The organism is Pseudomonas sp. HP_12, assembly GCF_055283955.1.
This window is the reverse complement of sequence record NZ_JBTOQG010000006.1, coordinates 1-56857: the sequence shown is the minus strand read 5'-3', so window position 1 is coordinate 56857 and position 56857 is coordinate 1. Positions and strand designations below refer to the sequence as shown.

Annotated in this window: 51 protein-coding genes (1 of these 51 cut by a window edge); 25 read left to right on the top strand and 26 right to left on the bottom strand. The window is 63.1% G+C overall.

The window, feature by feature from the left end:
• The 3 genes from ACYASU_RS06420 to ACYASU_RS06410 form a co-directional block, all read left to right on the top strand.
• Window positions 1–92, top strand: the end of a protein-coding gene (locus tag ACYASU_RS06420) for a type 1 glutamine amidotransferase domain-containing protein (protein WP_192172138.1). 472 nt of this gene lie to the left of the window's left edge; the window shows 92 of its 564 coding nt (coding positions 473–564); its start codon lies off the left edge, out of view; its stop codon occupies window positions 90–92.
• Between the two features lie 209 nt (window positions 93–301).
• On the top strand, window positions 302–967 hold the full coding sequence (locus ACYASU_RS06415; RefSeq protein WP_463582315.1) for a glycosyltransferase family 2 protein: 666 nt from the start codon (window positions 302–304) through the stop codon (window positions 965–967).
• Between the two features lie 142 nt (window positions 968–1109).
• The gene (locus ACYASU_RS06410) at window positions 1110–2384 is read left to right on the top strand and encodes an Nramp family divalent metal transporter (protein WP_346629938.1); all 1275 of its coding nucleotides are present in this window, start codon (window positions 1110–1112) and stop codon (window positions 2382–2384) included.
• Between the two features lie 142 nt (window positions 2385–2526).
• On the opposite strand, the gene ACYASU_RS06405 is transcribed toward ACYASU_RS06410, so the two are convergent.
• A complete protein-coding gene (locus ACYASU_RS06405; RefSeq protein WP_463582314.1) occupies window positions 2527–3003 on the bottom strand; it encodes a copper chaperone PCu(A)C in 477 nt (158 codons plus the stop codon).
• Window positions 3003–3611: an SCO family protein gene (locus ACYASU_RS06400; RefSeq protein ID WP_192172142.1), complete on the bottom strand. Its 609-nt coding sequence runs from the start codon at window positions 3609–3611 to the stop codon at window positions 3003–3005. The genes ACYASU_RS06405 and ACYASU_RS06400 overlap by 1 nt, the downstream gene beginning before the upstream one ends.
• Before the next feature lie 439 nt (window positions 3612–4050).
• Here ACYASU_RS06400 and ACYASU_RS06395 point away from each other — a divergent pair, with 439 nt between their 5' ends.
• From ACYASU_RS06395 to ACYASU_RS06385, 3 genes are read left to right on the top strand one after another with little or no spacing between them, the layout of a single operon-like run.
• The gene (locus tag ACYASU_RS06395) at window positions 4051–5082 is read left to right on the top strand and encodes an acyl-CoA dehydrogenase family protein (RefSeq protein WP_463582313.1); all 1032 of its coding nucleotides are present in this window, start codon (window positions 4051–4053) and stop codon (window positions 5080–5082) included.
• Entirely contained in the window at window positions 5079–5840 is a 762-nt protein-coding gene (locus tag ACYASU_RS06390; protein WP_463582312.1) for a PIG-L deacetylase family protein, read from the top strand. The genes ACYASU_RS06395 and ACYASU_RS06390 overlap by 4 nt, the downstream gene beginning before the upstream one ends.
• Window positions 5837–6436 (top strand): SAM-dependent methyltransferase, encoded by a 600-nt coding sequence (locus tag ACYASU_RS06385; RefSeq protein WP_463582311.1) that lies wholly within the window; start codon window positions 5837–5839, stop codon window positions 6434–6436. Before ACYASU_RS06390 ends, ACYASU_RS06385 begins: the two co-directional genes overlap by 4 nt.
• Before the next feature lie 8 nt (window positions 6437–6444).
• Here the strand turns inward: ACYASU_RS06385 and ACYASU_RS06380 are convergent, their stop codons facing one another.
• On the bottom strand, window positions 6445–7176 hold the full coding sequence (locus ACYASU_RS06380) for a GNAT family N-acetyltransferase (RefSeq protein WP_463582310.1): 732 nt from the start codon (window positions 7174–7176) through the stop codon (window positions 6445–6447).
• A gap of 82 nt (window positions 7177–7258) precedes the next feature.
• The gene (locus ACYASU_RS06375) at window positions 7259–7606 is read right to left on the bottom strand and encodes a hypothetical protein (protein ID WP_463582309.1); all 348 of its coding nucleotides are present in this window, start codon (window positions 7604–7606) and stop codon (window positions 7259–7261) included.
• Window positions 7607–8156: 550 nt separating this feature from the next.
• Between ACYASU_RS06375 and ACYASU_RS06370 the strand changes: the two genes are divergently transcribed.
• A complete protein-coding gene (locus ACYASU_RS06370; protein WP_463582308.1) occupies window positions 8157–10559 on the top strand; it encodes a glucose/quinate/shikimate family membrane-bound PQQ-dependent dehydrogenase in 2403 nt (800 codons plus the stop codon).
• Between the two features lie 97 nt (window positions 10560–10656).
• Here the strand turns inward: ACYASU_RS06370 and ACYASU_RS06365 are convergent, their stop codons facing one another.
• Window positions 10657–10905 (bottom strand): hypothetical protein, encoded by a 249-nt coding sequence (locus ACYASU_RS06365; protein WP_346626323.1) that lies wholly within the window; start codon window positions 10903–10905, stop codon window positions 10657–10659.
• Window positions 10906–11380: 475 nt separating this feature from the next.
• Here ACYASU_RS06365 and ACYASU_RS06360 point away from each other — a divergent pair, with 475 nt between their 5' ends.
• Window positions 11381–11926 carry a sterol desaturase family protein gene (locus tag ACYASU_RS06360; protein ID WP_463582367.1) on the top strand — a complete coding sequence of 182 codons (546 nt, stop codon included), beginning with the start codon at window positions 11381–11383 and terminating at the stop codon, window positions 11924–11926.
• Here the strand turns inward: ACYASU_RS06360 and crtB are convergent.
• Genes crtB through fni form a run of 5 tightly spaced genes read right to left on the bottom strand, consistent with a single transcriptional unit; the run spans window position 11808 to window position 17784 of the window.
• The gene (gene crtB / locus ACYASU_RS06355) at window positions 11808–12797 is read right to left on the bottom strand and encodes a 15-cis-phytoene synthase CrtB (RefSeq protein ID WP_463582307.1); all 990 of its coding nucleotides are present in this window, start codon (window positions 12795–12797) and stop codon (window positions 11808–11810) included. The two genes, ACYASU_RS06360 and crtB, sit on opposite strands and share 119 nt — an antisense overlap.
• On the bottom strand, window positions 12794–14284 hold the full coding sequence (locus ACYASU_RS06350; protein WP_463582306.1) for a phytoene desaturase: 1491 nt from the start codon (window positions 14282–14284) through the stop codon (window positions 12794–12796). The genes crtB and ACYASU_RS06350 overlap by 4 nt, the downstream gene beginning before the upstream one ends.
• Window position 14285: 1 nt before the next feature.
• Entirely contained in the window at window positions 14286–15461 is a 1176-nt protein-coding gene (gene crtY / locus ACYASU_RS06345) for a lycopene beta-cyclase CrtY (RefSeq protein ID WP_463582305.1), read from the bottom strand.
• Entirely contained in the window at window positions 15458–16732 is a 1275-nt protein-coding gene (locus ACYASU_RS06340) for a glycosyltransferase (protein ID WP_463582304.1), read from the bottom strand. Before ACYASU_RS06340 ends, crtY begins: the two co-directional genes overlap by 4 nt.
• Window positions 16729–17784: a type 2 isopentenyl-diphosphate Delta-isomerase gene (gene fni / locus ACYASU_RS06335; RefSeq protein ID WP_463582303.1), complete on the bottom strand. Its 1056-nt coding sequence runs from the start codon at window positions 17782–17784 to the stop codon at window positions 16729–16731. The genes ACYASU_RS06340 and fni overlap by 4 nt, the downstream gene beginning before the upstream one ends.
• A 198-nt stretch (window positions 17785–17982) precedes the next feature.
• On the opposite strand from fni, the gene ACYASU_RS06330 reads away from it, so the two are divergent.
• A complete protein-coding gene (locus tag ACYASU_RS06330; protein WP_282373035.1) occupies window positions 17983–18912 on the top strand; it encodes a polyprenyl synthetase family protein in 930 nt (309 codons plus the stop codon).
• Here the strand turns inward: ACYASU_RS06330 and ACYASU_RS06325 are convergent.
• Window positions 18902–19378, bottom strand: coding sequence for a hypothetical protein (locus tag ACYASU_RS06325; protein ID WP_463582302.1), 477 nt, complete (start codon window positions 19376–19378; stop codon window positions 18902–18904). The two genes, ACYASU_RS06330 and ACYASU_RS06325, sit on opposite strands and share 11 nt — an antisense overlap.
• Window positions 19379–19616: 238 nt before the next feature.
• Here ACYASU_RS06325 and ACYASU_RS06320 point away from each other — a divergent pair, with 238 nt between their 5' ends.
• Together ACYASU_RS06320 and ACYASU_RS06315 are read left to right on the top strand one after the other, a co-directional pair.
• Window positions 19617–20432 (top strand): alpha/beta fold hydrolase, encoded by an 816-nt coding sequence (locus ACYASU_RS06320; protein WP_346626331.1) that lies wholly within the window; start codon window positions 19617–19619, stop codon window positions 20430–20432.
• Window positions 20422–21618, top strand: a complete 1197-nt coding sequence (locus ACYASU_RS06315; protein ID WP_463582301.1) for a PAS domain-containing sensor histidine kinase — start codon at window positions 20422–20424, stop codon at window positions 21616–21618. The genes ACYASU_RS06320 and ACYASU_RS06315 overlap by 11 nt, the downstream gene beginning before the upstream one ends.
• 696 nt (window positions 21619–22314) lie before the next feature.
• Here ACYASU_RS06315 and ACYASU_RS06310 read toward each other — a convergent pair.
• The 3 genes from ACYASU_RS06310 to ACYASU_RS06300 form a co-directional block, all read right to left on the bottom strand.
• Entirely contained in the window at window positions 22315–22746 is a 432-nt protein-coding gene (locus ACYASU_RS06310; protein ID WP_463582300.1) for a RidA family protein, read from the bottom strand.
• 96 nt (window positions 22747–22842) lie between these two features.
• Entirely contained in the window at window positions 22843–24027 is a 1185-nt protein-coding gene (locus tag ACYASU_RS06305; protein ID WP_463582299.1) for a DUF2252 domain-containing protein, read from the bottom strand.
• Between the two features lie 137 nt (window positions 24028–24164).
• Entirely contained in the window at window positions 24165–25082 is a 918-nt protein-coding gene (locus tag ACYASU_RS06300) for a LysR substrate-binding domain-containing protein (RefSeq protein ID WP_463582298.1), read from the bottom strand.
• A 224-nt stretch (window positions 25083–25306) separates the two neighbouring features.
• Here ACYASU_RS06300 and ACYASU_RS06295 point away from each other — a divergent pair, with 224 nt between their 5' ends.
• From ACYASU_RS06295 to ACYASU_RS06275, 5 genes are all read left to right on the top strand, one after another.
• Window positions 25307–26056 (top strand): SDR family NAD(P)-dependent oxidoreductase, encoded by a 750-nt coding sequence (locus ACYASU_RS06295; RefSeq protein ID WP_463582297.1) that lies wholly within the window; start codon window positions 25307–25309, stop codon window positions 26054–26056.
• Window positions 26057–26144: 88 nt separating this feature from the next.
• Window positions 26145–27443, top strand: coding sequence for an MFS transporter (locus ACYASU_RS06290; RefSeq protein ID WP_463582296.1), 1299 nt, complete (start codon window positions 26145–26147; stop codon window positions 27441–27443).
• Between the two features lie 18 nt (window positions 27444–27461).
• Complete coding sequence (locus ACYASU_RS06285) at window positions 27462–28310, top strand: transketolase (protein WP_463582295.1); 849 nt, start codon at window positions 27462–27464, stop codon at window positions 28308–28310.
• Complete coding sequence (locus ACYASU_RS06280) at window positions 28307–29314, top strand: transketolase family protein (protein ID WP_463582294.1); 1008 nt, start codon at window positions 28307–28309, stop codon at window positions 29312–29314. The genes ACYASU_RS06285 and ACYASU_RS06280 overlap by 4 nt, the downstream gene beginning before the upstream one ends.
• A gap of 52 nt (window positions 29315–29366) precedes the next feature.
• Window positions 29367–30311, top strand: coding sequence for an alpha/beta hydrolase (locus ACYASU_RS06275; RefSeq protein WP_463582293.1), 945 nt, complete (start codon window positions 29367–29369; stop codon window positions 30309–30311).
• A 10-nt stretch (window positions 30312–30321) separates the two neighbouring features.
• On the opposite strand, the gene ACYASU_RS06270 is transcribed toward ACYASU_RS06275, so the two are convergent.
• A complete protein-coding gene (locus tag ACYASU_RS06270; RefSeq protein WP_463582292.1) occupies window positions 30322–33207 on the bottom strand; it encodes a sensor domain-containing phosphodiesterase in 2886 nt (961 codons plus the stop codon).
• Between the two features lie 309 nt (window positions 33208–33516).
• Here ACYASU_RS06270 and ACYASU_RS06265 point away from each other — a divergent pair, with 309 nt between their 5' ends.
• The 4 genes from ACYASU_RS06265 to ACYASU_RS06250 all read left to right on the top strand — a co-directional run bounded on the left by ACYASU_RS06265 (window position 33517) and on the right by ACYASU_RS06250 (window position 38871).
• Entirely contained in the window at window positions 33517–34581 is a 1065-nt protein-coding gene (locus ACYASU_RS06265; RefSeq protein WP_463582291.1) for an NAD(P)-dependent alcohol dehydrogenase, read from the top strand.
• A gap of 389 nt (window positions 34582–34970) precedes the next feature.
• Window positions 34971–35642: a (2Fe-2S)-binding protein gene (locus ACYASU_RS06260; protein ID WP_463582290.1), complete on the top strand. Its 672-nt coding sequence runs from the start codon at window positions 34971–34973 to the stop codon at window positions 35640–35642.
• A complete protein-coding gene (locus ACYASU_RS06255) occupies window positions 35642–36625 on the top strand; it encodes an FAD binding domain-containing protein (protein WP_463582289.1) in 984 nt (327 codons plus the stop codon). The genes ACYASU_RS06260 and ACYASU_RS06255 overlap by 1 nt, the downstream gene beginning before the upstream one ends.
• Before the next feature lie 14 nt (window positions 36626–36639).
• Window positions 36640–38871, top strand: a complete 2232-nt coding sequence (locus tag ACYASU_RS06250) for a xanthine dehydrogenase family protein molybdopterin-binding subunit (protein ID WP_463582288.1) — start codon at window positions 36640–36642, stop codon at window positions 38869–38871.
• Between the two features lie 145 nt (window positions 38872–39016).
• On the opposite strand, the gene xylB is transcribed toward ACYASU_RS06250, so the two are convergent.
• The 7 genes from xylB to ACYASU_RS06215 all read right to left on the bottom strand — a co-directional run bounded on the left by xylB (window position 39017) and on the right by ACYASU_RS06215 (window position 46214).
• On the bottom strand, window positions 39017–40501 hold the full coding sequence (xylB, locus tag ACYASU_RS06245; protein ID WP_463582287.1) for a xylulokinase: 1485 nt from the start codon (window positions 40499–40501) through the stop codon (window positions 39017–39019).
• Between the two features lie 27 nt (window positions 40502–40528).
• Entirely contained in the window at window positions 40529–41527 is a 999-nt protein-coding gene (locus tag ACYASU_RS06240) for a LacI family DNA-binding transcriptional regulator (protein ID WP_463582286.1), read from the bottom strand.
• A gap of 26 nt (window positions 41528–41553) precedes the next feature.
• Entirely contained in the window at window positions 41554–42495 is a 942-nt protein-coding gene (locus ACYASU_RS06235) for an ABC transporter substrate-binding protein (RefSeq protein ID WP_463582285.1), read from the bottom strand.
• 64 nt (window positions 42496–42559) lie between these two features.
• Window positions 42560–43552: an ABC transporter permease subunit gene (locus ACYASU_RS06230; protein ID WP_346626346.1), complete on the bottom strand. Its 993-nt coding sequence runs from the start codon at window positions 43550–43552 to the stop codon at window positions 42560–42562.
• A 15-nt stretch (window positions 43553–43567) separates the two neighbouring features.
• Window positions 43568–45136, bottom strand: coding sequence for a sugar ABC transporter ATP-binding protein (locus ACYASU_RS06225; RefSeq protein WP_463582284.1), 1569 nt, complete (start codon window positions 45134–45136; stop codon window positions 43568–43570).
• Window positions 45137–45601: 465 nt separating this feature from the next.
• A complete protein-coding gene (locus ACYASU_RS06220; protein WP_463582283.1) occupies window positions 45602–45922 on the bottom strand; it encodes a helix-turn-helix domain-containing protein in 321 nt (106 codons plus the stop codon).
• Window positions 45906–46214 carry a type II toxin-antitoxin system RelE/ParE family toxin gene (locus tag ACYASU_RS06215; protein WP_463582366.1) on the bottom strand — a complete coding sequence of 103 codons (309 nt, stop codon included), beginning with the start codon at window positions 46212–46214 and terminating at the stop codon, window positions 45906–45908. The genes ACYASU_RS06220 and ACYASU_RS06215 overlap by 17 nt, the downstream gene beginning before the upstream one ends.
• On the opposite strand from ACYASU_RS06215, the gene ACYASU_RS06210 reads away from it, so the two are divergent.
• Together ACYASU_RS06210 and ACYASU_RS06205 are read left to right on the top strand one after the other, a co-directional pair.
• On the top strand, window positions 46110–46619 hold the full coding sequence (locus tag ACYASU_RS06210) for a hypothetical protein (RefSeq protein ID WP_463582372.1): 510 nt from the start codon (window positions 46110–46112) through the stop codon (window positions 46617–46619). The two genes, ACYASU_RS06215 and ACYASU_RS06210, sit on opposite strands and share 105 nt — an antisense overlap.
• Before the next feature lie 168 nt (window positions 46620–46787).
• On the top strand, window positions 46788–47657 hold the full coding sequence (locus ACYASU_RS06205; protein WP_065986037.1) for an isocitrate lyase/PEP mutase family protein: 870 nt from the start codon (window positions 46788–46790) through the stop codon (window positions 47655–47657).
• A 43-nt stretch (window positions 47658–47700) separates the two neighbouring features.
• Here the strand turns inward: ACYASU_RS06205 and ACYASU_RS06200 are convergent, their stop codons facing one another.
• Window positions 47701–48891 (bottom strand): MFS transporter, encoded by a 1191-nt coding sequence (locus ACYASU_RS06200; RefSeq protein ID WP_463582282.1) that lies wholly within the window; start codon window positions 48889–48891, stop codon window positions 47701–47703.
• Window positions 48892–49036: 145 nt separating this feature from the next.
• On the bottom strand, window positions 49037–50065 hold the full coding sequence (locus ACYASU_RS06195) for an alpha/beta hydrolase (RefSeq protein ID WP_463582281.1): 1029 nt from the start codon (window positions 50063–50065) through the stop codon (window positions 49037–49039).
• Between the two features lie 200 nt (window positions 50066–50265).
• Here ACYASU_RS06195 and ACYASU_RS06190 point away from each other — a divergent pair, with 200 nt between their 5' ends.
• Entirely contained in the window at window positions 50266–51207 is a 942-nt protein-coding gene (locus ACYASU_RS06190) for an AraC family transcriptional regulator (RefSeq protein ID WP_463582280.1), read from the top strand.
• Window positions 51208–51226: 19 nt separating this feature from the next.
• Here the strand turns inward: ACYASU_RS06190 and ACYASU_RS06185 are convergent, their stop codons facing one another.
• Window positions 51227–51670, bottom strand: coding sequence for a (R)-mandelonitrile lyase (locus tag ACYASU_RS06185; RefSeq protein ID WP_192172180.1), 444 nt, complete (start codon window positions 51668–51670; stop codon window positions 51227–51229).
• A gap of 95 nt (window positions 51671–51765) precedes the next feature.
• Here ACYASU_RS06185 and ACYASU_RS06180 point away from each other — a divergent pair, with 95 nt between their 5' ends.
• Window positions 51766–52665, top strand: a complete 900-nt coding sequence (locus tag ACYASU_RS06180) for a LysR family transcriptional regulator (RefSeq protein ID WP_463582279.1) — start codon at window positions 51766–51768, stop codon at window positions 52663–52665.
• A gap of 9 nt (window positions 52666–52674) precedes the next feature.
• Here ACYASU_RS06180 and ACYASU_RS06175 read toward each other — a convergent pair whose 3' ends face one another.
• Entirely contained in the window at window positions 52675–55044 is a 2370-nt protein-coding gene (locus ACYASU_RS06175) for a DNA polymerase II (protein ID WP_463582278.1), read from the bottom strand.
• A 226-nt stretch (window positions 55045–55270) separates the two neighbouring features.
• On the opposite strand from ACYASU_RS06175, the gene ACYASU_RS06170 reads away from it, so the two are divergent.
• Complete coding sequence (locus ACYASU_RS06170; protein WP_463582277.1) at window positions 55271–56524, top strand: M20/M25/M40 family metallo-hydrolase; 1254 nt, start codon at window positions 55271–55273, stop codon at window positions 56522–56524.
• Window positions 56525–56857 lie beyond the last annotated feature (333 nt).

The window sequence follows — 56857 nt, the reverse complement described above, 5'->3', positions numbered from 1 at the left end:
CGGCCAACGGCTGGACCCTGATCACCTCCCGCACCCCGGACGATCTGCCAGCGTTCAACGAGGCCATCGCCAAGGCACTGCTGGCGGGCTGAACCCTGATTCCCACGCCGTGGGGTCTCGCCATAACGCAAAACCATCGACGCCGCTATTCAGCGGCGTCGTTGCGTTTGGGATATGCCTCAACGCTGCCAGGCGAGTTGGTGGTCTTCGTAAACGAAAATACTTGAAACCAAATTTCCCTCGCTTCGGTCGACATCGAAGGACGCCGCGATCAGCGCAGGTGCCGAGACGAGACACTTCGATGATTGGAATTATTGTCCCCGCGCACAATGAAGAAGATTTCCTGGACGACTGCATCAAGTCGCTGACCGCATCCTCCGTTCACGAAGACCTCCACGGCGAGCCTGTGGAAATCCTCATCATGCTCGACGACTGCTCCGATGCCTCGGCCGGGCTTGCAGCCGCTCATGGCGTGAGGACCCACGCATGCGCCTACCGCAACGTTGGCATGACCCGGGCAGAAGGCGCAAAGCTGATGCTCGAGCGTGGCGCGCGCTGGCTGGCGTTCACCGACGCCGACAGCGTCGTGCCCTATGCGTGGCTGGCGCATCAGGTCAGCCTGAATGTGGATGCGGTGTGCGGCATCGTCGAGGTCGACGACTGGTCCGGCCATCCCGAGCATGTGCGCCAACGCTATGACGCGCTGTACCGCCCGGTGGATGACCATCGGCACATTCATGGCGCGAACCTGGGCGTCAGCGCCGATGCGTATCAGCGGGCCGGCGGTTTCAAGGCGCTGGCGGCCCATGAAGACGTGCATCTGGTTGCCGATCTGCAACGCATCGGTGCGTCCATCGCGTGGATTTCCGCGAACAGCGTCACCACCAGCGCACGAAAGGACTACCGGTGCAAGGAAGGCTTTGGGGATTATCTAAACTCACTGGCAGCGGCGTCGCTGTCGAGCTGATGGTTGCCGGGCGTACTCGCCAAAACCGCACAGCAGACCCTGCCTGTCGCCACCTTTGATCACTCAGCGTCCAACGACGGAATCCTTAATGCCGCCTATCGACCACCCTGCCCGCCCCGGCGACGACACACTCGGCGGGGGCATGCCCAGCGCCAGTGTCGCCATGCCCAAGAGCGGCAACTGGTTCAAGCGGCTGCTCGCGTTCACCGGCCCCGGCTATATGGTCGCCGTGGGCTACATGGATCCGGGCAATTGGGCGACTGACATCGCCGGCGGTTCGAAATTTGGTTACCTGCTGCTGTCGGTTATCTTGCTGTCGAATCTGATGGCGATCGTGTTGCAAGCGCTGTCCGCGCGTCTTGGGATCGTCACCGGTTGGGATCTGGCGCGGGCCTGCCGCGAACGTTGCAGCAAGCCGGTGTGCATCGCCCTGTGGATTGCCTGCGAGATTGCGATCATCGCCTGCGACCTGGCCGAGGTGATCGGCACCGCCATTGCGCTGAACCTGTTGTTCGGCATTCCGCTGATCTGGGGCGCGGTGATTTCGGCGGTCGATGTGTTCCTTATTTTTCTGCTCATGGGCCGCGGGTTTCGGGCGCTCGAGGCGTTTGTCATCGCACTGCTGCTGGTCATCTTCGGCTGCTTCGCGATCCAGATGGTGCTGGCCCAGCCTGATCTGGCGGAGCTGTTCGCCGGTTTCATTCCCAAGGCCGAGGTGGTCACCAATCCCGAGGCGCTGTATCTGGCAATCGGCATCATTGGCGCGACGGTGATGCCGCACAACTTGTACCTGCACTCCTCCATCGTGCAGACCCGCGCCTATCCGCGCACGGATGAAGGCCGGCGCATCGGCCTGCGCTGGGCAGTGACCGACAGCACCATCGCGCTGACCCTGGCGCTGTTCGTCAACGCGGCGATTCTCATTACAGCAGCGACGGTGTTTCACAAGGCCGGCAAAACCGACGTAGTGGAAATCGAACAGGCCTACCACTTGCTCTCGCCGATGCTGGGCGTGGGCATGGCGTCGATGCTGTTCGGCGTGGCGTTGCTGGCGTCGGGGATCAACTCCACGGTCACGGCGACCCTGGCCGGGCAGATCGTCATGGAAGGCTTTCTGCGTATGCGCCTGCCGGGCTGGATCCGCCGCCTGCTGACCCGTGGGCTGGCGATCATTCCGGTGATTGTGGTGACCAGCATCTATGGGGCTCAGGGCACGGCTAAATTGCTGGTACTGAGTCAGGTCATCCTGTCGATGCAACTGCCCTTCGCCATCGTGCCGCTGGTGCGCTTCGTGTCGGACCGCAAGCTGATGGGCGATTTCGTGACCGGGCCCATTCTGACGACCCTGGCCTGGGGCATCGCGCTATTGATCATCGTGCTGAACGTGGTGTTGCTGCTGGGGGCGTTTGGGGATTGAAGCGTGTCCAACAGGAGAACGCATTCTATTTGTGGGACCGGCTTTAGCCGGGAAGACGCCGGTTCGAACACCATCAATTCTGCGGTGTGGCGCCTGACGCTTTCCCGGCTGAAGCCGGTCCTGCCGGAATACGCGCTCCTGCTTAATGGGCCATCCCGTGATCATGGCTCATGTCCATAACGGCGCGGGCCGGGGCGCTGACATTGACGACTTCGGTCTCGCCCTTTGCATTCTTCACGGTCAGGGTCAGTGGCACCTGGTCGCCCTCTTTGATCTGGCCCGTCAGCCCCATGAGCATGACGTGGTAGCCATCGAGGTCCAGCGCCACGGTCTCGCCCGCGGGCAGCGGCACGGCGTCGACCGGGCCCATGCGCATGACGTCGTTGGTCATGCTCATCTCGTGGATCTGCACATCTTTGGCCACCGGCGAGCTGACGCTGAGCAGCGTGCTGTCGGTGTCGGCGGTGATGCGCATGAAGGCACCGGAGGAAGGCTGCCCGGCCACCGTTGCACGCACCCACGGATCCTCGACCCGCGTCTGCGCAACCGCACTCAGGCTGACGCCGGCCAACAGAGAGACAAGCAACGAGCGCGAAACAGCATTCAACAAAGCATTCATCAGCAGACTTCCATGACAGTGAGCAAATCTTCCGCGCATTGCTTGGCGGAAAGCGAAGGCGACAGCCCCAGGCGCAGGTTACCCCGGGAGTCGAACACGAAGCTGGTGGCGGTGTGGGACATGGTGTAGGTGTTCCCCGCCGGGACCTTTTCGTAGAACACGCCGAATTCTTTGGCGACGTGGGCGGTCTCTTCCAGCGTGCCGCGCAGGGCAACGAACGTCGGATCGAACTGTTTGACGTAGGCGTCGAGAATCTGCGGCGTGTCGCGCTCGGGGTCGACGGTGATGAAGATAACCTGCAGCGTCTTGCCGTCCTCGCCCATCATCTTTTTGATCTGCGCAGCGCGGGCCAGCGCCGTGGGGCACACCGCCGGGCACTGGGTGAAGCCGAAAAACACCATCGGCATCAACCCGCGATAACTCGACAGGGTTTTGACCTCACCGTCGGTGTCGGTCAACTTGAAGGTCCGGCCCATGATCTTGTTGCTCAGATCTTTGCCGTACTTGAAATCCAGCGCAGTGGTCGAACCGTCACAGCCGGCCAGTAGGCCCAGCCCCAAAAGGCCCATGCCGGTGACCACCTGACGGCGGGTCAGAAATTCATTCATCTGGCGAACTCTCGAAAGCAGCGGCTGGCGCCAACGCCAACCCTTTTTTCGTCCACCTCGCCGGGCGCAGGCGTTGATTGGCAGTCGCACTGCAGCAGCGAGGGACGAAGCGAAAAAAACAAGTGCGCGACAGTGTCGCGCAAAACCGGCTTGAATAGGTTACGAGCGGATTTTACGCAGGCCATCCGACGACGCTGCACGCCTTGACGCCCATGGGTCGGGAAACGCCCACTGCGACAAAACCGCGCACCTGACTGCAAGGCGCCGATCACCGCCCTCTTACGTGCTCCCTGCCAGAGGCAACAGAACCGGCCGGCAGAAGAAATGTTTGAACCCCGCCCCGCTGGCGCTGCCGAATTCCATCAGCAGGCCGCGCAAGCGCGCCAGGCAAAAGCCCGCGCACCTCGCGTCGGCGTCAACGGGTCGGAGACAGTCAGCCATGCGGGACGATGCACAAGGACTTGAATCACTGCTGGCGGATTTCGCCCACCGTGACAATCCCCACGTGCCCGACGCGCCCCTGCGGCACGCCATGCAGCGCTGCCTCGACAGCGGACTCGATCAACTGCCGTTGCCCGGCAGCGGTCGCACCCTCGAACGCTGGCGGCAATTGGCAACCGTGGCGGGCCTCGATCTGGCGCTGCTCAAACTCTACGAGGGCCATACCGACGCCCTTGCCATTCTGAAAGAGCTTGGCGCCGCGCCTTTCGAAGCACCCGGCATCTGGGGCGTGTGGGCCGCCGAGCCGCCCGACGCCAAGGTCGGCGTCAGCCAGCGCCACGGCGACAAGGTCCGCCTCAACGGCCGCAAGGCCTGGTGCTCCGGCGCCCAACAGCTGGATTACGCCCTGCTCACCGCCTGGGCCAGCGATGAGGCGCCGCAACTGGTGGCCGTCGATCTGAAGCAGCCGGGCGTGCGCTTCAGCAGCGAGACCTGGCAGGCCGTGGGCATGGCCGGCACCGCCAGCGGCGACGTGCACTTCGACGGCGCGGTCGGCATATGCGTGGGCAATAGCGGCGACTATCTGACCCGGCCAGGGTTCTGGCAAGGCGGCGCCGGGATCGCTGCCGCCTGGTACGGCGCGGCAGTGGCGCTGGCGAAAAGCTTGCGCGCGCACCGACACCACGGACGGCCAGAACCCCACGCCGACGCCCATCTGGGCAGCGTCGATGCAGCGCTGTGTGGCGCGGCGGCGGCCTTGCGCGAATGCGCGTCATGGATCGACGCCCATCCGCAGGACGACGCGAGCCTGAGGGTGCAGCGCCTGCGGGCGCAGGTCGAGATGGCGGTTGAACAGGTGTGCCGACATGTCGGCCGGGCGCTGGGCGCAACACCGTTCTGCCGCGATCCGCACTTTGCGCGGCTGGCCGCCGACCTCCAGGTGTTTATCCGACAAAGCCACGCCGAGCGTGACCTGGCGCATCTGGGCCAGCGAGTCGCCACGGTCGAACCCGAGGATTGGTCCCTATGAACGAAGCACAGCCATTCGGCGTCAGCGGGACACCGTTGAGCGCCTGGGAGAACAGCGTGGCGTTGCGCGGTGTGTGCCCGATCACCCTGGAAGAACTGGTTCCACCCGGCTCCCGCCTGATCGTGCTCGCGCCGCATCCCGACGACGAGGTGCTGACCTGCGGCGGACTGCTCGCAGCGATGGCCCAGCGGCAGAACGATGTGCACCTGGTTGCCGTCACCGACGGCGAAGGCAGCCATCCGCACTCGCCGCTGTGGCCCATGCAACGCCTGCGCACCGAGCGTCGGCGGGAAAGCCAGCAAGCCGTCGCGCACCTGGGCCTGGACGTGTCGAGGTTGTCTTGGCAACGGCTCGGCATGGGCGATGGTCAGGTTGCGGAGCATGCCGAGTCATTGATTGCGCTGCTCAGCGAAGACCTGCGTCCCTCGGATGTGTTGCTGACCACCTGGCGCCACGACGGCCACTGCGACCACGAAGCCGTCGGCCATTGCGCGGCCCAGGCGGTGGCCAACACCGGCGCGACACTGGTGGAAATTCCGGTGTGGGCCTGGCATTGGGCGGAACCGAATGACCCGCGCATCCCTTGGGAACAGGCCCGCAAATTCTGGCTCAGCGATGAGCAACTGCGGCGCAAGCGCGACGCCATCGGTGCTCACTTGAGTCAGCTGGAAAACGACCCGAGCACCGGCGCGCCCGCGGTGCTGAACCCGCAAACGCTGGAGCGTCTGCTGCAACCCTTCGAACTGGTGTTTCTGTGAGCATCACAGGTGAGTATTTCGACAAACTGTTCGCCAGCAGTGACGACCCTTGGGCCTTTCGCACGCGTTGGTACGAGCATCGCAAACGCGATCTGACCCTTGCTGCCCTGCCGCGTCAGCGCTACGCGCGCATCTTCGAGCCGGGCTGCGCCAATGGCGAATTGAGCCTGCGCCTGGCCGAACGGTGCGACGCATTGTTGTGCATGGACCTCAGCCCCCGGGCCGTCACCCTGGCCCGCGATCGCCTGAGTGCGCACGCCCATGTGCAAGTGCTGGAAGGTTGTCTGCCCCAGGACTGGCCTGTAGGGCAATTCGATCTGGTGGTGATCAGCGAATGGGCCTACTACCTGACGCCGGATGCCTTTGGCGAGATCATCGAGCGCATTCGTGAAAGCCTGACGCCCGATGGCGCGGTGCTGGCGTGCCACTGGCTGCACCCCATCGAAGGCTGCCCCATGGAGGGCCGCGAAGTGCATCAGGTCCTCGCGCGGCACTTGGCGATGGAACGCACGCTGCATCACGCCGAGCGGGATTTCCTGCTGGAAATGTGGAGCAAGGACTCGCGCGGAATCGACCTCAACGAGGCCGTTCGCTGATTCGGGCGTCAAACAAGCTGCGGGCCGATGAAGGCCTGCGCGCCTGACTCGCCCAGCAGTCCGTTGACGAACAGGCGCGCCTGCCGGGTCAGTTGGTCAATGTGTCGATCACGCTGTTTTTCCGCATCGGTCATCGCACGCTTGCCGTGCTGCTTCAACAGATAGCTGTGGATCTGCCGCACTTCCAGCGAGTTGTAGATCGGTGCGATGTCCAGCACGGCCAACAAGCCGTCGGTTTGCTGGTCGCGGGTGTTCATCAGCACCTGCGGCCCGCGTGCTCCCAGCACCTGAAAGCCCAGCGCCTCGAACACCGGCACTTTCGCAACGAAGCACGCCAGCTCGGCGTGGGGATAGCGTTCGGTCATTTTCTCCAGCATGGCCCGCGCCACGCCCTGACGACGGCGCGCCGTCTGCACTGCCATGTACGCCACGGCGCACGCCTGCGGGTCCTGTTGAACCGGCAGATAGAGCAAGAAGCCGATGACGACCGAAGGGTCCTCGGCATCCAGCGCCACGATCAATTCCACCGCAATCCCCCGCGATCCGTCCATCGCCTGCACGTACTGATGCACCTCATGGCCGACGCCGTATTGATACAGCGGGTACAACGGATTGCTCGGGGCGATGGCGACCATGCTGAGCTCGGTGACGTAGTCGATCACCATCTGCATGATCTGGCTCTTGATCGATTCCGGCGGCGTGGCGTCGAGGCGCATGACGGTAAACGTGGGGCTGGGCATTGTGATTCTGAATCCGGGGTCGGGCGGTGGGTTCGAGCCGTGCATGATACCCGCGCACTGCCTCAATTATCGAACCCTGCCGCTAATGCGAAGCCCAGTGGGACAGTTTGCGCTGGACGTCAGCGGCACCTGCCAGACACTGGCTGGCGGAGTGACCCGGTGAGCTGCGTTCCAGCGTGGTGACCGGCCTGCCGGGAGGGGAATAAATGGTGATCTGCCGTGCCCCCACCGGCTGAAATTCGATGCGGGTGCCGTCTTCCAGATACAGCGCCTCATCGGCGTATTTTCCGTCCATCGCGTGGTAATAAGGCGGAGCGCTCAAGCAGGTGCGCAGGTCGCCGTCGTCGAAGATTTCCACGTAGAACGTGCCGCCGGCATGGGGGCCGGCCCAGAGTCCGGTAAGGTTCTCGGGTGGGGAAGACGCGCTCACGGAGGTGTAATCCACTAACGACGGTCCGGTTGTTTTGGTATTACTGGCGGTGCCAGTGCAGCCAGACGCGCACAACACAAACGCCGCACATAATAGCGTGAGTGTGGTTCGCGCTCTGCTAAAACGTTTATGCATAGCGAACTTACTTCCAGCTTGTTATTGACTCGCAGGCTTGATGGAAGTGCAAAGACTTCACTCGTTCATGCGCCTGCGGTAACAAAGTTAGGTAGGGCTGTTTCCGACTCTAGTCTGCCCCCACAACCCCCGCAACTTTGAGCGATGGGATGCACCGGCGCGTGCATGGCCTGGCCCCACTCCAGCGCACTCTGTAGCCGCCTTTCCGCCCTCGTCATCGTGAGCCGATCTCGCCCAACGCCGCCCCGTTCGCCATCTGAATGCTTTTCCCCCGTGATCAGATTGCAAACACGGCCTATGCTTCGAAAGAGTGGATGGTCAGTGGCGCTGAAAATTTTATCCAGACTCCAGGTCCCGGAGTTGAACCCCCTATACGGCGCACAGTCCATGCACTACATCCCAAGGGGGAACATCGATGAATGACTTATCAAAAGCTTCAGGGCTGAGGCGTTTTACTTCCATCATTGCAGGCATCTTTGCTCTGTTTCTGGTGGTTGGCGGTATCTGGCTGCTCTCATTGGGCGGCTCTTTTTATTATCTGTTCCTGGGCGTCGCGCTGCTGGTATTCGCCGTCCTGTTGTGGCGACGTTCCGCTGCATCGCTGTGGCTCTACGGCGCGCTGATGCTGATCACCGTGGTCTGGGGCCTGTGGGAAGCCGGCACGGATTTCTGGGCGCTGGTACCGCGTTTCGACATCCTCGGGGTGTTGGGTCTGTGGCTGCTGATCCCGGGGGTCACCCGTGACATTCCGGAGCGTCTGAAGCCGGGCAAAACCTTTTTATCCGCGACATTGGCCCTGGCGATCGTGGTGATGGTGTATTCCATCTTCAACGACCCGCAGGAAATCAACGGCAGCATGGCGACGGCGCAACCCGCGCAGCATCAGCCTGTCGAAGGCATCGCCAACGGCGACTGGCCTGCTTACGGCCGCACGCAGTCGGGCACGCGTTATTCCCCGCTGACTCAGATCAACGATGGCAACGTCAAAGACCTTCAGGTGGCCTGGACCTTCAACAGCGGCGAATCGAAAACCGCCAATGACTCCGGCGAGACCACCAACGAGCTGACGCCGATCAAGGTTGGCGACAACATGTACATCTGCACCACCCACCAGATCCTGGTGGCGCTGGACCCGGCCACCGGTAAAGAGAAGTGGAGATTCGATCCCAAGCTCAAATCCGATCCGTCCTTCCAGCACTTGACCTGCCGTGGCGTCGCCTACTTCGATCAGGCTGACACCACTCAGTTTGCGAAAAGCCTGGAAGGCACCCAACCGGTCGCCACCAGCTGCCCGCGCAAGGTGTTCCTGCCGGTCAACGACGGTCGCCTGTTCGCCATCAACGCCGACACAGGCGCACCCTGTGCCGACTTCGCCAAAAACGGCGAGCTGGACCTGCTGCACTTGCAGCCCTACCCGTATCCGGGCGGCCTCGAACCCACCTCCCCGCCTGTCGTGACCGGCACCACCGTGATCATCGGTGGCTCGGTGACCGATAACCTGTCGGTGCACGAGCCGTCCGGCGCGATCCGTGGCTACGACGTCAACACCGGCGCGCTGAAGTGGATCTTCGACACCGGTGCCGAAGACCCGAATGCAATACCGGGCGACGGCAAAACCCTGGTCAACAACTCGCCGAACGCTTGGGCTCCGCTGGCCTATGACGCGAAAACCGACGTGGTCTACGTGCCAACCGGCAATCCGACGCCCGACATCTGGGGCGGCAACCGCACCCCGGTGATGGAGCGTTACGCCAGTTCGATCGTCGCGATGAACGGTTCCACCGGCAAACTGGTGTGGAGCTTCCAGACCACGCACCACGACTTGTGGGACATGGACGTACCGGCCCAGCCTACCCTGGCTGACGTGAAAACCGGCAGCGGCGAAGCCGTCCCTGCGGTGTACGTGCCGACCAAGGCCGGCAACCTGTTCGTGCTGGACCGTCGCGATGGCAAGCCGATCGTGCCCGTCCATGAAATGCAGGTGCCTGCCGGTGAAGCGGCGCCAGGCGATCGGGTCAGTCCGACCCAGCCCCGCTCGGACCTCAATCTGACGTCCGTTCAAACCCTGTCCGACAAGGAGATGTGGGGTGCGACGATGTTTGACCAGCTGGTCTGTCGCGTGATCTTCAAGCAGCTGTCCTACAACGGCCAGTACACGCCGCCATCCGAGCAAGGGACGCTGGTGTTCCCGGGTAACTTGGGTGTCTTCGAATGGGGTGGTATCTCGGTGAACGCTGACCGTCAGGTCGCGCTGATGAACCCGATGGCGCTGCCGTTCGTGTCCAAACTGATTCCCCGTGGCCCGAACAACCCGCTGTGGCCTAAAGAAGGTGCCACCGGCAGCGGTACCGAAATGGGCATTCAGCCTCAGTATGGCGTGCCTTACGGCGTCGAAATCAATGCCTTCCTGTCGCCACTCGGCCTGCCGTGCAAAGAGCCGGCGTGGGGCTATGTGGCCGGCGTGGACATGAAGACCCACGACGTGGTCTGGCGCAAACGCATCGGCACCATCCGCGACAGCCTGAAGGGCATCCAGCTGCCGCCGCTGAAAATCGGCGTGCCAATGCTGGGTGGTCCGATCTCCACGGCCGGCAACCTGATGTTCATCGCCGGTACGCAGGACAACTACCTGCGCGCCTTCAACGTCACCAACGGCGACCTGCTCTGGGAAGCACGCTTGCCAGCGGGCGGTCAAGCCACCCCGATGACCTATGAGAGCAATGGCAAGCAGTACATTGTGATCATGGCCGGCGGGCATGGCTCGTTTGGCACGAAGATGGGCGACTCGCTGATCGCCTACGCCCTGCCGTCGAAATAATCAGCGGCTGAGCGGCAACAAAAAGCCCGAGTGATCGGGCTTTTTGTTGTTTGCGATTCAAGTCATGGGCTGGCCATTTCTGGCGAACGCCGATGGCTTACTCGGTCTTGATCACACCCGTCATCGCCGTATAACGACTCTGCGGATTCTTGAGCTTGTCGAGCACCTCATCGGGCGTGGACTCGCGGAACACCACCATGTGCCCCACCTCCTCGCCGCCCTCGGTGACGCGCTCGATGTCGTTGATCATCCAGGTTTTCAGCTCTTCCACGCTGATGCCCAGTTGCTCGGCGACCTGACCGTGGAAGCGCTCTGCGTCGTATTGATTGAATTCGTCGTGGTTCATGGCCTTGGCCTCCTTTAGCGAGTGTAAGTCTGAGGCCCCACGTGGCGCGCACAGTTCAGTCCACGTGGACGCGCGGTGCCAAGCACCGGCATCGGCAGAAGACCGAGGGCGCACGAACCGCCCCTTCCCGGCTAAAGCCGGTCCCACTAAAAGCATCACGCTCGACTTGTAGGACTGGCTTCAGCCGGGAAAGCGTCGGGCGTTACACCGCAAGATTGAGAGTGTTAACACCGGCCCCTTCCCGGCTGAAGCCGGTCCCACGAAAAGCAATGCAGTCCACTGGAACACCGCGGACTGATAGTGGGACCGGCTTCAGTCGGGAAGGCGGCAGACGTCACGCTACAAAAACAACGGACGGTCACGCCCAAACCAGCAACTGACAAACCGACCTCCGCCTTCAGCCATCGGCATGCGACAATCACGCACCGAACACCGTCGGCCCTTTTACGGTCTGACGTTGAGACTCTCCCCGCGGATGAACCCGATGATCAATGCCCTCGTCTTTTTCGCAACCGTGATCGGCATGGAAGGCTTTGCCGTGTTTGCGCACAAGTACATCATGCACGGTTGGGGCTGGGGCTGGCATAAGTCGCACCATGAGCCGAGAACCGGCTGGTTCGAGAAGAACGATCTGTATGCCGTGGTGTTCGCCGGCTTCGCCATCGTGCTGATTGCGCTGGGCACTGCCGGCGCGCACCCACTGGAGTGGATCGGCGCGGGCATGACCGCTTACGGCTTTCTGTATTTCATCGCCCACGATGGTCTGGTGCACAAGCGCTGGCCGTTCAAATACGTGCCGCGCAATGGCTATCTCAAGCGCCTGTATCAGGCGCATTTGATGCATCACGCGGTATCGGGCAAAGAGCGTTGCGTGTCGTTCGGCTTTCTCTACGCGCCGAGCGTCACTCGGTTGCGCGCCCAGCTTCGACGCTTGCATGACGGCCCGTTGCACAAGTCCGACCCGGACGTTGCCAAAGGTTCGCCGGTCGCGCCGGCCACTGCCGACCTCGAGACGCGCTAGCCTTCCACGCCCCCACCAACACCAGTCGCAGCTTGTCCAGCTTGCTGGTCGAGACCCGCGCATCCCACGCCCGGGCGCCACGTTCCCTGACCTTCACGCCGATCTCCCGATAGACGCAACCCGCCGTCGCCACCGCCCACGCCGATCGCCATGGCAGCGCGGTCAGGCCGGCATTGGCGCTCTCGTAATACGGCTCGGCCATGTCCACCAGCCGCTTCGCCAGCACCGCCACCGCCGGACGATGCTCCGGGGCTGCAAGGCGATCATGGGGAATGCCCAGTTCATCCAGCCAGTCCCCCGGCAAGTAGCAGCGCCCCACCGAGGCATCTTCGACGATGTCCCGGGCGATGTTGGTCAGCTGAAACGCCAGGCCCAGATCGCAGGCCCGGTCGAGGGTAGCCTCGTCACTCACGCCCATGATCTGCGCCATCATCAAGCCGACCACGCCGGCCACGTGATAGCAGTACTCCAGCGTGTCTTCGATGCGTCGATACTCGCGCTGGCTGACGTCCATCGCGAAGCCATCCAGATGCTGCAGGGCATAACGCTGCTCGATGCCATGGCGCATGACAACCTCCCTGAACGCCTCGAACGCCGGACTGTGGGTCGGCGTCCCGGCGTACACGGCGTGGGTCTGGGCGATCAGCCGTTGCAGTCTTTCGGTGACGTCCTGCTGACTGACCACCGTCGCCGAATGCCCTGCTTCCTGACCGTCAATGACGTCGTCGCAATGCCGGCACCACGCATAGAGCATCACCGCGCTGCGCCGGGTCACCGGGTCAAACAGGCGTGACGCCGCCGCGAAGCTTTTCGAGCCGACTTCGATGCTCTGGGTGGCATGGTCGAGCAGCGCCTGATCGGCGACGCTCATGAGTGCAGGTCCTCCAGCATCAGCCCGGCCGTGGCTTTGGCCGAACCGATGACGCCCGGCACGCCGGCGCCCGGGTGTGTGCCGGCGCCGACCAGGTACAGATTGCTCAGGCTCGCGTCGCGGTTATGGGGGCGGAACCACGCGCTCTGGCGCAGGATCGGCTCAAGGGAAAACGCCGAACCGAGGTGCGCGTTGAGCTCTCCCTTGAAATCCTGCGGCGTGAAGATGCGGCTGGTGACCAGATCTTCGCGCAGCCCCGGCATGTAGTGCTTTTCCAGGTACTCGAAAATCCGGTCGCGATAACGCGGCCCTTCCACTTCCCAGTCGATATCGGCATTGCCCAGGTGCGGCACCGGCGACAGCACGTAATGGCTCGAACAGCCCGGCGGCGCCAGGCTCGGGTCAGTGATGCACGGCGCGTGCAGGTACAGCGAGAAATCTTCGGCCAGCGCTGCGCCTTTGAAAATCTCCTGGATCAGCGCCTTGTAGCGCGGGCCGAAGCACACGGTGTGATGCTGCAACTGGGGCTGCGGGCGCTTGAGCCCGAAGTGGATGACGAACAGCGAATTGCTGAAGCGCTTGCCTTTCAGCCGTGCGCCCTCCTTGACCCCGCGGGGATGGCCGCCGAGCAGCTCGGCGTAGGTGTGCATGACATCGGCGTTGGAGGCCACGCAGTCGACATTGATCTGCCGACCATCCTTGAGCCGCACGCCGGTCACTCTCTGGCCACTGGTGTCAATGCTGGCGACATCGGCGTTGAGCTCGACACGCCCGCCGATGTCTTCGAACAGCTTGACCATGCCCTGCACCAGCGCGCCGGTCCCGCCCTTGGGAAACCACACCCCCCACTGCCGTTCAAGGGCGTGAATCAGCGTGTAAATGGAGGACGTCGCAAACGGGTTGCCACCGACCAGCAGCGAGTGAAAGGAAAACGCCTGACGCAGTTTGTCGTCCTCGATGAACTGCGACACCATCGAATACACGCTGCGCCACGCCTGCAACTTCGCCAGCTGCGGGCCGGCCTGAACCATGTCGCGGAAGGACAGAAACGGCACCGCCCCGAGCTTCAGATAACCCTCTTGAAACACCGCTTTGGAGTACGCCAGAAAGCGCTGATAGCCGGCGACGTCCTTGGGGTTCATCGCGGCAATCTGGGTGTCCAGGGACTGCTGATCGTTGGCGTAATCGAACTTCGTCCCGTCTTCCCAGCACAGGCGATAGAACGGCGACACCGGCAGCAACTCGACGTAATCCTTGATGGATTTGCCGGCCGCGGTGAACAGCTCTTCGATGGCCGTCGGGTCGGTGATCACCGTCGGCCCCGCGTCGAAGGTGAAACCCTGATCTTCGTAGACGTAGGCGCGGCCGCCGGGCTTGTCGCGTTTTTCCAGCAGCGTCGTCTGCACGCCCGCCGCCTGAAGCCGGATGGCCAGGGCCAGGCCGCCGAAACCGGCACCAATCACAATTGCGGTTTTTGCTTGGGTCATGTCAATTCTCATGATGCTTAGGCAGGTGATGCTTGGGTAAGTAACGGGCAGCGGCTGTGACAGCCTCGTTGATCGGCACGGGCGGTTTTCCGGTCAGCACGCGCAGCTTGTCGGCCAGGGTGCTGCGGCCTGCGTAGAAACGGCTGATCAGGCCTTCGGACAGGCCGTAGAACCGCTGCATCACCTGCCAGCGATTCGACGGACGTCCGGCCAGAAACAGCATGCGGTTCAGCAGCCGATAGAAACGCTGGGAGTGCCAGGCTTCCTGCGCGATGGCGCGGATGCCTGCGTCCAGTGAGTCGGCATCCAGCGTTGGTTGAGCAGCGATCCACTCCGCCAGCCGCACGGCATGGGGCAGCGAATAGCCGGTGGTGCAATGAAACAGTCCGGCGCGCAAACCGGATCGCGGCTGCCCCGCCGCCTCGCGCCAGAAGCCGGCGAAATCCCCGGCCAGGGTGATCGGCAGCACGCCCTGCTCTTCGCGCAGGCACTCGGCAATCTCCCAGCCATGGGCGGCAGCGTAATCGGCGATGTGCTGACGAAGCTGCTCGGCGGAAAACGAGTGGTGATCCACGTAGTGGGTGTCTTCGATCAGCAGGGTGTCGGCCGAAAAAGGCAGCACGTAGACGAAGCGATAGCCCTCACTCTGCGCGACGCGGGCGTCCATGATGATCGGCGCGGTCAGGCCGTGGGGCACCTTCAAGCGCAGCAACTGACCCAGAAATGCCTGCTGCCCCAACACCATGTGCGCCGTGGCCTGCACGCCGCGGCCGTCGATCACCGCGCTGGCCTGAAGCCGCTCGCCGCTGTCCAGCACGACGGTGCGCGGGGTCAGTTCGGTGATGCGTCGACCGGTTAGCAGCGTATCGCCCAGGGCGGGCTCGATGACCTCGGCAAAGCGTTCCGACGTAATGCTGGCGTAGCCACTGTTCAGCCGCCGCGAACGTTGCGGGAAGTGCACGTCATAGGTCGCCCAGCGCTGCACCGCCAGCGGCTGCAGCCATTGATGCTGCTCGGCCGTGAGGTCGCCTTCGTGGTAGGACCAGGTGTGGTTGCCGCCCAGGTGCGTCTGCTCTTCGATGCACAGCACGGACAGCTCCGGCCGCAGCTGCTTCAGGCGCCAGGCGATCAGCCCGTTGGCCAGTCCGCCGCCAGCGAGAATCAAGTCATACGTCATGGCAACTGCCTCGCCAGCACCGGCTCGCCCGTGCGCACCACGGCTTCGACAATGTCGGCGGCGCGAGACGTGCCGCCAGCCTGGGCCAGTTCGGTCGCCAGTTGATCAAAAGGTTCGGTGGACAGCCCGCGCAGTTGCGTCAGTCGCTCGCGGATCTGCCCTGCCCCGGCGCCGCGCCGCAGTTGCAGACCAATGCCGGCGTGGGTAACCCGGGACGCCACGCCCGGCTGATCGAAGGCGATGGGCATGACCAGCATCGGCGTGCGCGCGACGATGGCGTCCATCACCGTGTTCAAGCCGCCATGGGTCACCACCGCATCGGCGTGTTGCAGCGCCCATTGTTGCGGCGCGAAGTCGGTCACCCAGGTCGCGCCGGCCTTGATCAGGCGCTGCTCCTGCCGGGCATCGAGCCCGCCGCAATGGGCGACCAGCAACTGCGCGTTCAATTGTCGGCTGGCCGTGGTGATGCGCTTGAACATGTCAAAACGACTGCCCTGCAGCGTGCCGAGACTGGCGAAGATGAACGGCCGCTCAGGGTCAATCGGCCACTCGCCCTGTTGTTCGGCTTGAGCCGCCCGCAGCGGCCCGACCTCGTGAAAATTCACAGGCGGATGCTGACGGGGGAAATCGAAACCGGGGATGGTCTGGCTGATCTGCGCGTAGGGTGAAAGGCATTCATGCAGGCCGTCGCGGGGCTCGATGGCCAGTCGGCGTGACGCATCACGCAGCACCTTGCTCAACGGCCTCATCAACCAGTCGTACACCTTGCGGCTGCCTTCATACATAGGCTGACTGCGTTCATCGGTGGCGTAGGCAAAGGGCATCACCGGCAGCGGCAGTTGCGGCTCGCGGTTGACCGGCAAGGCGCAGGCCACCGACACGTATGGCAAGCCCAGCCCTTCGGCGACCATCCCGCCTGCCGCTTCCATCTGATCGCAGAGCAAGGCCTCGATCTGCCGCACCGCCAGCGCAGACGGCAGCTCGGCGCACAGCATGCGGGTGGTGTCGCACAGGTCGCGGATCACCCGGCGCAGGCGCAGCGGATTATTCGAACAGGCGGCACGGCGCAGCGCCGCTTCGAGGCTGCCCGGCGGATGACTGAGGGCGCCGAGGGCATGAAAGCCGATGCGCGGGTCGGTCAGCCAGCGCCGTGCGTCGGCCTGCTGGAAAAAGGTCACCTGATGACCGCGGTCGATCAATGTCCCGGCCAACGCCTGAAACCCTTGAAAGTGGCTGTAGAACGCTGGCGCCACGACGGCAAAATGCGTCATGAGAGCAACGTCTGCAGGGTGTTGGGCGCCAGCAACCGGGCGCTGCGCAACGCGCGAAGGTCAGCCGAGCCGGTGCAGAAACAGGCGATGCGCAGCTGGCGGATGACAATGTCGAAGTGTTCGATGACTGCAGCCGTCGACAGGGTCGCGTTGCGCAGCACGCCTGCGGCCTGACCGACGACATCGGCGCCCAGACGAATGGCCTTGGCCACGTCGATGCCATTGTGAATGCCGCCGGATGCGATCAGCGGCGCGTCCGGCAGTGCCTGGCGGACCATGGCCAGGCTGACGGCGGTCGGAATGCCCCATTGCGCAAACGCCATGGCAACTTCGCGATCGGCCGGGTTCTCGGCGCGCTCGGCCTCGACCGCCGCCCAACTGGTGCCGCCAAGCCCGGCGATGTCCAGCACGTGCACCCCGGCTTGCACCAGCGCCTGCGCCACATCGACAGACAGGCCCGCGCCCACTTCCTTGACCACCACCGGCACGCCGACATCCAGCACCACGCGGTGGATCGCTTCGAGAATGCCCTGCCAGCGCCGGTCGCCGCCGGCCTGAACCGCTTCCTGCAACGGATTCAGATGAATGATCAACGCATTGGCCTGAAGCATGTCGACCGCACGACGAGCCATGTCCAGGCCGTCAGGCTCGATCAGCTGCGCGGCGCCGATGTTGCCCAGCAGCGCGATGTCCGGCGCCAGACGCCGCAGTTCGCGGGTCAGGCCCTGATCACCGCCGCTTTGCAAGGCCACCCGCTGCGACCCGACGCCCATGGCGATGCCCAGCTCCTGGGCGGCTTCGGCCAGATGACGGTTGATCGCGGTGGCCCGGTCGGCCCCGCCGGTCATGGAACTGATGAGCAGCGGCGCGCGCAAGGCAATGCCCAGCAGTGAGCTGCTGACGTCAACGTCGTCCAGATTCAACTCCGGCAGCGCACAGTGTTCGAAACGGATGTCGTCCAGTCCGGAGAAGGAGGAACGCACGCTGGCGCGTCGGTCCAGCACGATATCAAGGTGATCGTCTTTGCGACGACCCATATCGCTGTGAGTCATACTCGCTCCCTGCAGCTGAATTATTGAACGGGCTATACGGTCTTCTGCATACGGAATCTTGTACAAAGCCGATTTTCCTGTACAACTTTGCCGTATCTTGAGGCATTAAGAAACAGCAGTCGTTCCGTGATGACCGGTCTCGCACGCCGAACCGCTCCGCGACGAACAGTTTTACCGCTAAAGCATAGGGAAAGACCGATGGCAGGTAACCTCGACACAACAATCAAATCGGGCTTTGCCGGGCGACTGGGAGACGTCCGGGCGGCCATCGAAACGCGGCTCTCCGAGCTGCTGCCCGAGTCCGGCAACGAGCGCGACCTGGTGGCGCTGGCCATGCGCGAATCGACTTTGGCACCGGGCAAGCGCATGCGCCCGGTGCTGTTGGTGCTCGCTGCCGAAGGACTGGTTGAGGACGGCCGCGAAAACAGCCGCACGATCAGGCGACAGGCCGTGGACCTGGGCTGCGCCGTCGAGATGATCCACGCCGCATCGCTGGTGCTCGACGACATGCCGTGCATGGACAACGCGTCGCTGCGGCGCGGTCAGCCCACGGTTCACCTGAAGTTCGGTGAGGACGTGGCGATTCTGACCGCCATCGCCCTGCTCAGCCGTGCGTTCGGTGTCGTCGCCACCATCAGTGATCTGGCCGCCACCACCCGCACCGAGCTGGTCGAAGTGCTGGCCAATACGGTCGGCATGCAAGGCCTGGTGCGCGGGCAGTTCCAGGACCTGCGCGACGGCCAGCACAGCCGCGACGCGGACGAGATCGCCCTGACCAACAACCTGAAAACCGGCGTGCTGTTCGGCGCGATCATGGACATGGCCTGGCTGATCAGCGGCGCCCGGGAAGACCAGCGGCCGCTGCTGCAGAATTTCGCCATGGAGCTGGGCCAGGCCTTCCAGATGTACGACGATCTGCGCGACCGCTGCGCCGACAGCGACAAGGATCAAGGCAAGGACGACGGCAAATCCACGTTCGTTTCGCTGTACGGCGAGGACAAGGTCAGGCGCCAACTGGTGCTGCACCTGTCCAGCGCCGAGCAGGCCTTGCGTGAGGTCTACGGCGACGCCTCGACCATCGCCGGCTACCTGCGGCTGATCTTCGAGAAAGCCGCGGTCAACGGCTAGCCGATTGCGAACCCAGTTTTGCGATGGCCTGCTTGAGTTGTTCGCCGTCGGAGAATCGTTCCTGGCGGATGACCGCGCCGTTTTTCAGCGTCAGCCACTGCACGGTGTCGCGGTCGCCGTCGTACGCCGAGGCGACACGGGCGTCGCGGTCCAGCAGGATTCGGTACTTGGCCGAGCGCATCGCCGGGACCGCCACCATCTTCACCAGCGAGGGCATCTTCTCGATGTCCGCCACGTACACCACGTGGCGCTGCTCCAGGTAACCTTCGGGACCCTCTTCAAGGGCGGCGTTGACCATCTTCGCCGCCGACATGCTGCGGGCGATCAAGAGCACCTGGGCCTGGTCGTCCAGCGTGTAGGCCTTGTCGAACTGGTCGAGCAGCGTCCATTTGGCGACCGGCTGGGGCGCGTCATGTGCGAAGGCATTGAGACTGAGAAACAGAGCGAGGGCCGCAAATTGCCGCATGGTGTAAATCCCTTCAGCAGGAAAGATTGAACAAGAATAAGCGTCGGGGATAAGGACCGGCCTGCCCGCGCGAATTACCCTTTTTGGCGCCAATAATGGCTCAACAAATGAAGCGTGCGCCAATTTACCAGCAAGCGGTCCGGCCGGTTCGCCTGTTATGGGTTTTGCAGGTGATTTATCCCGGATAACCCTATAGGCTCGGCACCACTCGCGCCCACCGCCATTGTCCGGACACTCAATGAACCTTCAGCAGCGCAACAACGTGCACGTCATGGGTGACGGCCGGGCGACCCTGATTTTTTCCCATGGATTTGGTTGCGATCAGGCCATGTGGCGCTTGATCAGCCCCCATTACGCCGACCGCTTCAACGTCGTACTTTACGATCTGGTGGGCGCTGGCAATTCGGCCATCGAAGCCTACGATCCCCAGAAATACGCCACGCTGAACGGCTACGCCCACGACCTCGCGGAACTCGTCCGCGAATTCGGCACGGGCCCGGTGATCATCGTCGGCCACTCGGTCAGCGCGATGATCGGCGTACTGGCGGACCGACAGGCCCCAGGGCTGATCGCCGCCCACGTGATGATCGGCCCCTCCCCGTGCTACGTGGACTCCGGCGATTACGTCGGCGGCTTCTCCGAAGAGGACGTGCATTCGCTCCTCGATACCCTCGACAGCAACTACCTTGGCTGGTCGAGCACCATGGCCCCGGTGATCATGGGCGCACCGGGTCAACCGGCGCTGGGCGAAGAGCTGACCAACAGTTTCTGCCGCACTGACCCGGAGATCGCCAAGCAGTTTGCCCGCGTCACGTTTCTCTCGGACAACCGCAAGGACGTCGCCGGCCTGACCACGCCGACGCTGATCCTGCAATCGACCGACGACCTCATCGCCCCGGTTGCCGTCGGTGAATACCTGCACGCCGCGTTGCCCAACAGCACCCTGAAGCTGGTCGATAATGTCGGCCATTGCCCTCACTTGAGTGCGCCCGCCGCCTGTTCCGATGCGATCGATGCGTTCCTCGGGCGGTGGGTCAGCCTCAATGCCGAGTGATTTCGCGGCAGCACCGGACGTCGTCGAACTGTTCGAAGGCGCGCCGTGCGGTCTGGTGGTCACCGACGAAGACGGGCGGATCCTGCGCGCCAACCGCACGTTCTGCGACTGGCTGGGCTACACCGGCGACGAGCTGAGCGGCATGCTTTTCCAAAACCTGCTCACGGTCGGCGGGCGCATCTTCCACCAGACCCACTGGGCGCCGTTGATGCGCTTGCAGGGCTCGGTGGCGGAGGTCAAGTTGAGCATTGTTCATCGCGACCGTCGCCAGATCATCATGCTGCTCAACGGCGTGCGCCGGGAGCATGAAGGCAAGGTCTACAACGAGCTGGCGTTTTTCGGCACCGCTGACCGAGACAAATACGAGCGCGAGCTGCTCAAGGCACGCAAGGCGGCGGAAGAGCTGCTGCAGGAAAAAACCGCCGCCGAGGCTGCGTTGCGTCAGGCCCAGGCGGAACTCAATGAGGCTTACAAAACCGCCCAGCGACGCGCCACGTTTGCCGAACAGATGGTGGCGATCGTCAGCCACGACCTGAAGAACCCCCTCACCGCGATCAAGATGGCCACCGACCTGCTCGCTCGCGGTGAACGCACGGCCCAGGAAACCCGGTTGTTCAAGCAGGTCGGCGATTCGGTGCAGCGCGCCACCCGGATGATCGCCGACCTGCTCGACCTGACGGTGATCCGGGTCGGGCGCGGCATCAGCGTCAACCCCACGGAAGTCGATCTGCACACCTTCATCGGCCATTGCGTTGATGAACTGCGTGTTGCTTTCCCCCGCGCGGAACTGGCGCACTGCTCGGATGGCACGGGGCTCGTGGCGCTGGATAACGACCGTCTGTTTCAGGTGATCGGCAACCTCACGGCGAACAGCGTGGCGTATGGGGACATTGCCAGACCGGTGACCATTACTTCCGCGCTGGAGGCCGGGACGGTGGTGATTGCCGTGCATAACTTCGGCCCGGTCATTCCCGAAGTGCAGCGCACCCGTCTGTTCGAGCCGCTGACTCGCGGCGTGGATGTGGACGCCGAGCTGCGAAGCGTAGGGTTGGGGTTGTTTATCGTCCGCGAGATCGCCCGGGCCCATGGGGGTGATGTGTCCGTGGTCTCCGACGCGGTGGAAGGCACGACCTTCACAGTGAGGCTTCCGCGGTGTGCCGGTGAAGCGGTGGCGTCCGGGGATTGAGCATTCAGCTGTAGGACTGGCTTTAGCCGGGAAGGCGTCGGCAGTCACGCTGCAAAAATTATGGTGCTCACACTGGCCTCTTCCCGGCTAAAGCAGGTCCCACTAATCAACCGCGTACTCATAGTGGAACCAGCTTCAGCCGGGAAAGCGCCGGCAGTCACACTGCAGAGTTGATGGTGCTCACACTGGCCTCTTCCCGGCTGAAGCCAGTCACACTAATCAACCGCGTACTCATAGTGGGACCGGCTTTAGCCGGGAAATCGTCGGCAGCCACGCTGCAGAATTGAGGGTGCTCACACTGGCCTCTTCCGGGCTGAAGCCGGTCCCACTATTCAACCGCGTACTCATAGTGGGACCAGCTTTAGCCGGGAAGGCGTCGGCAGCCACGCTGCAGAATTGAGGGTGCTCACACTGGCCTCTTCCCGGCTGAAGCCGGTCACACTAATCAACCGCGTACTCATAGTGGGACCGGCTTTAGCCGGGAAATCGTCGGCAGTCACGCTGCAGAATTGAGGGTGCTCACACTGGCCTCTTCCCGGCTAAAGCAGGTCCCACTAATCAAACCGCGTACTCATAGTGGGACCGGCTTTAGCCGGGAAGGCGTCGGCAGTCACGCTGCAGAATTGACGGCGCTCACACTGGCCTCTTCCGGGCTGAAGCCGGTCCTACCAGCGCGCGCATCTGACGAACTATCGTTCACCCGTTAGGCATGCGCGCCGCCACCGCTTCGATCTCGATCTGCATCCCGTCCAATGCCAGGCGGGGTACCGGGATCAGTGTGCACACCGGCTTCATATGACCGGCCCATGCCCGATCCGCCTCCTCGACCCACATGCGCAACCGTTCCTCCGTGTGATCAACGATCAGCAGCGTCAGTTTGAGGATGTGCTGAAGGTCGGCCCCGCGGGATTGCAGGGCGGTGCGGACGTTGGATATGGCTTGGGCTGCCTGTTCGGCGAAGACCGGGGACAGCTGACCTTGGGCATCCTCACCGCCCTGCCCGGCGATGAACAGCCACTCGGCGTTAGGGCTCACGGCGGCGAGATGGGAATACGCATTGGGGGCCGGATCATACAAGCCTGGCGGGTTGGACAACGCGAAGGGTGAAGCAAGGTGGGTTTGCGGCATGGGAATGATCCTGAACGTGGGAGCGCCCAGTCTCGAACCTCCACCTAAGTCGAGGTCAAGGGCGCGCTCCCGTCCGAATCGATTTTCCGGGGCGAATCAATTCTCCAGCGCATACCGCCGGCAATGCTCCAGATAGCCCTGCTCGTGGCTGCCCACCAGATGCACGACGTTGCTCCACAGCCACGACGGCGCATCCAGTGTCTGCGAGCGGTTGAGCTGCAGTTCGCGCATCCACGACGAACGCGTGGCGAGGTCCATTTGCCGGGCGTGGGCCAGGCCGACGACGCGGGCCAGGTAACCGGCGGCTTTCATGGCTTCGCGCTCGCTCAGTTGATCAAGCTCAAGCTTCATGTCCTGGGGCAACAGCTCGCGGACGAAGAAGCCGTGATCGAGCATGCGCGTAGCGATCATGCGATTACCCAGCCCTGGCGACAGATGCCGAGCGCCTTCCACCACGCGCTTGCCATTGTCCCGAGGCATGCCCGCGCGAGGGGTGCGCGGCGCGGCGGCAGCGACAGCCTCCTTGACGTCGAGCAGGCAATACTCCTGATCTTCGTCATCGCCCACGCTCAACAGGACCGCATAACGCAGCAGACCCAGCGAACTGCAACCCTTCACCCAGTAGGCACAATCGAGCATCTCGACGCGGTCTTCCTTGGATCGGCCCTTCAGCGAGGTGACCAGCGCATGAATCTCCGGCGTCGCGCACAGGTCTTTCAGGCCATGACGCTCATCGCGGGACAACGACCAGAAATGCTTGCCCAGCGGAATGGTCGGCCGGGTGTCTTCGATACGCTCCTGGGCAAGGTGCTTCCAGGTCCGCTGAACCGCGCTGCGCATCCCCGCCTTCACCTGCGCCGGGCGTGCGGGCTCCTCGTCGGCACCATCTTCGAACGCCAGCTCGTAACCCTGCATCATCTCTTCGAGCATTCTGGCGGTGGCGACGCCAGGCAGATCGGAACCCCGGGCCGCAGTGGCCAGGGACAGCGCCAGGCGCACAAGGTCGTGGGCCGGGTTGCCAATCACCGTCTGATCCAGATCGCGGATGTGAATGTCGATGCGCCCTTTGGAATCCCCGGTCGGCCCGAGATTACCGGCGTGACAGTCGCCGCAAATCCACACCGGCGGACCGCTGGGCAGACGTCGGCCCGACTGGCTGTGCAGCCATTCGTAAAACTGCACCGTGCTGCCGCGCACATAGGCGTGGGCGGAACGGGCCATTTTCAGATTGCGTAATTCGTTGAGTGGCTTGAGGCGGGCGGACGGTCGAGGAGTCTTCATGAACAATTCTTTGCAGGGAGATGTAGCGTTGACTCGCGGCAAAGAGAAATGTTGCGGAATGTTTCATCGTACTGCGATGAGAGGCGCGATCACAGATACACATTACAGACGTGTAGCCGCGGTCAGCAGTTGACCTCTCAAAACACAAACCCATGCCCCAACTCCTTCTCCATCCACTCCAGAAATCGCCGCACCCTGGGAAAGCCGGAGTGCGCTTTCGGGAACACCAGATGATGCGCCGCGACCGGCGCTGACAGCGCTTCAGGCGCCACCTCGACCAACGCCCCGCTCGCCAGATATTTCTGTGCCAGCAGCGTGCTTTCCAGCGCGAAACCCAAACCGTGGCTGGCGGCCTCGAGCGTCATGTAAGAGCGATCGAAGCTCAGCGCATAGGGTTTTTCCGGACGCGCCAGACCATGCTGGGCGAACCAGGCCGGCCAGCGCAGCAGCGTCGCTTCCGAGAGAATCAAATCGCGGTCCAGCAGATCGGAGGCCTGAGCGACCGGACGCGTTTCAATGAACTTGGGTGAAGCCAGTACGGCGAAGGTTTCGTTGCGCACCGTGCGCACTTCGAAGCTCGGCCAGTTGGGCTCGCCGTGGCGAATGTCGACGTCGATCTTGTCGCGACTGAAATGCAGCGACTCGTAGGAACACGACAGATTGATCTGAATGTCGGGGTGGCTCAGGCGAAAGGCTTCCAGTCGCGGCATCAACCAAAGCAGCCCGAAGCTGGGTGAGGAATGCAGCCGCAGGCAGTCGAGGCTGACGTCGCTACCCGCCCGCTCCGTGGCGATGGCCAGGCTGTGCAACAACCCGGAAATATCCTTCAGGTATTGCTCGCCCACCGGGGTCAGGGTGACGCCGCGCGCCGCGCGCACGAACAGCTGACGGCCAATCATCGCTTCCAGCCTGGCGAGTTGATGGCTGACCGCCGAGGGCGTCAGGTCCAGCACTTCCGCCGCCCGTGCAACGTTGCCAAAGCGCGCGGTCTGCTCAAAGGCCTGAATGGCTTTCAGCGGTGGCACGCTGGGCGGGGCTTCGTCGATACGCTTCATGGGGACATGGCTCCACGTTTGTTGTTGTTATCTCCAGGCCCGCCATTCAATCACCCGGCACAGGTCGTGACGAGTGCTGAATTTTTTTCAGCATCCAATGACTTTTGCGTCATTGCTCACCCCTGGCACGGAGCACAAGCTGACCTGGCCAGAAAAGTCGGACAGCGAAAAAGTTCGCTTCCCGCTGATCCAGCCCATAACAATAATCACACGAGATCACGCCCATGCTCCTTCAAGGCAAAATTGCAATCATCACCGGCGCTGCCTCTGCTCGCGGTATTGGCCGGGCCACCGCTGCCACCTTCGCCCAACACGGCGCCCGCGTGGTCATCCTCGACCTAGACGAATCCGCCGCCCGCGACGCCGCCGCTTCACTGGGCGAAGGTCATCTGGGCCTTGCCGCCAATGTCGCCGACGAGGCGCAGGTGAAACAGGCCGTCGCGCGGGTCATCGAGCACTTTGGCCACATCGACGTACTGATCAATAACGCCGGCATCACCCAGCCCCTCAAGACCCTCGATATTCGCCCCGGCGACTACGACAAAGTGCTCGACGTCAGCCTGCGCGGCACCTTGCTGATGTCCCAGGCGGTGATTGCGCTGATGCGCGAGCAAAAATCCGGCAGCATCGTCTGCATGTCGTCGGTCTCGGCACAACGTGGCGGCGGCATTTTCGGCGGGCCTCACTACAGCGCAGCAAAGGCCGGCGTACTGGGCCTGGCCAAAGCCATGGCTCGGGAACTGGGCCCGGACAACGTGCGCGTGAACTCCATTGCGCCGGGCCTGATCCACACCGACATTACCGGCGGCCTGATGCAGGACGAGCGCCGCCACGCCATCATCGACGGCATCCCGCTGGGCCGACTGGGCGCGGCGCAGGATGTCGCCAACGCCGCGCTGTTTCTGGCAAGCGACCTGTCGTCCTACCTGACCGGCATCACCCTGGACGTGAACGGCGGCATGCTCATTCATTGATGTTTTCTGCGCCGGCCGAGGTCGTCGGCGCTGTTCTGAATCGACGTTTCAGCCGCAGCTGACCATAAAAACAAGAGATCAGACCATCATGACTACCCTCTCCCTGGATGCGGTCGTTTCCGTCCGCACCAACGCTTACCGCAAAACCGCCTGGCGGCTGATGCCATTCCTGATGCTGTGCTATCTGTGCGCCTACCTGGACCGGGTCAACGTCGGCTTCGCCAAGCTGCAGATGATGAACGACCTGGCCCTGAGCGAAGCGGTGTACGGACTCGGCGCCGGCATGTTCTTCCTCGGCTACTTTCTCTGCGAAGTGCCGAGCAACCTGATCCTGCACCGGGTCGGCGCCCGCCGCTGGATTGCCCGCATCATGATTTCCTGGGGCATCATCTCCGCCCTCTTCGCCTTCGTTGAAACCGCCTGGCAGTTCTACGGCCTGCGCTTTCTGCTGGGCATCGCCGAAGCCGGCCTGGCGCCGGGTCTGCTGTTGTACCTGACCTACTGGTTTCCGTCCTATCGCCGGGCGCGAATGACCGTGCTGTGGTTCATCGCCATCCCGCTGTCGGGAATGATCGGCGGGCCGCTGTCCGGGCTGATCATGACCCGTTTCGCCGGGGTGCACGGCTGGGCCGGCTGGCAGTGGATGTTTGTCATCGAAGCCATTCCCACCCTCCTCGTCGGGCTGCTGGTACTGAGCTACCTCAAGGACGGCGTGCACCAGGCCACCTGGCTCAACGACGAGGAAAAGGAGCTGGTCAACAAGGAGCTGGCCGAGGACAACAGCCAGAAAGTCACCCACGCGTCAGTCGGGGAATTCATTCGCGATCGGCGCCTGTGGATGCTGGCGTGCATCTATTTCTGCGTGGTCATGGGTCAGTACGCGATCACCTTCTGGCTGCCGACGCTGATCCGTAACGCCGGCGTCGCTGATCCGCTGCACATCGGCCTGCTCACCAGCTTGCCGTACATGTGCGCCATCGCGGCCATGCTGTTGATGGGCCGCAGCGGCGACAAGCACCGCGAGCGGCGCTGGCATCTGGTGGCCCCGATGATCGCCGGCGCCATCGGCCTGTCGCTGGCGGCGCTACTGGGCGGCAATCTGCTGCTGTCGGTGCTCAGCCTGTGCCTCGCCGCCTCCGGTGTGCTTTCGGCCTCGTCACTGTTCTGGATGCTGCCGACCACGCTGCTGGGCGGCGTTTCCGCCGCCGCAGGGATCGCCGGGATCAACAGCTTCGCCAACCTCGCCGGCTTCTGCTCGCCGTACCTGATCGGCTGGATCACCACCTCCACGGGCTCAAGCGCCATCGGCATGTACCTGATTACCGGCGTGTTGTGCATCGGCGCCCTGCTGGTGTTGCGCATCCCCGCCGCGTCCGTCAATCGCTAATAAAGAGAAGCCACTCACATGAACATCAGTCCATCACATCAATCGGCGCTGTCGCTGGCCCAGCGCGCCTTCAATATCAGACGCCACGCCCTGCGCATGGGCCAGGTTCAGGGCCAGGGTTATGTCGGGCAGGCATTGGGCGCGGCCGATCTGCTCGCCGTGTCTTACTTCCACGCCTTGCGCTACCAGCCCCGGGACCCGGAATGGGAAGGCCGCGACCGCTTTTACCTGTCCATCGGTCACTACGCCATCGCGCTGTACGCCGCGTTGATCGAGGCCGAGATCATCCCCGTGGACGAGCTGGAAACCTACGGCGCCGACGATAGCCGCCTGCCCATGTCGGGAATGGCGGCGTACACGCCGGGCATGGAAATCACCGGAGGCTCGCTGGGCCACGGATTGGGCATCGCCGTCGGCGCGTGTCTGGGGCTCAAGCGCAAGCAGGCCGCCTCCTTCGTCTACAACCTGCTTTCCGACGGCGAACTGAACGAAGGCTCGACCTGGGAAGCGGCGATGTCCGCATCGCACTGGAAGCTGGACAACCTCATCGCGATCATCGACGTCAACAATCAGCAAGCCGACGGCCATTCCAGCGAGGTGCTGGCGTTCGAACCTATCGTTGACCGCTGGCAGGCCTTCGGCTGGTTCACCCAGCGCGTGGACGGCAATGACATCGAGGCATTGGTCACCGCCTTCGATGCCGCACGCAACCATGTCGGCGCGCAACCGCGGGTAATCATCTGCGACACCAAAATGGGCAAAGGCGTGGAGTTTCTGGAGACGCGCGAGAAAACCCACTTCATTCGCGTCGATGAAAATGAGTGGGACCTGGCACTGGAAAACCTGCAAATCGGGAGAACGGCATGAGCGCACTGACCCACAACGAGCCCGGCAAGAAGCGCCTGACCACGTCGGCGATGATTGCCTCGATCGCCTCAGAAGGCCAGGCCACGCGCCCGGCACCCTTCGGCCATGCATTGGCCGCCCTGGCAGAGCAGCGCACGGACATCGTCGGGCTCTCCGCCGACCTGTCGAAATACACCGATCTGCACATTTTCGCCAAGGCCCACCCGCAGCGCTTTTACCAGATGGGCATGGCCGAGCAGTTGCTGATGAGTGCCGCAGCCGGCATGGCCCGCGAAGGCTTCGTGCCCTTCGCCACTACGTACGCGGTATTCGCGTCGAGGCGGGCCTACGACTTCATCTGCATGGCCATCGCCGAAGAAAACCTCAACGTCAAAATCGTCTGCGGATTGCCCGGCCTCACCACTGGGTACGGCCCGAGCCATCAGGCAACCGACGATCTGGCAATCTTCCGGGCCATGCCCAATCTGATGATCGTCGACCCCTGCGACGCGCTGGAAATCGAACAAGCGGTGCCAGCCATCGCAGCGCATCAGGGCCCGGTGTACATGCGCCTGTTGCGCGGCAACGTTCCGCTGGTGCTCGACGAATACGGCTACACCTTCGAGATCGGCAAGGCCAAGACCCTGCGCACCGGCAACGATGTGCTGATCATCTCCACGGGGCTGATGACCATGCGCGCGCTGGAAGCGGCGAAGGCGTTGCAGGCCGATGGCATCGACGTAGCAGTGCTGCACGTGCCGACCATCAAGCCGCTGGACGAGCAGACCCTTCTCGCCGAAGCGCGAAAACCCGGACGGTTGGTGGTGACGGCGGAAAACCATTCGATCATCGGCGGGCTGGGTGAAGCGGTGGCGACGGTGCTGTTGCGTAACGGAGTCACCCCGACGTTCCGGCAGATCGCCCTGCCCGACGCCTTCCTCGACGCCGGCGCCCTGCCGACGCTGCATGACCGCTATGGAATTTCCACCCCGGCGGTGTGCTCGCGTATCAAGGCGTGGCTGTAAGCGCGGAACAACGGGGGCTTTCCAGTCCCCCGTCTTCGCTCAGGAGGTTTGTGTGGACCCCGATAAGTTGCTGGATCCCGAGTACCGTTTCTTCCGCGACGAGGTGTCCAGCGAATGGAGCCGGGACAACCTCGCCGCCATTCGCACACGCATCCACGCTGCGTTCAAACCCGCGGACCTCGCTCGCGGCGAACAGCACTGGGTCCGTGAACCTGCAAACGGCAACGACCTGCGGCTGTGCCTTTACCGCCCTGACCACAGCGCTGACGCCCATGACCTCCCTGCGATTCTGTACGTGCACGGCGGGGGATTCGTGTTGGGGTGCCCGGAAATGGCCGACGACTACCTGGCGGATCTGGCCAGTGAGTCAGGCGCGCTGATCGTCGCCGTCGATTACCGGCTCGCCCCCGAGCATCCCTTTCCTGCCCCGCTGGAAGACTGCTATCGCAGCCTCCAGTGGCTGCTCCACCAGCAGGCTGCGCTGGGCGTGAATCCCAAACGCATCGTGATCATGGGCCACAGCGCGGGCGGCGGACTGGCAGCGGCGCTGACCCTGCTCGCCCGTGACCGTGGTGACATTTCCATCGCCGGCTCGGTGCTCATGTATCCGATGCTCGACCACCGCACTGGCACCCCTGGGGCTCCCGTGCAAAACCCTGGCGCGGGCAGGTTCAGCTGGTCCCGGGAGGCCAATCAATTCTGCTGGCAGTGCTACCGGGGCGAGTACCTCTGCGACGATGACCGCGCGCTGCTGTTTTCCCCCTCGCTGGCTGATGACCTGAGTCACCTGCCGCCGAGCTTTATCGCCGTCGGTGCGCTGGACCTGTTCCTGGATGAGGACATGGCGTGGGCCGGCAAGCTCTCTCGCAGCGGAGTTCCAGTCGAGCTGCACGTTTACCCCGGCGTGCCACACATGTTCGACTTCCACCCCGGCGCCCTGACGGAGCAGTGCAAAAGGGATGTCGTGAGCGCACTGAGGAAAATGCTGAGACGTTAATTCGCGCCGTTTACCGCAACGCGCTCAAATCCAGCCTGTCCTGGGGCACCGGCATCGAGAAGTAGTAACCCTGAGCCTGACCCGCGCCCATGTCCCGCAGAAGGTCCAGGGTCGCGGCGTCTTCCACGCCCTCCGCCACCACCGTCAGCCCCAGGGATTCGGCCATGCGCACGATAGCGCGAACGATGGCCCGGCTGCGGGAGCTGGTGGTCAGTTCCAGGGTGAAGGACTTGTCGATTTTCAGCCCGCTGAAGTGGTACTGGTGCACGTAACTGAGGGACGAGAACCCGGCGCCGAAGTCATCGAGCACCACCGAGACGCCGTTGTCCGCCAAGTGCTTCATGGCTTGACGCGCCAGTTCAGGCTCGGCCACCAGCGCGCCTTCGGTGAGTTCCAGGCAGATGCGCGACGGCGCCACCCCGTGCTGGCTCAGCAAACCGAGGACTTCGCTGGAAAACTCCGGGCGGGTGATGCTGTAGCTGGAACAGTTGACGTGCACCGTCGGCCAATGGGCATGGTCGGGATGGGCAAGAATCGCCACCACCTGCTGCAGCATGTAGAGGTCCAGACGGCCGATCAGGCGCAGACCTTCCAGCGCCGGCAGAAACTGACCCGGCGCTACGATACGGCCATCGGCCTGACGCCAGCGGATCAGCGCTTCGAGGGCCAGTATCCGGCCGCTGGCCACATCGATGATCGGCTGGAAATACGGCAGCAGTTCGTCGGTGCGCTTGAGGGCGTTGCGCAGCGCGGTCTCCTGCTCCATCTGGTCGGACACCTCGCGGCGCACTTCCTGGTTGAACACCGCGTAGCTGTCGCGCCCGGCATTCTTGACCCGGTACATGGCCGTGTCGGCGTCCCGCAACAGGTCCGCCGGCTCGCTGTGAAACTGCAGGTCGGCGCCGACCACGCCGATGCTGCAGGATGAAAACACCGCGTGGCCGTCGATGTAGAACGGCACATCGAAGGCGAGGAGGATGCGCTCGGCAATCGCCACGGTGACGTCAGGCGGCGCGGCGTAAGCCAGCACCGCGAATTCATCGCCGCCCAGCCGGGCGAGCAAGTCGCTGTCTCGCATGCAGTGGCGCAAGCGGTCGGCGGCCTGGATCAGCAGCAGATCGCCCGAGTGATGGCCGAGGCTGTCATTGACCATCTTGAAGCGGTCGAGGTCGATGAACATCACCGCCAGTTCCTCGCCCTTCTGGGAGAATTTCTCCCACGCGTCTCTCAGGCGCTGCTGCAAATGGCTGCGGTTGGGCAGTCCGGTCAGCGCGTCGTGGGCGTTTTCGTGTTGCAGCTTGGCGTTGGCGTAGTCCAGCTCCCGGGTGCGGTCCTGAACCCGCGCTTCCAGGCGCAGGTTGGCGGTGTGAATGGCCTCGGCGGCGCTACGCCGGGACAGTGCCGTGTCGATGTGGCGGGAGACGAAGGTCAGCAGCTCCTGATCGCGCAACGAGTAGCTGACATGGGAGGTGTAGCTCTGCACTGCCAGCACGCCCCGAACCACGTCGCCGTCGAACAGCGGAATGCCCAGCCATGAACTGGAACGGTTGACCTCGTTCTGCAGGGTGATCTCGCCGATGCTTTCCAGCCAGCGGGCCTCCGCGCCGTCGATCAGGCACGGCCGGCGCTGGCGGATGACGTATTCAGTAAAGCCACGCTCGCCACGGCGCGGGTCGGGGCGGCGGGTCAGGCGTTCGTCCACGTAGTACGGGAAGGTCACCTCGCCGGTGGCGTCGTCGAACAGCGCGATATAGAAGTTCAGGGCAAACAGCAGTTCGCCGACGATGCCGTGCAGGCTTTTGAACAGGTCGGTCATGTCGCCGGGTTGACTGGACAGCTCAGTGATCTGGAACAGCGCGCTCTGCAAGTGCTCGGCGCGTTCACGATCGGCCACCTCGTTGCGCAGGGCGTCATTGAGGCGGGACAGCTCAAGGGTGCGGCGGGCGACGGTTTCTTCCAGTTGCGCGCGGTGCAGAATGCGGTCCAGGGCCATGGCCACGTGGCGGGCCACCACCAGAAACAGCTCCTGATCCTCGACGCTGTAGACCCGGGCGACGTCATAGACCTGCATCGCCAGCATGCCGAACACGTCGTCGGAGGCGTTTTTCAGCGGCGCGCCCATCCAGAATTCCGGGCGATGGCCCACGCAATGAAACCGATCCAGCGCCCGCGCCCGCTCGATGGCGGCGGCATCGACGAACAGCGCCTGCTCGGTGGTCAGCACATAACCGGTCATGGACAGCCGCTCGGGATCGAGAAACTCGTAGGTTTCCGCCTCGAGAGCGTCGAGGTCGGTGATGTCGATGTAATAGGGGTAAGTGATTTTGCCGCTGTGGCTTTCGTAGAGCGCCAGGTAGAAGTTTTCCGCGTCGATCAGGGTCGAGAGCTGCTTGTGCACGCCTTGCAGAAACGCCGAACGGTCACGGGTCGAGCTGGCCAGGTAGGTGATTTCATAGAGCACCCGCTGGGTGGCCTGGGCCCGGGCCAGCGCATCGGTCTGCAGGCGCAGGCCCAGACGCCCGGCCAGCTCGGCGAAAAACGGATCGTCGGAGTGCGCGTCCGGCATCAACAGCCAGCCCAGCGCGGACTCGCCATGGCCGGTCACCCAACGCTGCAAATGGTGCTTGCGGCAGTAGCCGTCGAATTCTTCACGGGGTATCAACGTCGGCCAGTCCGTGGCGGAACTGCCCTGCCCCAACAGGTGCATTTGCTGGCCGGCACGGTAAGCGGCCCAGCTCAACTCCGGTGCAGCCTCGCGTGCGGCGCGCAGCAAGGCGTCCAGCGAACTCTCCTCGGTCAATCCCCCCACGGCCGACAGGCCGTTATCGCCGGGTGCGGAGATCCGCTCGTCGGCAATCGGCGTGTACCCGGAGAGGGTGGAAAGTGGGGAATTCATAGGCGCTCCATTGCCAGCGTCGGACTGAGCTATCTTCATGGGGTGTGACAGAAGGTTGCAAGCGGCTTATTCGGATTTGCGGTCTATTCGCGACGAAAAAACTGTATTCCACGACATTTATTGAAATCACACGCTGCACAGCCCTATAGCGGCCCGCAAACGGAAAGATTTAACCCGGCACTCTATTCACACGGCTCGTCAAACAGCCCGGCAGTGACGGTTTCATGTTTCGGCATTGACCTTTGCGCGCCCTCGCCTGTCACTGATTGCTGTTACCCGTCTTTTTGCCCCACTGGAGATGATCACCCCATGATCAAGACTTACAGCTACGCCGCGCAAAAACCCACTGACAAGCTGGCTCCGTTGCAGATCGAACGCCGCGAGCCGGGCGCCGATGACGTGCAGATCGACATCCTGTTCTGCGGCGTCTGCCACTCGGACCTGCACACCGCGCGCAACGAGTGGAACAACACGCTGTATCCGTCGGTGCCAGGCCACGAGATCGTCGGCAAGGTCACCGCAGTCGGCGCCAACGTCACCCACTTCAAGGTCGGCGATCTCGCTGGCGTCGGCTGCATGGTCGACAGCTGCCAGCACTGCGCGTCCTGCGCGGAAGGCGAAGAGCAATACTGCGAAAACGGCTTCACCGGCACTTACAATGGCCCGGTATTTGGCGGCGAGAACACCTTCGGTGGCTACTCCGACAAGATCGTGGTGAAAGAGAAGTTCGTCCTGAAGATTTCCCACAGCGACAACCTCGCCGCTGTTGCGCCGTTGCTCTGCGCCGGGATCACCACCTACTCGCCGCTGCACCACTGGAACGTCGGCCCGGGCAAGAAGGTGGGCGTTGTCGGGCTGGGCGGTCTCGGTCACATGGCGGTGAAGATCGCCCACGCCATGGGCGCCCACGTGGTGCTGTTCACCACCTCGCCGAACAAGCGCGAAGACGGCCTGCGCCTGGGCGCCGATGAAGTGATCGTGTCGAAAAACGCCGATGAAATGGCGACCCAGACCAATCAGCTCGACTTCATCCTCAACACCGTGGCGGCACCGCACAACCTTGACCCGTTCCTGAACCTGCTCAAGCGCGACGGCACCATGACCCTGGTCGGCGCGCCGGATCAGCCGCACCCGTCGCCAGGCGTGTTCAACCTGATCTTCAAGCGCCGCAGCATTGCCGGCTCGCTGATCGGCGGCATTCAGGAAACCCAGCAAATGCTGGATTTCTGTGCGAAGCACGGCATCGTCTCCGACATCGAGATGATCCACATGAAGGACATCAACGAAGCCTATGAGCGCATGATCAAGGGCGACGTGAAATACCGCTTTGTCATCGACATGGCGACCCTGAAAGAAGAAGCGTCGGCCGCCTGACGCTCAATGTCCCCGGGCCGGATGCCGCGGCCTGGGCACTTGTAACATCCTGAGATTTTTCCGCTCGAGAAATATCCGCAACCATCCCCCGGTGCTTCGGTCACAACCCTTGAGCCATGGCCAGCACCGCCTGCTTTCCTGATCCCGACAAGGCGCCAGCCCTCGCTGCTGACACAAGCGCAACGGATTAGAGAGCACGACTCACAAGTGCATGCACGGATTCAACCGAATGCAGTGCCTGCGCATTGGTTATCGTTGAAGACTGCCGTCTTTTGAAGCCTGCCATTGGCCCCAGCCATACCGCATGCCGTTCCACCTGCCGTCCCTGCCCGCGCGTCCGCCCACCGTCGGCCGCCAGGTCTGACCCAACGCTGACGAGGAACCCGCTCATGACCGATCAGCCTGATCGCCCCAACAAAGAAGAACTGTCTTGTGACCTCAAGGCCTTTACCGTCCCGTCCCGCCGCAACTTCCTGAAGTCCATCGGCGTGTCCAGCCTCGCTGCCGCCACGGCGCCGATCTGGACCCAGGCGCTGGAAGCCCAGGCCGCCGTCGCCGATGACATCGACCCGCCCGCTCCCGACGAACGCCGCATGACCCTCAAGGTCAACGGTCAGGCCCACACGCTGAACCTGCCGGCCAACGCGGCGCTGCTTGATGTGCTGCGTGATCGCCTGCAACTCACTGGCACCAAGAAAGGCTGCGACCACGGCCAGTGCGGCGCTTGCACCGTCCACGTCAACGGCGTGGCGATCAACTCATGCCTGTCCCTCGCGGCAATGCACGAAGGCGATGACATCACCACCATTGAAGGCCTGGCGCAGAACGGCAAGCTGCACCCGGTGCAGGAAGCCTTCTGGGAACACGATGCCTACCAGTGCGGCTATTGCACCTCGGGGCAGATCATGAGCGCGGCGGCGTTGTTGAAAGACAAAAACATCGGCACCGACGATCACAGCGTGCGCGAAGCCATGAGCGGCAACATCTGCCGTTGCGGCGCCTACAAGAACATCCTCGCGGCGATCCAGTCGGCGCGCATCAAAGTCCAGGAGGTGAGCTGATGAGAGCCTTTGATTACGTGCGCGCCAACAGCGTCGAACAGGCGGTGGCCAACCACGCGAAAAGCCCGACCACGTTCTTCCTCGCCGGCGGCACGACATTGCTGGACTTGGTCAAGCTGGACATCATGCCGGCGGATCAGGTGATCGACGTCAACCACCTATCGCTCAAAGAGATCGAGGTGCAGAAGGACGGCAGCGTGCGAATCGGTGCGCTGGTCAGCAATACCGAACTGGCCCATCACCCGCACATCGTCGAGCACTATGCCGTGCTGTCCCAGGCGTTGCTGTCCGGCGCCACCACTCAACTGCGCAACAAGGCCACGACCGCCGGCAACGTGATGCAACGGGTGCGCTGCAACTATTTCCGCGACGGTTATTCACCGTGCAACAAGCGCGAGCCGGGCTCGGGCTGTGCGGCCATCGACGGCCACAATCGCAGTGTTCACGCGGTGCTCGGCACCAGCGACCAGTGCATCGCGACCCATCCTTCGGACATGTGCGTGGCGATGGTCGCCATTGGCGCGACCGTCGAGGTGCAAGGGCCGAAGGGCAAGCGCAGCGTGGACTTCGCTGACTTCCACCTGCTGCCCGGTGCGACGCCGTGGAAAGAACACGCGCTGCTGGACGATGAGTTGATCACCCACGTGGTGCTCGCCGCGCCGCTGGCCGGCAACAAGTCTGCGTACCTGAAGCTGCGAGATCGCGCCTCGTACCAGTTCGCCCTGGCGTCCAGCGCGGTGATCGTCGTCATGGATGGCAACACTGTGCGTGACGCGCGGGTGGCGCTGGGCGGTGTCGGCACCAAACCCTGGCGCTCGCTTGAAGCCGAGCAGGCGCTCAAAGGTCAAACGTTGACGCCGCAGACCCTCGACAAAGTCGCCGCCATCGCCCTCAAGGGCGCCAAAGCCTATCGCCACAACGCCTACAAGATCGCATTGGGGCAGCAGGCCATCGTGCGCAACCTCGCCACCTTGAACGCCTGACCGGAGGATTCACCATGACTGATGCAATGATTGGCTCGGCACCCCGCCGCATTGATGGCCAGCGTAAGGTCACCGGCAGCGCGATGTACGCGTCCGACCATCACCTGAAAAATATGGCTTACGGCTACGGCGTGTTCAGCACCGTCGCCAGCGGCAAGATCACCGAACTGAAGCTGGACGACGCGCGCAAGTCCCCCGGCGTGCTGGAAATTCTGCACCACGGCAACTTCCCCTCGCTCTACCACAACTCGACGCTGCCGATGTCCTTCGCGCAGATCCTCAAGGCGGCCAAATCCGACGAAAGCCGCCTGCCGTTCGAAGACGACACCGTGCATTACGCCGGTCAGTTCGTCGCCCTGGTGGTGGCCGATACCTTCGAGCACGCGCGGGCCGCGGCCTACAAGATCAAGGTCAGCTACAGCAAGACCGACGCAGTGGCCAATCTCGAACAGGGCCTGAAAGCCGGCGCCTTGCAGGACGGCAGCCCGAACCACACCCGGGGTGATGCCGCCGCCGCGTTCGACAGCGCGGCCCACAGCATCGACGCCACCTACTCGACGCCGGTCGAAACCCATAACCCGATGGAAATGCACGCCACCGTCGCCAGTTGGGAAGACGGGCGCCTGATCGTTTACGAAGCCACCCAGGGCGTGGTCGCTCACCGCAATTCCCTGGCGAAAATCTTCGGCCTGATCCCGGAGAAGGTCGAAGTGCGGGCGCCGTTCATTGGCTCCGGCTTCGGCAGCAAGCTGTGGATCTGGCCCCATTCAGTCGCCGCCTGCGGCGCGGCCAAGGTGCTCAATCGGCCGGTGCAACTGGTCGTGCCGCGTCAGCAGATGTTCACCACCACCGGCCACCGCCCGGAAACCCGTCAGCGCCTGCGCCTGGCGACCGACGACAAAGGCAAGCTGGTGTCGGTGCGCCACGAATCCATCAACACCACGTCGTTCACCGACCCGTACAAGGAAAACTGCGGCACTTCGACCAAGAGCCTTTATAGCTGCGCCAATGTGCTGGTCACCCACAAGATCATCGAGGTCAATCGCGGCACGCCGACCTCCATGCGCGCGCCGGGTGCAGCGCCGGGGCTGTTCGCGCTGGAATCGGCCATGGACGAGATGGCCGATAAAGTGGGCATGGACCCGCTTGAGTTCCGCAAGCTCAACGTTTCCGAGCGCGACGAAAGCCAGAACCTGCCGTGGTCCAGCAACCACCTGCAGGAATGCATCGACAAGGCCGCCGAGCGCTTCGGCTGGAGCAAGCGCAACCCGACGCCGGGGTCGATGAAGGACGGCACCGAGATCATCGGTTATGGCATGGCCGCCTGTAACTGGGACGCCTATCGCACTCCCGCAGAGGCGCAAGTCGCGCTGCGCGCCAACGGCACGGCCTGGGCCATTTGCGGGGTGCAGGACATCGGCACCGGCACCTACACCATCGTTGCTCAAGTGGTCAGCAGCATCACCGGCATTCCGCTGGACAAGATCGAAGTGGAGCTGGGCAATTCATCATTCCCACCGGCGCCGGTGTCGGGCGGATCATGGGCAACGGCGAGCGTGCTGCCAGCCATCGCCGAAGCCACCCGCCAGGCCGTCGAACAGCTGAAGGCGTTCGCGACCGCACCCAAGGGCGTGTTTGCCGGGGCCAAGGCCGAGCAAGTGAGCTTCGAGCAGGGTCAGTTGAGAAGCGGCGACAAGACCTTTGCCATTGCCGATGTGCTCAAGGCGCAGAAGCAGGGCAGCGCCTTCGGTGAAGCGAAAACCGGCATGAACGACACCAGCAAGCACTCGTTCCGCTCCTTCGGCGTGCATTTTGTCGAAGTGCGCTGGGACCCGGGCATCTCGCGGCCGCGGGTGTCGCGAGTGGTCAGTGCCATCGACGTGGGCAAGGTGATCAACCAGAAAACCGCGCTCAATCAGGTCGAAGGCGCGATCGTGATGGGCGTCGGCATGGCGCTGTTTGAAGCGACGGACTTCGACGAGCGCAACGGCATGCCGGTGAACAACAACTACGCCGAATACGTAGTGCCGGTGCACGCTGACCAGCCGGAGATCGACGTGATCCTGCTGGACTACCCGGACTTCGAGCTCAACGAATTCGGCGCACGCGGGATCGGCGAGATCGGGATTACCGGGCTGGCCGCAGCGGTGGCGAATGCTGTCTCACATGCCACGGGTAAGCGGATTCGCGACCTGCCGATCACGCTGGACAAGCTGATGGAGTTGCCGCCGACGATGAGGGTCTGAGCCGGAAATTCCAGCGGGCTGAGCGCCCTCTTCCCGGATAAAGCCGGTCCTACTCACCGCGTGCAGTCAGTAGGACCGGCTTTAGCCGGGAAGCCTTTGATTTTGATTGATCGTTCCCACGCTCTGCGTGGGAACGACCATGTTGTCAGGCGCGCAATCCTTGCGCTGCACCCAGCAGCCCTTTGAATTTCCCGTAACGCGCGCTCAGTACATCCTGCACCGCCGGCATCGGCTGGTACCGCGCCTTCACCGCCATCCCCTGCCCCAGCAACTCAGCCTCCTCCCCGATCGACAGAACCCCCAGCTTCGCCGCGCCAATGCACGCGCTCAGCTCGCTGCCGTGCAAGGTGTACACCTCGCGATCAAGAATGTTGGCCAGCAACTGCGCCCAGTATTCGCTGCGTGCCCCGCCGCCCACCAGCGCGCAGGCGTTGACCGTGGCCCCTGCGGACAACGTGGCGTTCATCGCGTCCAGCAGCCCGAAACCGACGCCTTCAAGCACCGCGTAACCCAACATCGCCGGCGTGCTGTCGTGCCCCAGGTTCATGAATCCGCCGCGCAACAGCGGGTCGTTGTGGGGCGTGCGCTCGCCCGCCAGATACGGCAGAAACAGCGGACTGGACACCGCCACCGGCTGATCGACCGGCCATTGCGCGTGAACCAGATCGAGCAAGGCCTGCTCACTGGGCTGACCCAACAATCGGGTGACCCAGCGCAGACAGCTCGCCCCCGCCAGCATCGCGCCCATGGTGTACCAGCGCTGCGGCAACGCGTGGCAAAAACTGTGCACGGCGCTGGCCGGATTGCCCGCCGGATGATCGGTGATCGCCACGATGGCCGCGCTGGTGCCGAGGGTGACAAAGGCATCGCCGGCGTTGATCGCGCCGATGCCCACCGCCGACACCGGGTTGTCGCCGCCCCCCGCCGCCACTGGCAGACCCGACGGCAAACCGAGCGCATCCGCCGCCTCGGCACTCAGCCCGGCAGACAGTTGATCGGCTTCCAGCAACCGAGGCATGTGCTCGACCGTCAGCCCGGTGGCGTGGAGCATCGGCGCGTACCACTCGCGCTTTGCCACATCCAGCCACAAGGTGCCAGCGGCGTCGGACATGTCACTGACCTGCTCGCCGGTCAGCAGCAAACGCAGGTAATCCTTCGGCGACAGCACGCTGGCAATGCGCGCGAACAGATGCGGTTCGTGCTGCTGCATCCACAACAGCTTCGGCGCAGTAAGCCCGGCCATGGCCAGGCTGCCGGTGACCTCGGCGTAATCCGGGAAATCTTCGTTCAACTGCGACGCCTGAAGCACCGCGCGGGAGTCGTCCCAGAGAATCGCCGGATACAGCACTTGCTCCGCCGCATCCAACATAACCGCGCCGTGCATCTGCCCCGACAGGCCGATGCAGCCGACCCGTGCCCACGCCTGGGGATTGCTTGTCCGCAACTGCTTCAGCGCTCCACGACACGCCTGCCACCAGTCGGCCGGATTCTGCTCCGACCAGCCCGACTGCCGGCGGCTGACTTCCACCCGGGCACCGGCCTGGGCCAGCACTTCGCCCTCGGCGCTCAGCAAAATGGCCTTCAGCTCGGACGTGCCGAGGTCGATGCCCAGGGAAACAAGCTGCTTCATGAAGGTGTCATTCCTGTCAGCGGACGCCTAAAGGCATCCGCACGAATTGCGAATGCGTAACGTCGGCGCCAGTCGCTCCGACAGTCGTTTGCCCTCGGGTTTATCGATGCGCTGCAACAGCAACTGCACCGCCCGCGCGCCCAGGGCCTGCACCGGCTGAGCAATCACGCTCAAGCGCGGCAGGAAAAAATCCGCCCAGTCGAAATCATCGAAACCCACCAGCGCCATCTGCTGCGGCACCTCAATGCTGGCGTCGCGCAGCGCGTGCATGGCGCCGATGGTCATCAGGTTATTCGCTGCCAGGATCGCCGTGGGCGGCGGGTTCAGGCGCAACAGGGCTGACGTGGCGACCCGTGCCGATTCGCTGTTCGACTCGCCGTCGATCAGCAACTGCGGATCCCACGGCAGATCAGCCTCGACGAGCGCCTGCCGATAACCCTCAATGCGCTCCTCCGTCGTGCTCAGGCCGCGATGCCCGGCAATCATGCCGATGCGCCGATGACCGTGGCCGATGAGATGAGCGACCAGTTCGCAGGTGGACTGGCGATTCTCGACGCCGACCTGATCGAAACCCTCCACCGCCATCCGGTCCACCAACACGCTGGGAATGGCGTTGCTGCGCAAGTAGGCCAACGCTGCCTGCTGCGGATCGCTGGACGGCGCAAGCAGAATGCCGTCGACGCGGCGATGGTGCAGCGCCTGCACCACGCGCAGTTCCTGAGCGGGATCGTCGTGGGTGTCGACGAACAACATCATGATGCCGTGGCGCGCGCATTCAGTTTCGATGGCGTGCACGGTCTCGCTGAAATAGTGGTTCGACAGCGCCGAAATCGCCACGCCAATGGTGTTGGTGCGCGAACGGGCCAGCGAGCGCGCCAGGGTATTGGGGATGTAGCCCAAGTCCTGAACCGCCCGCTGCACCGCTTCCACCGTCTTGGCGCTGACCTTGCGCGTGCCGTTGAGCACGTGGGAAACGGTCGACGTCGATACCCGCGCCCGCTTCGCCACGTCTTCCATTTTGATCACTGCGCCGACTCCTTCAGCCCTGCGTCTCAGTGCTTGCTGGACCAGCCGCTGTAGGAACCGACGTTGTCGCGGGTGATCAGTTTTGGCGTCAGCTGGGTGACCGCTTCAGCCGGCTTCTTGTCGTTGAGCAGGTCATTGCCGATGACCACCGCCTGCTGCGCCATGGCCCACGGGTCCTGGCTGGCGGAGGCCTGAATCGAGGTGTCGGACTTGAGCGCTTGCTCGATGTCCGGCGCGCCGTCCACCGACGTGATGACGATGCCGCTGCGTTTCAGCTGCTTGGCGGCCAGGTCACTGCCAATGGCCTGCGGATCGTTGATCGCGAACAGACCGTCGATTTTCGGGAAGCGCGTCAGGTAACCCTGCATCGCGTTCAGGCCGCCTTCGCGGGAGCCTTTGGCGTCCTGATCGTCGGAAAGAATCTTGATGTCCGGCGCGGCGGCGAAGGCCGACTTGCAGCCGGTGACGCGGTCAGTCACGGCGGTGACTTGCGGGCCGTTCTCGATGATCACGTTACCCTTGCCCGACAGCTTGTCGACGATGAACTGACAGGCCAGCTTGCCCGCTTCGACGTTGTCGGTCTGCACGGTGGCGTCGACACCGGCGGCGCTGACGTCCACGGCCACGACCTTGATGCCGGCCGCCTGGGCCTTCTTGATCGCTGAAGCGATGGCCTTCGGGTCCACGGCGTTGATCAGGATCAGGTCAACGCCCGACGCAATGAAGTTGTCGATCTGCGAGAACTGCTTGCTCAGGTCGTAATCGGCGGAGACGGAGGTGACTTTGACGTTGGGGTTGAGCTCCATGGCCTTCGCCTTGGCGCCGTCGGCCAGGGTGACGAAATACGGGTTGCCCAGGGAGCCCAGGGTGATGCCGACGGCTTTCAGCTCTCGGGCTTGAACGCCCTGGGACAGCAACGCGGCCAGGCACAGGGACACGACAGCAGGGAATTTGCGTTTGACGTTCATGGGTTCTCTCTTGTGATTATTGTCGGAGTCTTCGTTGAAACGCGTGCAGCCAGACAGCGTTGAATCAGGTTCGCGCACCGGACTGGCGATAGCGATCCAGCGCCACCGCGCCGATGATCACGATCCCCTTGATGATGTATTGCCAGATATCGGACACGCCCAGCAGCACCAGGCCGTTGGTCAGCACCGCGATGATCAGCGCGCCGATCAGGGTGCCGCCGATGGTACCGACGCCGCCGGTGAAACTGGTGCCGCCGAGGATCACCGCCGCGATGGCGTCCAGCTCGTAGGACTGGCCCAGCTGCAGGCCGTTGGCGGCGAACAGGCGCGAGGCGCTCATCACTGCGCCGAGCCCGGCCAGCGCACCGGACACCGCGTAGACGAACAGCAACACCTTCCACACCTTGATCCCGGACAGGCGCGCCGCTTCGGGGTTGCCGCCCACCGAGTAGATCTGCACGCCCATCACCGTGCGGCGCAGGATGAACCACGAGACCACGATGACCGCCACGGCGATGATCACCAGCCACGGCACGCCGAGCACCGAATCGTTGCCGATGAAGGCGAACGGCAGGTCGGGATTGAACACGGTTTTGTCATCGGCCAGCAGACGCGCCAGACCGCGCATCGCGGTAAGTGCGCCGAGGGTGACGATGAACGGCGGCAGGCGCATGAAGGCAATCAGGCCACCATTGACCAGCCCCAGCAGCAGGCCGAAACCCACGCCGGCAGCGATGCCGAGCATGCCGAACTGCGGCGACATCGACGCTTGCAGGGCGACCACTGCGGAGGCCGCGAGAATCGCGCCCACCGAGAGGTCGATCCCCGCCGTCAGAATCACGAAGGTCATGCCGGCCGCCAACACCACGTTGACCGAGGCCTGCTGGGTGATGATCGACAGGTTTTGCCAGCTCATGAAGGTGTCGGTCATCAGCGAAAAGCCGATCAACAACAGAATCAGCACCGGCAGCATGCCAACGGTGCGCATCAATTCGCGCGCACGTTCACGCTTGCTGATGGCGGCAACGGTGGGCGAGTTTTCCAGGGGCAGACTCATGGCCTGGTTTCCTTTTTATTGTTGTTGAATGTTGTGGTCGAAAGCATGGTGAGCCGCGGTGGCTGCGGCGTTCTCGCTGCCTGTCGCCAGATCGATGATCCGTTCCTGAGAGATCTCCTGCCCGGAGGCGCCGCCGACTTCGGCGACCAGTTCCCCTTCACGCATGATCAGCACGCGGTCGCAGGTGCCGATGATTTCCGGCAACTCGCTGGAGATCACCACAATGCCGACGCCGGCCTTGGCCAGTTCGTTGATGATTCGGTAGATCTCGGACTTGGAGCCGATGTCCACGCCGCGCGTTGGCTCGTCAAGAATCAGCACGTGGGGTTTGACCTCCAGCAGCCGCGCCAGCAGCACCTTCTGCTGATTGCCGCCGGACAGCGCGCCGACATTGACCTTGCCCGACGCCACCCGGATCGACAGTGAACGAATCGCCTCGATTGCCCGCTTCGCCCCACGTCCCCGATCGAGCACGCCACCGGCATGGGCATCGGGGACGCAGGCGCAGACGTTGATGTTGTCGCGCACGCTCATGTCCAGAAACAGGCCCTGGGCCTTGCGATCTTCGGTCAGGTAAACCGCCCCCGCACGGATTGCGTCAGCGGGGTTGCGCAGATCGGTGATCGCTTTGCCGGCCACTTCAAGGGTGCCGGAGATGCGCGAATCAGCAGCAAAAATCAAACGCGCCAGCTCCGTCCGCCCTGCCCCGACGAGCCCGGCGATGCCCAGCACTTCCCCGGCATGAAGATCGAAGCTGCACGGCTTGACGCGCTTGCCGTCGGCCATGTCGCGCACGCGCATGACCACGGCGCCGGGGTCGTAGGCGGCGTGTTCTTTCTTGTAGAACCCGGACAAGTCGCGGCCGACCATCATCTTCACCAGCGCCTCGGCTGACAGCGCACCGCGCTCCAGCATGCCGACGTACTCGCCGTCGCGCAGCACCGACACCCGGTCGGACAACTCGTAGATCTCGGCCATGCGATGGCTGATGTAAATGATCGCCAGGCCTTGGTCACGAAGCTGTTTGATCAGCGCAAACAGGCGGTCGGTTTCCCGGGACGACAGCGGCGTGGTCGGCTCGTCCATCACCAAAATTTTCGCGTTGGCGTGCAGGGCCCGGGCAATCTCGACCAGTTGCCGCTCGGCAATCGACAGCACGCTGACCTTGGTGGACGGCTTGAAATCAGCACCCAGTCGCACCAGCACATCAACGCAGCCGGCTTCCATCGCCTGGCGGTCGATGCTCCAGCCACGGCGCAGTTCGCGGCCCAGGTAAATGTTTTCGGCGACGCTGAGGTTCGGGCACAGGCTCAGTTCCTGATAGATCACCGCGATGCCGAGCGCTTTGGCGGACAACGGGTCAAACGCGCTCAGGGCCTGGCCGTCGATGCGGATCTCGCCACCGGCATCGGCCTGATAGGCGCCGGACAAAATCTTCATCAGCGTCGACTTGCCCGCGCCGTTCTCGCCCATCAGGGCATGTACTTCACCGGCGTACACCTTGAGGGCGACATTTTTCAGCACGCGCAGGCCGTTGAAGGTCTTGGAAATAGCGGACATTTCCAGCACGGGTTGAGGGGGCATAGCGAGGACGGCACTCATGGCCGGGCGGCCGATGAAGCAGCAATGACGAGCGCGGACAGCACACGCGGCAATCGAGCAGACGAGCTGATCATGTGGATCTCCGAGGTTTCTTGTTTTTATGCCTGGGCCACCTCTTTGCGGGTGGCACTCGGGTGTTGCTGTGAAATATTTCGGAACAGCTGAATCCTAGAACAGCTGAATCGATTCACGCAAGCGCTTGCTTCGGTATTTTCAGTTCGGGGATTGCGGCGCAAGGTCTGGCCACTTCCCGGCTGAAGCCGGTCCTACCCAGCGCGGCAGAGGTCAGCCCCGCCCTTGATCGTCCCCGCGCTCCACGTGGGGATGCAGCCTGTGACGCTCCGCGTCACCTCCCGTTCTCGAATGCGCGTCATGTGTTGGACGCAGAGCGTCCGGGGCGGCGTTACCACGCAGAGCGTGGGAACAATCGGTCGACGATACCAGCGCTCAGGCGAGAACCTCGAGTCCATGCTTTTGAACGATGCTCAGCAGCTTCAACCCCATGCCACCGGGACGCTTCGACCCCGCTTCCCACTGTTTGATCGTGGAGGTGCTGGTGTTCAGATAGCGGGCAAACACCGGCTGGCTGACATGACTTCCCTCGCGAATGGCTTTGATCTGTGCCGGGTCTATCGCAGCCGGGACCTCGGCGATGCGGTGCTGATCAAACTCGCGCATTGTGGCCTTGTCGATGGCACCGATGCCCAGCAGAGCAGTGGCGGACTCATGCACCGATGCCAGCGCTTCGCTCTTAATTCTTTTTTTCATGACAGATCTCCGTGAAATCCTGTCGATCCAGGAGCAGTTGTATTTGCTGACGGCTTAATTTTTCGTACACCTTGGCGAGCTTTCTGAAAGCTATAAGCTCCTGCCTGTTGATGTTGCTCTGAGTCTGTTTCGAGAACAGAAACTGATAGACCCAGTAAAACTTGCCCCTCGCCAAAATGATCGAGCGATGGCGGTTAGCGTTGAGTCGCTTCTTCCAGACGCCACCGCCCAGATCATCGGCTTGGCCGTTGAAAACCTCCCTTATTGCACTGCAAAGCTCGCTGTCCTCAATAGCTGCCTTCTTGGCTGCGAAGCAAAAACCCTTTGTTTTGAAAACCCTGTCCTGCATTTGGCTACCTACCGTGAAGTAAAATCTACCACTCAGTGGTATACATCTCAAAGTTGCGTTCGCCGCTTCACGATCGGCTACGCGCAGTTGGGGTCATTTCTGAAAACGCTGTGGGAAATAAATGTGGAGATCGTCCCCACGCTCCGCGTGGGGATGCAGCCTGTGACGCTCCGCGTCACCTCCCGTTCTCGAATGCGCGTCTTCTGCTGGACGCGGAGCGTCCGGGGCGGCGTTACCACGCAGAGCGTGGGAACAATCGGCATCACCTGGTGGCAGAAAGACTGCTTCCGTAGGACCGGCTTCAGCCGGGAAGAGGCCGGGGTGATCACTGTCAATTCTTCGGTGTAATGCAAACGCCTTCCCGGCTGAAGGCGGTCCTCCCAGGCGCTGCGGAGGTCGGGGCCGCGCGGCCACCTACGCAAATCAATGCACGTCGCTCGTCGAGGTGAGACGTTTCAGCCTGAATTTGCGGTAGCATTGCTGGCATTTAGATGACGGCCAGAATCAGGAAGCCTTATGTCCAGAATTTCCCACTCCGCTTTGCGTCGCAAATTCCGTGAGCAGCTGGCTTCGCAGCACTGCGTCGAGACGGCTTCAGTGTTCGATCCCATGTCGGCGCGCATCGCGGCGGATCTGGGTTTTGAGGTCGGTATTCTGGGCGGATCGGTGGCGTCGCTGCAGGTGCTGGCAGCCCCTGATTTCGCGTTGATCACCCTGAGCGAGTTCGTCGAGCAGGCCACCCGCATCGGCCGCGTCGCGCAACTGCCTTTTATTGCCGACGCCGACCATGGCTACGGCAACGCCCTGAACGTCATGCGCACCGTGGAAGAACTGGAGCGCGCCGGTGTGGCGGCGCTGACCATCGAAGACACCTTGCTGCCGGCGCAATTCGGCCGCAAATCCACGGACCTGGTGTCCATCGAAGAAGGCATCGGCAAGGTCAAGGCCGCCCTTGAAGCCCGCGTCGATCCGGAACTGACGATCGTCGCCCGGACCAACGCCGGCGTGCTGCCGGTCCAGGACATCATCGAACGTACCCTCGCCTACGAAAAGGCCGGCGCCGACGGCATCTGCATCGTTGGCATCAAGGACTTCGAGCACCTGGAGCAGATTTCGGAAAAGCTCACCGTCCCGCTGATGCTGGTGACCTACGGCAACCCCGAGCTCAATGACCGCCAGCGCCTCGCCGATCTGGGCGTGCGAGTGGTGGTCGCCGGGCACGCGGCGTACTTTGCCGCGATCAAGGCCACCTACGACAGCCTCCGCGCCCAGCGCCAGGTCACCCACAGCACCTCGAATCACAGCGCCACCGAACTGACCCACACCTACACCTTCCCGGAAAATTACGTGGCCTGGGCCAAGGATTTCATGGACGTGAAAGAGTGAGGCTGCGGCGTGGCGCATGATTGCGTCACACCGCCTGCACGCTTCATGCAGTTACCGCTGCGGTCCGCGACACCTTCCACGCCAACAGCGCGGCGACGAGCAAAAACACGCCACTCGTGATAAACGTCGCGCTGTAGCCCATCCCGTCATACAGCAAGCCACCCGCCGTTGCGCCCAGCGTGATCGCCAGCTGGATCACCGCGACCATCAGCCCTCCTCCCGCCTCGGCGTCTTTGGGCAGCGTGCGGGTCAGCCAGGTGAACCATCCCACTGGCGCACAGGTCGAGATCAGACCCCAGGCGCCGAGCATCACCGCGGTCATGGCAAACGACTGACCGCACGCCAGCAGCACGATGGCAATGCCCGCCATCAGCACCGGAATGGCGATCAGTACCCGGTACAGATTTTTTGCCAATACGGCGCCAATCATCAGCGTCCCGGCCAGCCCTGAGACGCCGATGATCAGCAGCAGGATCGACAGCTTCGGCACATCGACCCTGGTCACTGATTCCAGAAACGGCCGCAGGTAGGTGAACAGCGCAAACTGACCCATGAACAGGAAGGCTACCGCCGCCATCCCGTAGACCACCTTCGCGCGGCCCAGCAATCGAAACACGTCCGTCGTCGAAACGGACGAGCGCTCACTGGGCATGCGCGGCAGCGTGAAGGCCTGCCAGCACAGCGCCAATGCAGCCAGCGGGACCACGCAGAAAAACGCGCCGCGCCAACCAATCAGCCCGCCCAGAAAACTGCCCAGAGGCGCCGCAACGGCGGTGGCCAGCGCCGTACCACTCTGCACCATGGCGATGGCCCTGGGCACCATCGACTCGGGGGCAATACGCATCATCACCGCCGTGCTCATCGACCATGAACCGCCGATCGCAACACCCAGCACCGCCCGACCGAACATCAGCACCGGGTAATTCGGCGCCAAGGCAACCATTGCCCCCGAAACGATCAGCAAGGCAGTCAGGGTCAGCAGCACCGGCTTGCGATCAAGCCCACGGGTCAGCGCAGAGAGAAACAGGCTGGTGACCACCGCAAAAAATCCCGAGATTGAGATCGCCTGACCTGCCTGGCCTTCGGTCAGGCTCAAGTCGGCAGCAATGGGCGTCAGCAGACTGACCGGTAAAAACTCGGACGCGACCAGCGCGAAAGCGCACAGCGACATCGCCAGCACGGCGCCCCACACACGGTGGGTTGTTTCGGTCATCGGTACAGCGGGGGTGCCCATGAACATGCTCCAGGTCATTCAGCCCCGCCATGCAGCGGGGCCAGTGATCAACAAACGGCGCGCAAAACCGCGCGTGCAACAAAAAGGACCCTTCCGGCAGCATCCGGCACGTGACCGGATCGAGCCGTCGTGAACAGTCTGAAAGTTACTTCAGATGGGTCTGAAAGAAAGACGTGAGCCTGTCGAAAGGAATCAGATCCACCCGGTCGTACAAGTCCACGTGCCCGGCACCCGGAATGATCACCAGCTCCTTGGGCTGACCGGCCAGGCGATAAGCCTCCTCGCTGAACTCACGGGAATGGGCGTTCTCGCCGGCGATGAACAGCATTGGCCGCGGTGAAATCGTCTCGATGTCAGCGAACGGGTAGAAGTTCATGAACTTCACGTTACTGGTCAGCGTGGGGTGCGTGGTCAACTCAGGCGACCGGCCCTTCGGGGTGAACTCGCCACGTGGGGTCCGGTAGAAATCGTAAAACTCACGCTCGATCGGGTTGGAGTGTTCGGTGAGTGTGTCCACGGTGCCGCTGGTGTACTGGGTTTTGCCACCGACAAACTCGACATCACGTTGTGCAGCGGCGGCCGCGATCGCTGCTTTGCGTTGCTCGACACTGACCGAATGCTGCAGGCCGTTGCGATTGACGCCGCCCATGTCATACATGCTCACGGTCGCGACGGCCTTCATGCGTGGGTCGATCTTCGCAGCGCTGATGGCGAAACTGCCGCTGCCGCAGATACCCAGCACGCCGATGCGGTTGCGATCGACGAAGCCCTGGCTGCCGAGGTAATCGACGGCGGCGCTGAAGTCTTCGGCGTAGATCTCGGGGGACACCAGATTGCGCGGCCGGCCTTCGCTTTCGCCCCAGAAGGACAGGTCGATGGCCAGCGTAATGAAACCCTGCTCGGCCAGTTTCTGCGCGTACAGGTTCGAGCTCTGCTCCTTCACGGCGCCCATGGGGTGGCCGACGATGATCGCGGGATACTTGCGGCCACTGATCATGTCTTTGGGCACGAACAGGTTGCCCACTGTTTTCATCTCGTACTGGTTGTTGAACGTCACCTTCTGCCGGGTGACCTGTTCACTGGTGTAGAAGTTGTCAGCTCCGCTGGACATATCGGCTCCCATTGTCGCGAATGAGCTGACCAGCAAGGCCAGCCCCATCATCAGTTGTTTCATGAATGTCTCCGGCGCCAAGGCATGGCGCAAATGAAGTGTGCGATGCACATCTTCATGGCGCGGCCCGGGCAACCCGTAGAGCGATCCGGTGGTTTTCTTGCCTGATCCGATCAATCCCGAGGCGCGAGGCTGGACGGCTGTTTTGCCGGGCACGTACAGTTCCGGCTCAATGGCACAACAGCAAAACCAGGGGGAAAAACATGGGTGATACCGCGCTTTCAACGCTGGCGAAAGGCAGTGCCACCCGCGCCCGGTTGCAAACCCTGACGAACGCCATCGGGCACCTCACGCCGGCCTCCGGTGACTTTCCCACCGCCATCGCCGACCTCGGCCTGTTTCGTCGCGAAGCGCCCTCGCCGCCGGTCATGTGCATCCTCGCGCCAAGCATCGTGCTGGTGGCCCAGGGCGCCAAGGAAATGGTCATCGGCAGCGACGTCTATCCCTACGACACGACGCGCTTTCTGATCACCTCGCTGGACGTGCCGGCCAACTCCGCCGTGACCCTCGCCAGCGCGGACGCGCCGTGTCTGGGACTGGTGTTCAAGCTTGACCTGCGCACCTTGACCGAGCTGATCGCCCAAGGGGATGCGCCAATACCGAAGGCGCGCGCAGTGGGCAAAAGCGCGGGCATTGCCAGCCTGACCTCAGCGCTGCTCGATCCCTTGGCCCGACTGGTCGACCTGTTGCAGGAGCCCGACGCCATTCCGGTGCTCTGGCCCCTGTTGCAGCGCGAGATTCACTTCCGTCTGCTCACATGCGATCAAGCGCCGCTGCTACGGCACATTGCGTCGGTCGACAGTCAGGGCTACCGCATCGCCAAAGCCATCGACTGGCTGAAGCTCAATTACGCGACAGCCCTGCGCGTCGAAGACCTGGCCGCGCGGGTGCAGATGAGCGCGCCGAACTTTCACCTGCACTTTCGCAACCTGACGTCCATGAGCCCGCTGCAGTACCAGAAATGGCTGCGCCTGAACGAAGCCCGGCGGCTGATGCTCAACGACCATCAGGACGCCGCCAGTGCAGCGTTCAAGGTCGGCTATGAAAGCCCGTCGCAGTTCAGTCGCGAGTACGGTCGGCTGTTTGGCGCACCGCCGAAAAAGGACATTACGCGGCTGCGCAGCCAGGCCGTGGCGGCGTCATGATCGTCGCCGTGCCAGCCACTCAGTCTTTTTTGACCGGCCCGGCCAGGTAGGTCTGCTCGGTCACCGGCTCCAGCCAGTCGACCGGCTTGCCATCCAGCGCTTCATTGACCGCGACGTGTTGCATGGCGGTGGTGTCGGTTGCGCCGTGCCAGTGACGACGGCCGCAGTTACACCAGATCAGATCACCCGGACGGATTTCGGTTTTCGGCCCGCCTTCACACTGGGTCCAGCCGACGCCATCGGTGACCAGCAGGATCTGGCCCAGCGGGTGGGTGTGCCAGTTAGTGCGCGCGCCCGGCTGGAAATTCACGATGGCCAGACCGACCCGCGCCGGTGCCGGGGCGTTGAAAATCCGGTCAATGCGCACGTCGCCGGTGAACCAGTCTGCGGGCCCCTTGATGGCTTTGGCCGAGCCGGCGCGGTGGATTTGCATGTCTTCAGCAGCGCTGTCAGTGGCGGTCATGTCAGGTCTCCAGAAAGTGTGCAGCCAGCGTAACAAGGGCACATTGGCGACAGTATCCGTAGAATGCTTCGATCAAAATGAAGGAGCGCTTCGCAATGGCGGATTACAAACTCGATGATCTGACCGTGTTCGTTGCAGTGGGCCGAGAAGGCAATTTCACCCGCGCCGCCGCCGCGCTGGGCATCTCCCCCTCCGCCGTCGGCCAGACCATGCGCCTGCTGGAAGAGCGTCTCGGCGTTCGCCTGCTCACCCGCACCACCCGCAGCGTGACCCGCACCGAAGTCGGCGAGCAGTTATTCAAGGGACTGGCGCCACTGCTCGACAGCATTGAAGAGCAGGTCAACGCCGCCATCGAGCACAGCGGCCGCCCGTCCGGCACGGTGCGCATCACCGCCGATGAATTCGCCGCGCGTTACGTGCTCTGGCCTCGCCTCAAACCATTGCTCGATCAATACCCGGACATGACCATTGAGCTGGTCACCGACTACGGCCTGACCGACATCGTTGCCCAGCGCATCGACGCCGGTGTGCGCCTGGGTGACACCCTCGCGGCAGACATGATCGCCGCGCCGATTGCCCCGCCGTTGCGGCTGATGACCGTGGCGTCCCCCGAATACCTGGCGCGGCATTCCACGCCGCAGGTGCCGGAGGACTTGCCCCGCCATCGCTGCATCAACCTGCGCCTGCCCACCCATGGCGCGCTGTATCAATGGGAGTACGCCAAAGACGGCCGTGATATCCGCGTGCGCGTCGACGGCCCGTTGATCATGAACAGCGTGTTTCAGATTCTTCAGGGTTGCCTGGACGGCGTCGGTCTGGCGCAGCTTCCCGAGGGGCTGGTGGCCGGGCCTATCGAGCAGGGCGAACTGGTGGAAGTGCTCGCCGACTGGTGCGAGCCGTTCGAGGGCTACCACCTTTACTACCCCAGCCGGCGCCAGCACACGGCGGCGTTTCGCGTGGTGCTGGAGGCGCTGCGGATCAATCCGCTGGCGTGAAAACCCAGGTCAGAAGTCGAAGCTGAACTGGTCCTGGGAACTGAGATCGATGGTCCGCGAGATCACGAACGGCAGGATCGCGTCGGCAATCGGCTGCAGCTGTTTGCTGATGTAGTGGTCGTAGTCGATGGCCGCCGTCCGTACTTCCAGCGGCTCGGGTCCGGCGACCGTGATCACGTAGCTGATCCAGCCGCCATTCTGGTACTGCAACGGCCGACCCTGCTGACGGTTGTACTCATCGGCCAGCCGCGCGGCGCGCACATGGGGCGGCACGTTGCGTTCGTAATCGTCGAGGGCCCGGCGCAGGCGTTTGCGATAGACAAGCTGGCCGTCGAGTTCCCCGGCCAGGGTCCGGCCCACGTACTCCCGAATGTATTCCTGAAACGGCTGACGCTGGAAAATCCGCAGGTACAGCTCCTGCTGAAAAGTCCGGGCCAGCGGCGACCAGTCAGTGCGCACGACCTCCAGCCCCTTGTAGACCATTTCGTCTTCGCCGTTGGCGCGAGTGACCAATCCCGCATAACGCTTCTTGCTGCCCTCCTCCGCGCCGCGAATGGTCGGCATCAGGAAGCGCTTGAAGTGGGTTTCGAATTGCAGCTCGAGCGCACTCTCCAGCCCGTATTCCTCTTTCACATGAGCGCGCCACCAGTCGTTGACCTGCTTGACCAGCGCGGTGCCGATCTGCGCCGCGTCATCCTGCTCGTGGGCCTTCTTCAGCCAGACAAAGGTCGAGTCGGTATCGCCATAAATCACCTCGTAACCCTGGGCTTCGATCAGCAGCCGGGTCTGGTGCATGATCTCGTGCCCGCGCAGGGTGATCGACGACGCCAGCCGCGTGTCGAAGAACCGGCAACCGCTGGAACCGAGCACGCCGTAGAAAGCGTTCATGATGATTTTCAGCGCCTGGGACAGCGGCGCATTACGCTCGCGTTTGGCCACCTCGCGCCCTTCGGCCACCCGCGAAACGATGGCCGGCAAACAGTGGCGGGTTCGGGAAAAGCGCGCGCCACGAAAGCCTTCCACCGAATCGCTGTCGTCGGGGTGCTTGAGGCCTTCGATCAAGCCTACGGGATCAATCAGAAAGGTGCGGATGATCGATGGATACAGGCTCTTGTAATCGAGCACCAACACCGATTCGTACAGCCCGGGACGCGAATCCATGACGAAACCGCCGGGGCTGGCTTCCGGCATGCGCTCGCCCAGGTTCGGCGCGACGAAGCCCTGGCGGTGCATCAGCGGAATGTACAAATGCTCGAACGCGGCCACCGAACCGCCGCTTCGATCCACCGGCAGGCCGGTCACCGTGGCGCGTTCGAGGAGGAAGGTGAGCAGCTCGGTCTTGGCGAAAATCTGCGTGACCAGCTCGCAGTCCTTGAGGTTGTAACGCGCCAGCGCCGGCTTGTCCTCGGCGAACATGCGGTTGATCTCGTCCATGCGCTGATACGGATTGTCGATGGCCTTGCCTTCGCCGAGGAGCGTTTGCGAAACGTTTTCCAGACTGAACGACGGAAAGCTCCAGGTCGCCGAGCGCAGCGCTTCGATGCCGTCGATGATCAGCCGCCCGGCCGCCGCCGCGAAGAAGTGATTGTTGCGCGCGCCGTGTTCGCGCCAGGTCATCACCTCGCCGCCGCGCCCCAGACGCAGCGGCACATTCAAGCGCCGAGCGTGCTCGTGCAGCACGCGCAGATCGAACTGCACCACGTTCCAGCCGATGATCCCGTCGGGGTCATGGCGGGCCATCCATTCGTTGAGTTTCTCCAGCAGCGCGACGCGGGTGTCGCAGTATTCGAGCTTGAAATTCACCTGGGCGTCATCGCCATTGGCCGGGCCGAGCATGTACACCTGACGCTCGCCGCAGCCGTGCAGGCCGATGCAATACAGCTCGCCGCGCTCGGTGGTTTCGATGTCCAGCGAGACCAGTTTCAGGGTCGGTCGGTAACGTGGATCGGGCCTGAGTTGCGCGTCCAGCAACAGGCCATTGGCGTCCGGCCGCCCGCTGAACTGCACCGGCGCGGTGATGAAACGCTCCATCAGGTAACGCTCGGGCGGGCGAATATCGGCTTCGTAGACGTCGACGCTGGCCTTGCGCAGATCGCTTTCCAGGCTCATCAACTGGCGATGCTGCCGCGTGTAGAGCCCCATCACCGGGCGATGGCGAAAATCACACAGCTCCAGTGGCTTGAGCTCGACATGGTGCTCGTTGCGCAACACGGCTTCAGCGCGCTCGCGGTGCTGCTCCGGGATAAACGCGACGGAGGTCTGGTACGGCAGGCGCACCTGGCGCGGCCCCTCGTCGGTGGCCAGCCAGAATTCCACTTCGGTGCCGGCGTCCGTGTCGCGCCAATGCCGGGTCAGGACGAAGCCCTGCTGTAAATCCACCGCTGCAACCTCGTCGCTTTTTATTTCAGACGGGGATTCTACGGTGAATGCGACAGGAAAGCGCGGCGGCTGCGGAAAAGCACCATGCCCGGCCGATGACCTGTCAGCCAGCAGCGGCTCTCCCGGAAAATCCGCCCCACGGTCAGTGCCTGACGACCTATGCTGCGGGAACGATGTGGGTCCCATGGACATCACAACAACTCGACCACCATCTGAGGGATCCAGCATGCACGTTCGACGTACCGCCCTGACGACTTCCATCCTCGCCGCGCTGTTGAGTGGCGGCGCCCTTTTTGCCGGCAGCGCCTATGCCGCCGATGTCTCCCCCGAGCAGTTATTGAAGAAGGCCGAGGCCGAGCAAAAACCTTATCTGGCCACCGTCAAGCAACTGGTCGACATCGACACCGGAACGGGTCAGGCACCCGGCCTGAAAATGGTCAGTGCGGTGCTGGTCGAACGGCTGAAGGCTTTAGGCGCAACAGTCGAAACCACGCCGGCGACGCCCTCGGCGGGCGATAACATCGTCGGCACCCTCAAGGGCACGGGCAGCAAATCCTTTCTGCTGATGATCCACTACGACACCGTGTTCGGTCCGGGTACCGCCGCCAAGCGGCCTTTTCGCGTCGATGGCGATCACGCCTACGGTCCCGGTGTCGCCGACGCCAAAGGTGGCGTGGCGATGGTGCTGCATACCCTGAAGCTGCTGGAAGACGAGAAGTTCAAGGACTTCGACACGATCACCGTGCTGTTCAACCCTGACGAAGAAACGGGGTCCGCCGGCTCGAAAGACCTCATCGCCGAACTCGCCCGCAAGCACGACTACGTGTTCTCATTCGAGCCACCGGACAAGGACGCCGTGACCGTCGCCACCAACGGCATCAACGGCGTGTTCGTCGACGTCAAAGGCAAATCCTCCCACGCCGGCTCCGCCCCGGAAGCCGGGCGCAATGCGGCCATGGAACTGGCCCACCAACTGGTGCAGCTCAAGGACCTGGGCGACCCGGCCAAGGGCACAACGGTCAACTGGACGCTGATCAAAGCCGGCGAGAAACGCAACATCATTCCGTCGAGCGCCGCGGCTGAGGGCGACATGCGCTATTCAGACCTGAGCGAATCCGATCGCGTATTGGCCGACGGTCAGCGCATCGTGCAGGGCAAAATGATCGACGGCACCGACGTCACCTTCCGCCTCGACAAAGGCCGCCCCCCACTGGCAAAAAACCCCGCAACCGACGCCCTCGCCAAAACCGCCCAGGCGATCTACGCCAAAACCGGCCGCACCCTCGAACCCATCGCCATGCGCTTCGGCACCGACGCCGGCTACGCCTACGTCCCCGACAGCCAAAAACCCGCCGTCCTCGAAACCATGGGCGTCGTCGGCGCCGGCCTCCACGCCGACGACGAATACATGGACCTCACCAGCATCGCCCCAAGGCTCTACCTGACGGCGGCGATGATCATGGAATTGTCCGGGAAATAAGGCGGGGCGCTTTTTAGAGCTTGTCGATAGATCGCGACTTTGTTGCCCTTCGGGCCTTTCGCGAGCAAGCTCGCTCCCACATTTGCTTAAACGTGCCATGGCCTGATAGACCGAGTTGCCAGCTTTTGGGTTGCGTCGAAAATTGGGCGGGGCTACATAAGACGGGCTTTGATTTTCGCCTTTGATCATCGTTACGACGCAAAAAGTCCAGTCACCACCAATCGCGACTTGGGTGCAGGCTGAACGCAGACGACGCGGAGTGGGCCGAGCCGCATGGATGCGGCGAGAGCGCCGTCAGGACATGGATGTCCGTTCGGCGCGGGCCCACGGAGC

Excerpts from the sequence above, each read along its gene's own strand:
- crtY (WP_463582305.1), bottom strand. The coding sequence starts at position 15,461 with ATGACGTATGACTTGATTCTCGCTGGCGGCGGACTGGCCAACGGGCTG.
- ACYASU_RS06180 (WP_463582279.1), top strand. The coding sequence starts at position 51,766 with ATGGCGGATTACAAACTCGATGATCTGACCGTGTTCGTTGCAGTGGGC.
- ACYASU_RS06330 (WP_282373035.1), top strand. The coding sequence starts at position 17,983 with ATGGCAGGTAACCTCGACACAACAATCAAATCGGGCTTTGCCGGGCGA.
- ACYASU_RS06290 (WP_463582296.1), top strand. The coding sequence starts at position 26,145 with ATGACTACCCTCTCCCTGGATGCGGTCGTTTCCGTCCGCACCAACGCT.
- ACYASU_RS06395 (WP_463582313.1), top strand. The coding sequence starts at position 4,051 with ATGCGGGACGATGCACAAGGACTTGAATCACTGCTGGCGGATTTCGCC.
- ACYASU_RS06185 (WP_192172180.1), bottom strand. The coding sequence starts at position 51,670 with ATGACCGCCACTGACAGCGCTGCTGAAGACATGCAAATCCACCGCGCC.
- ACYASU_RS06380 (WP_463582310.1), bottom strand. The coding sequence starts at position 7,176 with ATGCCCAGCCCCACGTTTACCGTCATGCGCCTCGACGCCACGCCGCCG.
- ACYASU_RS06235 (WP_463582285.1), bottom strand. The coding sequence starts at position 42,495 with ATGAACGTCAAACGCAAATTCCCTGCTGTCGTGTCCCTGTGCCTGGCC.
- ACYASU_RS06295 (WP_463582297.1), top strand. The coding sequence starts at position 25,307 with ATGCTCCTTCAAGGCAAAATTGCAATCATCACCGGCGCTGCCTCTGCT.
- ACYASU_RS06365 (WP_346626323.1), bottom strand. The coding sequence starts at position 10,905 with ATGAACCACGACGAATTCAATCAATACGACGCAGAGCGCTTCCACGGT.
- ACYASU_RS06220 (WP_463582283.1), bottom strand. The coding sequence starts at position 45,922 with ATGAAAAAAAGAATTAAGAGCGAAGCGCTGGCATCGGTGCATGAGTCC.
- ACYASU_RS06340 (WP_463582304.1), bottom strand. The coding sequence starts at position 16,732 with ATGACGCATTTTGCCGTCGTGGCGCCAGCGTTCTACAGCCACTTTCAA.
- ACYASU_RS06415 (WP_463582315.1), top strand. The coding sequence starts at position 302 with ATGATTGGAATTATTGTCCCCGCGCACAATGAAGAAGATTTCCTGGAC.
- ACYASU_RS06270 (WP_463582292.1), bottom strand. The coding sequence starts at position 33,207 with ATGAATTCCCCACTTTCCACCCTCTCCGGGTACACGCCGATTGCCGAC.
- ACYASU_RS06205 (WP_065986037.1), top strand. The coding sequence starts at position 46,788 with ATGTCCAGAATTTCCCACTCCGCTTTGCGTCGCAAATTCCGTGAGCAG.
- ACYASU_RS06260 (WP_463582290.1), top strand. The coding sequence starts at position 34,971 with ATGACCGATCAGCCTGATCGCCCCAACAAAGAAGAACTGTCTTGTGAC.
- ACYASU_RS06410 (WP_346629938.1), top strand. The coding sequence starts at position 1,110 with ATGCCCAGCGCCAGTGTCGCCATGCCCAAGAGCGGCAACTGGTTCAAG.
- ACYASU_RS06230 (WP_346626346.1), bottom strand. The coding sequence starts at position 43,552 with ATGAGTCTGCCCCTGGAAAACTCGCCCACCGTTGCCGCCATCAGCAAG.
- ACYASU_RS06305 (WP_463582299.1), bottom strand. The coding sequence starts at position 24,027 with ATGAAGACTCCTCGACCGTCCGCCCGCCTCAAGCCACTCAACGAATTA.
- ACYASU_RS06225 (WP_463582284.1), bottom strand. The coding sequence starts at position 45,136 with ATGCCCCCTCAACCCGTGCTGGAAATGTCCGCTATTTCCAAGACCTTC.
- ACYASU_RS06300 (WP_463582298.1), bottom strand. The coding sequence starts at position 25,082 with ATGAAGCGTATCGACGAAGCCCCGCCCAGCGTGCCACCGCTGAAAGCC.
- ACYASU_RS06325 (WP_463582302.1), bottom strand. The coding sequence starts at position 19,378 with ATGCGGCAATTTGCGGCCCTCGCTCTGTTTCTCAGTCTCAATGCCTTC.
- ACYASU_RS06400 (WP_192172142.1), bottom strand. The coding sequence starts at position 3,611 with ATGAATGAATTTCTGACCCGCCGTCAGGTGGTCACCGGCATGGGCCTT.
- ACYASU_RS06405 (WP_463582314.1), bottom strand. The coding sequence starts at position 3,003 with ATGAATGCTTTGTTGAATGCTGTTTCGCGCTCGTTGCTTGTCTCTCTG.
- xylB (WP_463582287.1), bottom strand. The coding sequence starts at position 40,501 with ATGAAGCAGCTTGTTTCCCTGGGCATCGACCTCGGCACGTCCGAGCTG.
- ACYASU_RS06265 (WP_463582291.1), top strand. The coding sequence starts at position 33,517 with ATGATCAAGACTTACAGCTACGCCGCGCAAAAACCCACTGACAAGCTG.
- fni (WP_463582303.1), bottom strand. The coding sequence starts at position 17,784 with ATGACTCACAGCGATATGGGTCGTCGCAAAGACGATCACCTTGATATC.
- ACYASU_RS06285 (WP_463582295.1), top strand. The coding sequence starts at position 27,462 with ATGAACATCAGTCCATCACATCAATCGGCGCTGTCGCTGGCCCAGCGC.
- ACYASU_RS06170 (WP_463582277.1), top strand. The coding sequence starts at position 55,271 with ATGCACGTTCGACGTACCGCCCTGACGACTTCCATCCTCGCCGCGCTG.
- ACYASU_RS06390 (WP_463582312.1), top strand. The coding sequence starts at position 5,079 with ATGAACGAAGCACAGCCATTCGGCGTCAGCGGGACACCGTTGAGCGCC.
- ACYASU_RS06320 (WP_346626331.1), top strand. The coding sequence starts at position 19,617 with ATGAACCTTCAGCAGCGCAACAACGTGCACGTCATGGGTGACGGCCGG.
- ACYASU_RS06370 (WP_463582308.1), top strand. The coding sequence starts at position 8,157 with ATGAATGACTTATCAAAAGCTTCAGGGCTGAGGCGTTTTACTTCCATC.
- ACYASU_RS06310 (WP_463582300.1), bottom strand. The coding sequence starts at position 22,746 with ATGCCGCAAACCCACCTTGCTTCACCCTTCGCGTTGTCCAACCCGCCA.
- ACYASU_RS06350 (WP_463582306.1), bottom strand. The coding sequence starts at position 14,284 with ATGACCCAAGCAAAAACCGCAATTGTGATTGGTGCCGGTTTCGGCGGC.
- ACYASU_RS06190 (WP_463582280.1), top strand. The coding sequence starts at position 50,266 with ATGGGTGATACCGCGCTTTCAACGCTGGCGAAAGGCAGTGCCACCCGC.
- ACYASU_RS06210 (WP_463582372.1), top strand. The coding sequence starts at position 46,110 with ATGGCGGTTAGCGTTGAGTCGCTTCTTCCAGACGCCACCGCCCAGATC.
- ACYASU_RS06195 (WP_463582281.1), bottom strand. The coding sequence starts at position 50,065 with ATGAAACAACTGATGATGGGGCTGGCCTTGCTGGTCAGCTCATTCGCG.
- ACYASU_RS06360 (WP_463582367.1), top strand. The coding sequence starts at position 11,381 with ATGAACCCGATGATCAATGCCCTCGTCTTTTTCGCAACCGTGATCGGC.
- ACYASU_RS06200 (WP_463582282.1), bottom strand. The coding sequence starts at position 48,891 with ATGGGCACCCCCGCTGTACCGATGACCGAAACAACCCACCGTGTGTGG.
- ACYASU_RS06315 (WP_463582301.1), top strand. The coding sequence starts at position 20,422 with ATGCCGAGTGATTTCGCGGCAGCACCGGACGTCGTCGAACTGTTCGAA.
- crtB (WP_463582307.1), bottom strand. The coding sequence starts at position 12,797 with ATGAGCGTCGCCGATCAGGCGCTGCTCGACCATGCCACCCAGAGCATC.
- ACYASU_RS06255 (WP_463582289.1), top strand. The coding sequence starts at position 35,642 with ATGAGAGCCTTTGATTACGTGCGCGCCAACAGCGTCGAACAGGCGGTG.
- ACYASU_RS06250 (WP_463582288.1), top strand. The coding sequence starts at position 36,640 with ATGACTGATGCAATGATTGGCTCGGCACCCCGCCGCATTGATGGCCAG.
- ACYASU_RS06280 (WP_463582294.1), top strand. The coding sequence starts at position 28,307 with ATGAGCGCACTGACCCACAACGAGCCCGGCAAGAAGCGCCTGACCACG.